Genomic DNA, 57,671 nt, shown 5'->3' with positions numbered 1-57,671 from the left:
CAATTTGTCATGACATTGCCAAAACATGTAACAGCCGATACAGGGATGGACGTACTAACTCATGCGATCGAAGCATATGTATCTAATATGGCAAACGACTATACAGACGGTCTTGCAATGAAGGCGATCCAACTTGTTTTTGAATATTTACCAAGAGCTTATAAAAACGGAAATGACGAAGTTGCCCGTGAAAAAATGCATAATGCATCAACGATTGCGGGTATGGCATTCGCGAATGCGTTCTTAGGCATTAATCATAGTTTAGCTCATAAACTTGGTGCGGAATTCCATATCGCTCACGGACGGGCTAACACCATTTTAATGCCGCACGTCATTCGCTATAATGCAACAAAACCGAAAAAATTCGTAGCATTCCCTAAATACGAATATTTCGTTGCAGATCAACGTTATGCAGAAATTGCAAGAATGCTAGGCTTGCCAGCTCGGACAACCGAAGAAGGGGTAGAAAGCCTCGTTCAAGCGATTATTAAGCTAGCAAGAGAACTAGAGATTCCAATGAGCATTGAAGCATGTGGTGTCAGCAAACAAGAATTTGAAAGCAAAGTCGAAAAATTAGCAGAGCTTGCCTTTGAAGATCAATGTACAACCGCTAATCCGAAGCTCCCGCTTGTCAGCGATTTAGTAGAAATTTATCGCCAAGCGTTTAAAGGAGTGTAATAGATCCCTCAGCTTCTCCTCTGAGAAAGGCTTATGAATCAAGGGAGCGGGTCCCTTATTCATAAGCTTTTTGTATGAAAAATAGAAGCTAAATTATTGTAATTACAATATCGCATTTTTCATTAGATGGTGGCGAGAGGAACGACCGCCATGTGAGTTTTCTGTGCAAATAACTGCGAGTCCTATTATTTCATCAATAGATTGGGAGTAGAAAATTACTCATGGATACTTTGATTCACAAACACTTCTGCAGGTGAATATGTCTATGGCGGCTAAGCAGGGATTTTTTCTTTTTTTGTCAACTTTCCCACCAATCGGCTGATGCATGAAGTAGAATTGCAATGAAAAGACCTCTTACGTTACGTAAGAGGCACGGAAGGTTCATTTCCATGTAAGATTTGTTGTGCCATTTGAATGCTTTCTTCCGAAGGAGGTTCAATACCCTCAAGAGGGTAAGCAAGTCCAAGGGTCTTCCATTTGTATACCCCCAATTTATGATAAGGAAGGATTTCGATTTTCTCTACGTTGTTGAGTGTGCGAATAAATGCGGCGAGACGGTGTAAGTCCTCTGGATCATCTGTAACCGTTGGAACAAGAACGTGACGAATCCAGATAGGAACGTTTTTCTCGGATAACAATTGCGCGAATTGCAAAATATGTTGATTCGTTTTCCCGGTTAATTTGCGGTGTTTTTTTTCATCAATATGTTTTAAATCGAGTAAAATTAAGTCGGTATACAAAAGCAATTCGTTCAGTTTCTGTTGAAATGCATTTTCTGTTGTGTAACAGCCTCCAGATGAGTCAATGGTTGTATGAATACCGATTTTTTTGCACTCTTTAAATAGCTCAATTAAAAAATCCATTTGTAAGAGCGGTTCGCCACCGCTGACAGTAATCCCACCGCCTGAAGCTTCGATAAACGGGAGATATGTTTTTAAATCTGTGATAATTTCCTCTACCGTCATTTCTTTTCCTTTGCCAATTTCCCACGTATCGGCATTATGACAATATTGGCAACGTAACACACACCCTTGTGTAAACACGACGTAGCGAAGACCAGGACCGTCTACGGTACCACATGATTCAATCGAGTGAATAAACCCTTTCATCGGATGATGCTCCCCTTCCTTATAGAAGCTCCCCCCTCACGAAGAGAGTACGCCGTGAGGGGGGATTTTTTTTCTTACATACTTTCGTGGAATGTACGGTTAATGACATCAATTTGTTGTTCGCGTGTTAATTTAATGAAGTTAACTGCATATCCGGAAACACGAATCGTCAATTGCGGATATTTTTCCGGATGTTCCATTGCATCTAATAATGTCTCGCGGTTAAAGACGTTAATGTTGAGATGGTGACCACCTTTTTCTGCATAACCGTCTAAAATCGCAACAAGGTTACGAACTCGAGTTTGTTCATCTTTTCCTAACGCTTTTGGTACGATCGAGAACGTATTCGAAATTCCGTCTAACGCATATTCGTATGGCAATTTAGCAACAGAGCTTAAGGAAGCTAACGCCCCTTTTGTGTCGCGGCCATGTAACGGGTTCGCTCCTGGAGCAAATGGCTCACCAGCGCGGCGGCCATCAGGGGTATTCCCCGTTTTCTTACCATATACTACGTTTGAGGTGATCGTTAAAATAGACGTTGTATGTTTCGAATCGCGATATGTTTTATGTTTTTTCAATTTCGTCATAAAACGCTCAACTAAATCGACTGCGATTTGATCGACACGATCATCGTTATTTCCGTATTTCGGGAAGTCGCCTTCAATTTCAAAGTCGACAGCAAGACCATTCTCATCGCGAATCGTTTTTACTTTTGCGTATTTAATGGCGCTTAACGAGTCCGCAACAACGGATAAACCAGCGATACCTGTTGCCATTGTTCGTAAAATATTCGTATCATGGAGCGCCATTTCAATGCGTTCGTAGCAATATTTGTCATGCATATAATGAATAATATTTAACGTATTAATATAAAGCTCAGCGAGCCATTCTAAAACATGGTCAAACTTGCGCATAACTTCATCATAATCTAAATATTCAGATGTAATTGGCGCAAATTCTGGCCCGATTTGGATTTTTAATTTTTCATCGACACCGCCGTTAATCGCGTATAATAACGCTTTCGCAAGGTTTGCACGCGCACCGAAAAATTGCATTTGTTTACCGATTCTCATCGCCGATACGCAGCAAGCAATTCCGTAATCATCGCCAAATTCAGGGCGCATTAAGTCGTCATTTTCGTATTGAATCGAGCTTGTTTTAATTGACATTTTTGCGCAATATTCTTTGAATTTTTCTGGCAATTGTTTTGACCAAAGCACCGTTAAGTTTGGTTCTGGCGCAGGGCCTAAGTTATCTAATGTATGAAGGAAGCGGAATGAGTTTTTCGTGACTAACGGACGACCATCAATCGCTATACCGCCAATGGACTCTGTTACCCACGTTGGGTCGCCGCTAAACAATTCATTATAATCAGGTGTTCTTGCAAATTTAACAAGACGCAATTTCATAACGAAATGGTCAACGAGTTCTTGGGCTTCTTTTTCTGTGAGCTGGCCTTCTTGTAAGTCGCGTTCGATATAAATATCTAAGAAAGTGGAAACGCGTCCTAAGCTCATTGCAGCGCCGTTTTGTTCTTTAATCGCTGCTAAGTAAGCAAAATAGAGCCATTGAAATGCTTCATGTGCATTGCGTGCTGGTTGAGAAATGTCGTAACCGTAGCTGAGTGCCATTTGTTTTAATTCTTTTAAGGCACGAATTTGTTCGGAAATTTCTTCGCGAAGGCGAATGATGTCTTCTGTCATTGTTCGTGCGCCTGTATTTTTCAAATCTTTTTGTTTTTCTTCAATTAATCGGTCAACACCGTATAAAGCAACGCGGCGATAGTCGCCGATAATGCGGCCGCGTCCATATGCATCAGGAAGACCTGTAATAATGCCGGCTTTGCGTGCCGCTCTCATTTCATCGGTATATGCGTCAAATACACCTTGGTTATGTGTTTTGCGATATTCAGTGAAAATCTTTTTAATTTCATCGCTTACTTTATAGCCGTATGCTTCACATGATTGCTCTGCCATGCGGATACCGCCAAATGGCATTAGTGAGCGTTTAAACGGTTTGTCCGTTTGAAATCCAACAATTTTTTCTAGGTCTTTGTTTAAATAACCAGGATCATGGGAAGTAATCGTTGAAACGATTTCGGTATCCATATCAAGAACGCCGCCTTTTTCGCGCTCTTGTTTCGATAACTCCATCACTTGTTCCCATAATTTTTTCGTAGCTTCAGTAGGCCCTTCGAGAAAAGATTCATCCCCATAGTAAACAGTAACGTTGCTTAAAATGAAATCGCGAACATCAATCCCCTTCTTCCATTTTGTTCCTTTAAATCCTCTCCATGGTTCTAATGAAATTTCTTTCACGACAGTTTGTTTCATAATATCCCCTCCCATAAGACTATAACAGAGCCGTGAAATTTTATATAACAGCTTCTGAATATAGAATACTATATTTGCTTAAGAGTGGAAGAACGTATTATTGAATGATTTGTGAAATATTGAGCAAATAAATAAAAAGGATAATCCCTAGATAGTTACTATGATTTTATTTTTCAATACATACACTCCTCTGCTTTTTCTATTACGTCTCAAGTCTTAGAGAAAAATAAAGCTCAGGCTCATTATAGAAGGATCATTTCGTTGGTAATATTGGAAATAAGAAAGGAGGAAAAAGAGATGAAAAAGTGCGCCTTACTGGTTGCAGGCGGAGTGGCCGCGATCGTGCTTGTCGCTAATCTTGGCTCCATCGTCGGTTTAGCGATTAGCCTCGTGATTATGTATTATGCCTTTAAAAAATTCGTGCAAGCGAAAACAGTCGTAAAAAAAGTATTTTGGGCGGTGCTTGGGCTCATTGCGCTTTCCGCTGCTGCTTCCAACGTACCGGCTATCATTGGTGTCGCTGCAGCCTATGTGTTGTATATCGTGTACAAAAAGTGGAACAAACATAAACCAATCATGGAACCAGTGGATGATCCATTTATCAATTTTGAAAAACAATGGGCAGAGTTAAAACGGAACTATTAAAAGGGAGGAAAACGGACATGACTCATTTATTTACTCGTATTAAAAATGTTATTATGGCTGATTTACATGAGATGCTTGACAAAAAAGAACAGCAAAATCCTATTGCGTTATTAAATGAATATTTGCGGCAATGTGAACGAGAAGTAGAAAAGACGCGTCATCTTCTGGAACGCCATTACTTATTAAAAGAAGAATTGACGCGTGAGTATCATCATGCAAAAGAGCTCGCAGAAAAGCGGAAAAATCAAGCGCAAATTGCTTCACAGGCAGGAGAAAGTGAATTGTATCAATTTGTCGCTCATGAGCAAGCTAAATATGAAGAACGCGCATTGCACCTAAAGGAGTCGCTTCAGCAGACGATTCATCAGCTTGAAGAATTAGAGCGAAAATATGAAGAAATGAAACATAAGTTAAAGGATATGCAAATTAGACGAATGGAGCTTATGGGACGGGAGAATGCCGCACGTGCTCATCATCGAATGAACCGAGTATTAGAAGCAGAGCACTACGGAAAACCGTATTCTCGGTTCATTGAAATTGAACAATATCTTGAACGTCTCGAGCAGAAAGTGAAAGCTGATTATTATTCAAGCACCATTGATGCACGCATTGCTCAATTAGAGAGAGAATTGAAAAAACAAGGAACCGATTCAAATTTATAATGAAAACGTGGTATTCTAAAAGGGCGTAGATCTTTGCGCCTTTTTTCTTCTAGAGGAAAAAATCATCCAATCGGAGGAGGGAGGAAATGTTATGCTTCGTAATCAAAGAACAGATTGGGTTAGCTGGGCGATCCTCATCGCCATTACACTCTTTCTAGCCGAATTGCTATTGTTTCATGGAGGAGCTATTTTCTTCCTGATGATAACGGTTGGATGTATGTATATAGGACGAAAACGGATGCCAAAGATGTCGGGAACCGCCCTTTTTTGGTTTGGACTCATTAGTTTTGTGATTTGCTTATTTCATATGGTAACGTTTCGATTGTTTTTGTTTCTGTTTTTTGTATATATAGTTATTCAGTTTGCCCAATCAAAGCGAACTCCTATACGGATTCAACCGATTATTCAAGAACAAAGCAGCCAAACAGAAGAAGCTCTTTTCCAGCGAACACCGTTGTTGCAAAATACTTTTTTTGGTAGTCAAAAAACGCCAGAACATGTATATGAATGGAATGATATCGACATTCAAGTGGGGATTGGTGATACGATCATTGATTTAAGTTATACTGTTCTCCCTAAAGGAGAAGCTGTTGTTGTCATTCGGCATTTAATTGGAAATATCCAAATTCTCGTACCTTATGAAGTAGAAGTTAGTATTCATCATTCTGTTATCATTGGTTCACTTTCTGTGTTTCAACGCAGTGAGACAAAGTTATTCAACGAGACATTGCATTTCCAAACAGCGGGGTATGATAAGGCAGAGCGAAAAGTCAAAATCCTCACCTCGATGATCGCGGGAGCTTTAGAGGTGAAACGTATATGAATATGTTGAAGAGACAGATTTTGATAGGAATGGGCTTTTCGCTTCTTTTGTGTATTGTCGCGATAGCGGCTGTTTTTATGACATATCCATTGCCGCACTGGTCTTTATTATGGGAACGAGAAATGATGGATGTCCCGTTTATCGTTTTTTTGTTTGGGATGAGTCTCATCATTGGAGCGACGTTTGGTATCGTTTCCGGTCTTTTTTGGCAAAAACAATGGCGGGCGTTAACCGATGCATTGCGTCAGCTTGAACAAGGACAGCCAATTGAAAGGAAGGAGACGCTACGGTTAAAAGAGTTAGAGGCAATGATGATGCGCATTGAAAAGATTCAAAAGCATATGGCGGAACAGGTCAAATTGTCTCAACGACTTGCCAATGAAAAAGCGGAAGATCAGGAAAAACGCATTCAAGAGCTTGTCTCGCAAGAGCGTCACCGATTAGCGCGAGAGCTTCATGATTCAGTTAGCCAGCAATTGTTTGCTGCTTCTATGCTCATCTCGGCGATAAATGAGGCAAAGACGTTTTCAAATGAGAGAGAAGCCAAGCAATTCCAATTAGTAGAGGAAATGATTCATCAATCACAACTCGAAATGCGGGCCCTTTTACTTCACCTTCGTCCGGTTGCATTAAAAGGAAAGTCGCTCCAAGAAGGCATTCAAGAGCTTTTAATGGAATTACAACAAAAAGTTCCAATGAAAATACAATGGAAAGTGGAACCGATCCCACTGGATAAAGGAGTGGAAGACCATCTATTTCGTATTTTGCAAGAATCGGTATCCAATACGCTTCGTCATGCGAAAGCAACGACATTGGAAGTACTGTTAATTCAGAGGGACAATCTTGTCATTTTGCGCGTATCCGATGATGGAATTGGTTTTAACGTCGAAGAAACGAAAACAGGGTCGTACGGCTTACAAAACATGCATGAACGGGCCGTGGAAATCGGCGGCACGTTACAAATTGTGAGCGTGCCGAATCAAGGAACGCGATTAGAAGTGAGAGTGCCAGTAGTAGGGGGTGACATAGAATGATTCGAGTATTATTTGCGGATGATCATGAAATGGTGCGAATCGGTGTTTCAGCATTTTTATCTTCGCAACAAGACATTGAAGTCGTTGGAGAAGCGGATAACGGAAAAAAAGCGGTGGAACTAGCTTTACAGTTGCGCCCTGATATTATTTTAATGGATTTAGTGATGCCGGAGATGGATGGGATTGAGGCTACAAAGCAGATTATCGCACAATGGCCCGAAGCAAAAATTATCATTGTCACAAGCTTTCTTGACGATGAAAAAGTGTATCCAGCACTCGAAGCGGGTGCGACAAGTTATATGTTAAAAACATCGAAAGCGCACGAAATCGCTGATGCTATTCGCGCCACCTTTTATGGACAATCTGTATTAGAGCCAGAAGTCACGAACAAAATGATGGTAAAAATGCGCCAAAAACAGACGCGCCTTCCCCATGAAGAGTTAACGAACCGGGAAATGGAGATTTTGCTTTTAATGGCACAAGGAAAAACGAACCAAGAGATTGCTGATGAACTATTTATAGCGTTAAAAACAGTCAAAGTCCATGTGAGCAATATATTAAGCAAACTTGGAGTACAAGATCGGACGCAAGCGGTCATTTATGCCTTTAAACATTCACTAGTAAAATAACATCCCCCTTTGACGTGTAGTGAAAGGGGGATGGTTTGTTTCGTTAGCTCACTTGTTTTTGCTCGGAAGCGCTAGTTTTATTTTTTTTATGCAATCCTTTGCCATAGTAGAAGGCGATTAAAATGGCATACCAAGCTGGTCCGACAATGAGTGCGATTCTTGTATCAGGAAAGTATGCCATGAGGCCGATGACGCCGATTAAAAACGCAAGTGCTATATAGGAGCTGTAAGGGAAGAGCGGCATTTTATATGTTAGTTGTTTTTGTTTTTCAGCACTTAAGCGCTTACGGAAGCGAAGTTGTGACAACAAAATGATCGCCCACGTCCATACTGCTCCAAATGTAGCAATGCTAGTCACCCATGCGAATACTTCGTCAGGAACAATGTAGTTTAAGCAAACGCCGATTAATAATGCTGCTGCGGAAATTAATACAGCTATACCAGGTATGCCGCCTTTGGTTAATTGGGAGCATCGTTGTGGTGCTTCACCTTGCTGGGCCAAGTTAAATAACATGCGACCCGTACTGAAAATTCCGCTATTGCAGGAAGACAAAGCGGCGGTTAAGACAACGAAGTTAATAATTCCCGCAGCGGATGGTATGCCGATTTTTTCAAATGTTAATACAAACGGGCTTCCCTTTTGTCCAATTTCATTCCAAGGATAAATAGACATAATAACGAACAAGGCGCCGACATAGAAAATCAAAATGCGCCAGAATACTGAGTCAATGGCACGAGTCAACGATTTTTTAGGGTTTTTTACCTCTCCAGCTGTAACACCAATCATTTCAATTCCTAAATAAGCAAACATCACCATTTGTAGAGACATTAACACACCGGTGATTCCATGTGCGAAAAAGCCGCCATGTTTCCAAAGATTGCTGATTCCGGTCGCTACACCTCCGTTGCCAAAACCAAAGATGATCATACCAAGACCAACTAGAATCATAAACACAATCGTGACAATTTTAATAAGTGCGAACCAGAATTCTAACTCTCCATATGCTTTTACGGCAAGAAAATTCACCGTTGTCATGATGACGAGAGCTGCTAATGCCCAAATCCATTGCGGAGTATCCGGGAACCAATATTGCATGTAAACCCCAACCGCTGTAATTTCCGCCATACAAGTAACAACCCATAAAAACCAATAATTCCAACCAGTTAAATAACCAGCAAGAGGGCCTAAATAATCCCGCGCATAGCGGCTAAATGAGCCAGCAACGGGATTTTCGATTGCCATTTCACCTAAAGCACGCATAATAAAGAACATGATAAGACCGCCAACTGCATATGCTATTAAAATCGCTGGCCCTGCTAGTTTAATAGCAGACGCAGAGCCAAGAAATAATCCAACTCCAATCGCTGCACCGAGGGACATAAGGGTAATATGTCTTTCTTCTAATCCTCGATGTAGTTCTTTGCCAGGAGTAGAGTTTGGCATATGGTTTCCTCCCATCAAGACTATTTTAATTTTAGAAAATAAATAAATCATTTTGATATATTTGTAAAGCGCTTACATTCCAAAAACTTAATTTTAATATATACAAAATAAATATGTTTGTAAATAAATTTAGTTAGGTAAATTTTTTCAATTGAGACTATATTACAATAATTTTTACATTTGCTAATAAAAAATATATGGCAGCATGCATAGGATGACATCATTTCTGTGTAAAGCAGGGAAGCATTGGTTATGCACTTGGTAATTGCTATTGACTATGAAAAATAGTACGGTTTTGCTGAGTGATTAGGATTGAAACATTAAAGCAAGAAGTATAGGGTCTTCTTGAATGCGTCGTATTTACGCCGTTGTTGCCGAGCAATTTTTGAATTCATTCAAGGGCATCACGGACTTTGGTCGTTGAGCAAAATGCTTTCCAAGTGCTGCACAAATCGCCCCATCTCGGCTACGTTATTCAAACCGTTGAAACCCTCATGTTCGTCCTCAGAAAAGATGTACTTGTCGACGAGCACGTACGTGAGAGGGATTGGATGTAATGATTGAAGGACTCCAAAGAAAAGAAGGAAGTTCTCTCTTTTTTGCTTGGATATCACCAGAAGTGAGTCATTTGCCCACCCTCCTGAAATTTTGTACAATGGAATTCGCTCTAGGCAAATATGATGGAACGAAGGAGGTTGCAATGAACGAACAAGAGGCAAAAACGTTCATTGAACAGTTGCAGCACGAAGGACTATTAACGGAAGAAAATCGCCCAATTTGGGAAATGATTGTTCCAGAGCGTTTGAAACGGATGTATGATGTGTTGAATCAACGCACTCGTTATATTACCGTGTTAACAGAGGCGGTAGATGATCCGCACAATCAAGCAGCGGTATTGCGCACGGCGGAGGCGTTTGGATTGCAAGATGTGTATGTCGTCACAGGGCAGGCGCCGTTTCAGCCGAATCCGTTTGTGACGCGACATGCCGACAAGTGGCTGACGCTTCATCAAAAGCGGGATATTGCGACTGCTATTAAGGAGTTGCAAGCGAATGGATATCAAGTGTTAGCGAGTTATCTAGGAGAAGGAACGGTTCCGCTTCACGACATCGATCTGTCGCGACCTACCGCACTCTTATTTGGGAATGAGCACCGCGGTGTTTCGGAAGAGGCGGTTCATTTGTCGGATGGAACCTTTATCATTCCGATGTACGGCTTTGTGCAAAGTTTTAATATATCGGTTGCGGCGGCTCTTACGTTGTACGATGTCACCGAGCGGGCGCGCAAGCAAGCAGGTGAAACGTATTATTTAACATTCGCTGAGAAAAAAGAGCTTTATGAAAAATGGATGTGGCAAACGCTTCAGCCGCGCATTCGAAAAATGATGGAAGAACGTCTTGGACGATCCTATTGATCTTCTCATGTTGCGATGAGAAGGTCAATTTTTTTATTTGAGTTGTTTCTTGGTATGATTGTATGTTTTATACATACAAATGAACATTTCATGAACAATTCGTGAACATATTGTGACAAATGTTTTTCCGAATTGTGAACTTTTTCTCAAGCTGATTCCAAACATTTTTACTTTTGATATGTTAGAAAATATAATAATGGTTTGGATTCGTGTGTTAATGTTACTTCGTAAATGAGCATGAAGGAGGAAGCGCACCTATGCAGCAAGTGAAAAATAAGGTGTGGAAATGGTTTTCATTGCTTCCATTATCGTTACTATTGTTTCTAAGTGGATGCAGCGAAAACATGGTTGTTTTACATCCAAAAGGTCCTGTTGCCAAAAGTCAATATGAGTTAATTGTTTGGTCATGTGGTTTTATGGCTTTCATTATTATTGTTGTTTTTGTGTTATTTACGATTGTTCTTATCCGTTATCGCGAAAAGCCAGAAAATGCTGATTATGAGCCGCCTGAAGAGGAAGGAAACACGTTATTGGAAATCGTGTGGACGGCTATTCCGATTTTAATTGTTACGGCGCTGGCGATTCCAACGGTGAAAACAACGTTTGCGCTTGAAAAGCCAACTCAAAAGGATGTAAAGCCGCTAACAATCCATGTGACGGCGGCAAACTGGAAATGGATTTTTAGTTACCCAGAACAAAACATCGAAACAGTGAACTATGTCAATATTCCAGAAGATGTTCCAGTAAAATTTAAGTTAACATCGGTCGGTCCAATGAACTCATTTTGGGTACCGGAGCTAGGTGGACAAAAGTATGCGATGGATAGCATGGAAACAGAGTTGATTCTTCAAGCTGATCATCCTGGCTCGTATATGGGGCGAAGTGCGAACTTCTCTGGTAAAGGCTTTACGCATATGGAATTTGAAGTCGTTGCACAAACAAAAGATGACTTTGAAAAATGGGTAAAAGAGGTACAACGGACGGCACCAAAGTTAAATAAGGGAAAATATGCGAATATTTTAAAGCCTGGACTTGTCGGTCGAATGACGTTTTCCAATACTCATCTTGAATGGATTGATCATGCGGAACAAAATAGTCATGATCATATGAGTATGAGCCTTGAAGAAGACGTATGCGAAACAAAATAGTCATCATATGAGTATGGGCCATGAAAAAGAGAAAGAACATCATGGTCATAGGCATTAATGGTTTTCAGTCGATTGCTATCCATTATAAGCAGCGTGTGGAAGGAGGAATGTGCGCATGAAGTGGAGCGAATTTTTCGTAACAGGCGAGCCGCTTATTTATGCCGCTGATGTCTCGATTGTACTGACAGCGATTGGAATTGTTTTCGTGCTTACGTATTTTAAAAAATGGAAATGGCTTTGGAATGAATGGTTAACAACTGTTGATCATAAAAAGATTGGTGTTATGTATATTATTTCCGCGGTATTGATGTTATTCCGCGGCGGTGTCGATGCGTTATTAATGCGCGCGCAACTAACAGTGCCAAATATGAAATTTCTCGATTCTCAGCATTATAACGAAATTTTCACAACCCATGGTACGATCATGATTATATTCATGGCGATGCCGTTTATTATTGGGTTAATGAATATTGTCGTGCCGCTACAAATTGGTGCACGAGATGTTGCTTATCCTTATTTAAATGCGTTAAGTTTCTGGTTATTTTTCGTTGGTGCGATGTTGTTCAATATTGCATTCGTTATTGGTGGTTCTCCGGATGCCGGATGGACATCTTACTTCCCGCTTGCCAGCAAAGAGTTTAGTCCGGGGGTAGGGAACAACTATTACGCGGTTGCCTTGCAAATTTCCGGTATTGGTACATTAATGACAGGGATTAACTTCTTAGTCACCATTTTAAAAATGCGTGCGCCAGGAATGACGTTAATGCGCATGCCAATGTTTACATGGACGATTTTAATTACATGTGTCATTATCATTTTTGCGTTCCCGGTGTTCACGGTTGCGTTAGCACTTATGACATTTGACCGTTTATTTGATACGCAATTCTTTACAATGGCAAATGGCGGTATGTCAATGCTTTGGGCGAACTTGTTCTGGATTTGGGGTCACCCTGAAGTATATATCGTCGTTTTACCAGCATTCGGGATTTTCTCTGAAGTTGTTAGTACGTTTGCGCGCAAACGTCTGTTTGGTTATAAAGCAATGGTATTTTCGATTGTAGGAATCGCCTTTTTAAGCTTTCTTGTATGGGTGCACCACTTCTTTACGATGGGCGCAGGAGCTGCGGTGAACTCGTTCTTCTCGATTACAACGATGGCGATTGCGATTCCGACAGGCGTAAAAATTTTCAACTGGCTATTTACGCTTCGGAAAGGGAAAATTCGCTTTACAACAGCCATGCTTTGGTCATTGGCGTTTATTCCGAACTTCGTCATCGGTGGAGTCACTGGGGTGATGCTGGCGATGGCGGCGGCGGATTATCAATATCATAACAGTTATTTCTTAATTGCCCATTTCCATTATGTATTAATTGCAGGTACGGTGTTCGCTTGTTTTGCCGGACTTCATTACTGGTATCCGAAAATGTTCGGTCATATTTTAAACGAGCGTTTAGGAAAATGGACGTTCTGGCTATTTATGATCGGCTTTAATATCTGCTTCTTCCCAATGTATTTCTTAGGATTAATGGGAATGACGCGACGCATGTATACCTATTCTGCGGGACTTGGTTGGACTCCGCTTAACGTTGTCGCGACAGTGGGCGCCGCTTTAATGGGCATTGGCTTTATTGTGTTATGCTATAACATTTATTACAGCGCGCGTTACGGCGAGCGCGACATGACAGGGGACCCATGGGATGGTCGTACGCTCGAATGGGCGACATCTTCACCAGTTGCACATTATAACTTTGCGATTATTCCAGAAGTCACTGATTTAGATGCATATTGGGTCATGAAAAAAACAGGAAAAGGTCTAGAAATCGACGAAGAGAAATTGAAACCGATTCATATGCCAAGCAATTCTGGTCGACCGTTCCTCATTTCGATTGCCTTTTTCTTTGCGGGATTCGGCCTTGTGTTTGAATGGTATACAATGGCGATTATTGCGACGATATTTATTATACTTGGTTTAATTCTTCGCTCGTTTGATGATGATGATGGTTACTACATTAGTGTGGATGAGATTAAACGCACCGAGCGTTTGGCACGGAAGGGGGCGTAACAATGGCAGAAGTTGCTCATCATTATGATGAAAAAATGCCGTTAGAATATCGGACAGAGGAAAGCCGCCTGAATATTTTAGGATTCTGGATTTTCCTTGGCGCAGAGGTCGCGCTCTTTGCGACCCTGTTTGCCACTTATCTCGTATTATTTCAACGCACAGGCCACGGTCCAACAGCTATGGAGCTGTTTAAAGTAAAAGAAGTAATGATTGAAACTCTTCTTCTGTTAACGAGCAGCTTCACTTGTGGGCTTGCAATTCATGAAATGCGCCGCAACCGTTTAAAAGGATTGCTGACGTGGCTGATTATCACCCTTCTTTTAGGAGCAGGGTTTATTACGTTTGAAATTAGAGAGTTTATTGATTACGTCCATGAAGGCGCGACGATTCAGACGAGCGCATTTCTTTCGAGCTTTTTCGTGCTTGTCGGTACGCACGGGGCGCACGTGAGTCTTGGAATTGGTTGGATGATTTTAATTATTATTCAACTTCTCCAACGTGGTTTTACGCCGCGAACAGCGCGAAAAGTGTTCATTGTTAGTTTGTATTGGCATTTCCTTGACGTTGTATGGATTTTCATCTTTACGCTAGTTTACTTGACAGGGATGGTGATATAAGATGGCAACGAACGATCACCATGAAACATTTCCTTGGAAACATGTTATTGGATTCGTTTTATCCCTTGTGTTAACGTTCGCGGCATTATGGGTCGTATTGTCATCGGGATTAGCGACGAAATTGATTATTGGCATTATTGTGATACTGGCAATGTTGCAAGCGAGTTTGCAGTTGTTTATGTTTATGCATATGACAGAAAGTGATAGCGGGAAAATCCAAACGATTAACATGGCATATGCCTTTTTTATCGCGATTGTTATTGTGATTGGTTCAATTTGGGTAATGTGGTTTGTAGTGTAATAATAAAGCTGGTTTTCCATTTTAGGAAAGCCAGCTTTAAATATATTGACTTAAAACATAGTTTTGTGGTAGGATTACTGTAATTTAATAGGGAAAGTCTTATCAAGAGAGGCAGAGGGAATGGCCCTATGAAGCCCAGCAACCGCTGACATTGGTCAGAAAGGTGCTAATTCCAGCAGAACCGTTTGTTCTGAAAGATAAGATGAAGCGATGAACAAACTTCTTCTTATCGAAGAAGTTTTTATTTTTATAGAGTAGTAGAGGGGGAGAGTAAAATGAGATACGGTTTTTGGATGCCTATTTTCGGCGGATGGTTGCGAAACGTCGAAAATGAGCAAATGCCAGCGACATTTGAATATGCGAAAAAAGTCATTCAAGCAGCGGAAACATGGGGTTATAGTACGACGTTGATTGCCGAGTTATACTTAAATGATATTAAAGGTCCTGAACATGATTCACTCGAAGCATGGTCAACGGCTGCGGCATTAGCAGCGGTAACGGAAAAAATTGAAATTATGACAGCAGTACGACCGGGATTTCATAATCCGGCAGTGACGGCGAAAATGGCGGCGAATATTGATCATATTAGCAATGGACGATTTACGCTAAACGTTGTGTCTGCTTGGTGGGAAGAAGAAGCACGCCAATATGGGGGCATTTTTACGGCGCATGATGAGCGTTATGATCGTACAGAAGAGTTTGTTCAAGTGTTAAAAGGGATGTGGACAGAAGAGGTATTCCATTTCCGCGGGAAATTTTATGAGGTGCAAAATGCTCATTTGGCGCCAAAGCCGGTTCAAAAACCATATCCCATTTTGTATGCCGGCGGTGAAAGTGAGCGAGGCAAGCAGGCGATTGTTGAGCATTGTGACGCATATGTTATGCATGGAGGGACAGTGGAGGAAATTGCAAAAAAGATTGCCGATATGAAAAAGAGACGTGCGGATGCAGGAAAAGCGCCGTTCCGGTCATTTGGAATGGCTGCATTCGTCATTTGCCGCGACAGCGAAGAGGAGGCTCTCGCCGAATTAGAGCGCATTACTGATGTGAAACAATCAAGCGGTTATGCGGGATACAACGATTTTGTCAGCAAATCGCAGCTTGAATTGCAAGTGAAACTACAAGATTATTCTGTATCTAACCGCGGGTTGCGCCCGAATTTCGTCGGAACGCCAGAACAAATTGCCGAGCGCATTTTAGCTTATGAAGAAGCGGGAGTTGATTTATTGCTTTTACAATTCTCTCCGCAGCTAGAGGAGATGGAGCGGTTCGCAAAGCAAGTGATGCCTTTAGTAGAGGAACGGAGACAATTATCGGCAATCAAAGGAGGAAAATAAGATGAGTAAGATTTATATTATCCATGAAAACCGCGAATGGACAATTCATTTAACGAGACGATTGGAAGAATTAGATTTGCCTTATGAAGAATGGTTTTTAGATGAAGGAATTGTTGATTTATCAGTTATACCGCCAGAGGGAGTATTTTATAGCCGAATGAGCGCTTCTTCGCATACGCGGGATCACCGTTTTGCACCTGAACTGACGGAAGCTGTGCTTTCTTGGCTTGAACGACATGGGCGCAGAGTGCTGAACGGAAGCCGGGCGTTGCGGTTAGAGGTAAGTAAAGTAAATCAATATATGGCGTTGAATGTTCATGGGATTCGAACGCCGAAGACGATTGCCGCTGTTGGCAAGAAACAAATTATTGAAGCAGCAAAACAACTTGGTTCTGCTTCATTTATTACAAAGCACAACCGTGCTGGAAGAGGACTTGGGGTGCAATTGTTCCACTCGGTTGAGGCGTTACAACAATATGTAGAAAGCACTGCATTTGAAGATTCCGTTGATGGAATTACGCTCGTTCAGGAATACATCCAAGCTCCTGAGCCGTTTATTACTCGCTGTGAGTTTGTCGGCGGGAAATTTATCTATGCCGTAAGAGTAGATACATCAGAAGGGTTTGAACTTTGCCCAGCCGATGCGTGCCAAATTGGCGATTTATTTTGTCCGGTTGGAGAAACAGCGGCTCGTCCAAAATTTGAAATTATCGACGATTTTTCAGACCCGATCATTGAAAAATATGAGCAGTTTTTGCGCGCGAATGATATTCATATTGCTGGCATTGAGTTTATTCGCGATCGAAACGGTGACATTTTTACTTATGACGTGAACACCAATACGAACTATAACTCGGAAGCCGAAGCACGCGCCGGGAAGTTCGGTATGCTTGAAGTGGCGAAGTTTTTAGGAGAGGAATTGAAACAGTTGTCGTCATCTGTCACTTACAGATTAACAAATTAAGAGTGAAAAAGCCCTTTTCTATAAAAAGGGCTTTTTCTTTACAATACTTTTGACAGAAACGATTTTGTCCGTTCGTGTTTTGGATTGTCGAAAATTTCACTTGGTGTCCCTTCTTCAACGATGTAGCCGCCGTCCATAAAAATGACACGGTCACCGACTTCGCGAGCAAAGCCCATTTCATGTGTTACAACGACCATTGTCATTCCTTCGTTCGCCAGTTGTTTCATGACGGCTAGCACTTCGCCGACCATTTCTGGGTCCAAGGCCGAAGTCGGTTCGTCAAACAGCATCACTTTCGGTTCCATTGCCAGTGCTCGGGCGATGGCGACACGTTGTGCTTGTCCGCCGGATAGCGAGTCAGGGTAGACGTTGGCTTTATCTTGAAGACCAACCTTTTTTAGCAGCTCCATGGCTTTTTCTTTTGCTTTTTCGATCGGCCACTTTCGTACTTTTACGGGAGCTAATGTAATGTTATCCAGTACAGTCATGTGTGGAAATAAGTTAAAGCGCTGAAATACCATTCCTACTTCTTCACGTACTTTATTAATGTCGGTATTTTTGTCTTTTAAATGAAATCCATCGATAATAATGTCTCCATCATCGAAATCTTCAAGAAGGTTTAAGCAGCGTAAAAATGTTGATTTCCCTGAGCCGGATGGCCCGATAATAACAACCATTTCTCGTTCCTGAATATGGGCATCAATTCCTTTTAACACTTGCAAATCGCCGAATGATTTTTTTAAATTCGTAACTTTAATCATTGGTTCGAATACTTCCTTTCCAAATAGTGTAGTAGTTTACTGAGGGAAAGGGTAAGAAGTAAATAAATGAATGCGACTGTTAAATACGGTTCCCAAACGCGATAATATTGTCCTTGTGCTGCTTTTCCCCAATACATAAGCTCGGGAGCAGCAATGACCGCACCGAGAGAAGAATCTTTAATTAATACGATAAATTCGTTTGTAAATGGCGGAATCATCCGCTTTAACGCTTGTGGTAAAATGACATAGCGCATTGCTTGAATGTGGGTCATTCCAAGCGAACGGGCCGCTTCCATTTGCCCTTTATCAATCGATTGAATCCCTGCGCGGAAAATTTCCGCAACATAAGCGGCAGAGTTTAATGATAAAGATACAGCCAGTGAAACAGTTGCACTCGGTTGGCTAAATAGAAGAGGCATTAACCCGAGGTGAACGAGTAACATTTGTACCAATAGAGGGGTTCCTCGGAAAAAGTTAATATACCATTCAAACGGCAGGCGGACGAACCGCTTTGTTGACATTTTGCCAAGCCCGATCGCAAGCCCGAGAATAGAGCCCGCAATAATGGCAGTGATAGATAAACCGATCGTTAATAAAACGCCTTGCAGGAAAAATGGGGCGTATTCTTTTATAATGTCAAAACGAAAGTCCATTCTCCTCACCTTTCTTATAAAAATTGCGTAACTAGCGATTGATAGTTACGCAATTTTTCACATGTATGTTATTGCTGTTTGGTTAAGTTATCTATGTTTGGTTCATGACCAAACCATTTCTTGTAAATTTCTGCGTATTTGCTGCTGTCGATCACTTTTTTAATTGCTTCGTCAATTTTCGGTTTTAATTCGCTTCCTTTTGGGAACATGAGCCCATAAAATTCAGATTCAAAGTTCGTTGGGTCTTCAATGGTTTTTAATTTTTTATCAGGATTGTTTTTTACATATTCGTTCGCTACCGCGTTGTCTGTGACAACTGCTTCTACGCCCCCGTTTAAAAGGTCCATAATGGCGACAACCGTGTTTTCGAATTTTTTAATATTTTTATTTTCTTTACCAAGCAATTTTTCAACAGCAGCTTGTCCGGTTGTTCCGTTTTGCACGCCAACGACTTTTCCTTTTAAGTCAAGCGCGTTTTTGATAGGGCTGTCTTCTTTCACAAGAATCATATGAGTAGATTCAAAGTAAGGAACGGAGAAATCATACGTTTGTTTTCGATCATCGTTGATTGTAATACCAGAAATTGCTAAATTTACTTCTTTCCCTTGCTGCACTGCTGCGAATAAAGGATCCCAGCCGATATTTTTTAAGTCGTAGTCTAATCCAGCTTCTTTCATGACTGCATCTAATAAATCAACGTCAAAACCAACGATTTTTCCTTTATCCATATACTCAAACGGAGCGAATGAAGCATCTGTTCCAACAATAACTTTTTTCTTCGCATCCCCTGCTGAGGAAGTTGGTTCCGCTGATTTTCCGCATCCAGCTAATGCCATAAATAAAGAGAAAAAAACAGCAACAATGACACCTTTTTTTATCATTATAATCCCCCTTTGTTATACCCTTTGTTCATGGACGATTACATACTATCAGTATTTTTTATTTTATGCAATAGTATTTATAAAAATAATTATTTGAATATTTTGTAATAATTGATATATGCATATAAATCCTCTATTATATATTTATTTAGAGCTATTATTTATATATGTATATAATATTCGAAAAATAACAAATAATACATTTTTATAAAATAACGTAATTGAGGCAAGAGGGTTATTAATTATATTAAATTAATTGGCGTTTAATGTTATTGCCTATTAAGCATCATGTTTTATAATAGTTGGAAAAATATAATTACTATTGCATAAATAATATTCTTTCGTTATGATATCAATTTTGAAAAATAACAAGACAACAAAGGGTGGGGAGAATCTCTTGGTATTTGTTTCTGTGGCTATTTATATGATGGGGATGTTGTTTATTGATTATTGGACATATAAGTGTATGTCGAATCTTTCGGAGTTATATGCTCGGGAGAAGGACTTTAGGGTTTGCCGTGACAGGAGCTTCTGAGATGAGCGTTTGGCTGCTGGCCTGATTAGAGGTTTAAAGCATGCCACTAAAGTCATTCGTTTTCCACATTTCTATTGTATAAACCATCTATTTAGTCTTAATCATTCATCATCAAATGTTGATTGAATAGAAATATGTCTAGAGAGACCTCTTTTTCAGCCTTTACTAGCGTTCCCATTGTTTTCTTAATCGAAATATCTTAAGAGTATTAAATTTATTAATATAACAACCCTTATATACCTTCATACAATGGTTATTATTTATTTATTTAGATGTATGAAAAGAGGAATAAATGTTATTCCTTCCAGCTTGCCGGCAAAGTTGACAAGCTGGAATTTATATAAATTAGGGATGTTATTCTACAATCTTTTATTTCCAATCCGGATACAAGTCGGTACGGCGGTCGCGCCATGTCGTAACAGAGCCTTTTTCCCTCACTTTATATAAGAGGGACAAGTCTAAGTCGGCTGTGACGATCATGTCGTCGTTGATTTCTCCTTCGACTAAAATGCCGCGTGGCGGAAATGGGATGTCGTTCGGAGTAATGACCGCGGCTTGACCGAAGTTGGCGCGCATAAAATCAACAGTTGGTAGCGAACCGACGGTGCCTGTCGTGACAACATACACTTGATTTTCGACGGCACGGGCATGACAGCAATACCGTACGCGATGGAAGCCATGGCGATCGTCGGTACAAGATGGGCAGAAGATGACGTCAGCTCCTTTGGCGCGTACGATTCTGACTACTTCAGGAAATTCAATATCATAACATGTGAGTAAAGCGATTGTTCCTTTTTCTGTTTCAAACACATTGATGCTTTCCCCTGGCGTAATTCCCCATTCTTTAACTTCTGTTGGCGTAATATGCAGCTTTGCTTGTTGGTGAATGAGTCCGTCAGGTGTAAACAAATGAGCGACGTTGTATAGTTTTCCATCTTTGCGAATGACATGCGTTCCACCGATGAGGTACATGCCGGTTTGCTTCGCTAGCGAGGTAAATAGCTCGTAATATGGTTCCGTATAATTCGGCAAGTCGTCGATTGTCGGTGCTTGGTTCTTTTTCGTTGGAATGGATAACAATTGAGTTGTTATAAATTCAGGAAAAAGGACAAATTCGGCCTCGAACTCTTGTGCTGTTTTCACGTAATGGGTAACTTGGTCAACAAACTCTTGGTAAGAATGAATCGTATGAAGGTGATATTGAACGGCTGACACACGCAATGGTTTCACACTTCCTTTTTCAAGTTATTTATGTAGAACGTATATTATCATAAAATTAACTATTCGTCGCGCTTTTGGTTTGTTATTGTTTAGAAAAATAATGGATATCAAAGTTTTACAGCGGCAAAATCGGCGCCGGTCATTGTGCCGTTAAAAAATTAGCTCCAGCATGATTAACGGGAGCGTTTTTCTCTAAAGGCTCAATTCCCGTTAAGGATTGATTTCTCTCTTTTTGCGTTTTTACCAGAGAATGAAACGGAAAAATAATAATCATTACTGCACTACTATTGGAGATAGTCTGAAAAATTCTATCTTTTTAGGATTTTCGCTTTCAGTTAAAAAATTCCTCTCATAAATAAAATCATTTTCAATCAAAAACAATAAGGCAGAATGTATCATTCTGCCTTATTGTTCCTTATACAAACGGTAAGCGGCATGGTTCGTTGGCCCGACGTATTGGTTGAGCGGGAATGAATGGCGGATCGCTTCAGTAATGAACGTTTTGGCTGTAGCGATCGCTTCTTTGACAGGTTTCCCTTTTGCAAGTTCCGCTGTAATCGCAGCGGAGTACGTACAGCCTGCACCGTGAGTGTATGTTGTATCAATGCGGTCAGATTCAAGCAGCTCAAAAGTTTCGCCATCATATAAGACGTCGACAGCTTTTTCATGAGGGATTTTGCTGCCGCCTTTGACAAGGACATATTTGGCGCCAAGTTCATGAATTTTCGCTGCCGCTTCTTTCATTTCGTCGATGCTTCGAATCGGTGCTTGTCCGCTCAATTGCGCAGCTTCAAATAAGTTTGGTGTCACAACAGTGGCTTTCGGTACGAGCACTTCGCGATAGCACACCGTATTTTCTGGGTGTAGAGCCTCATCCGCTCCTTTACATACCATGACAGGATCGACAACGACATTCGTCAAGTTATGTTTTTCGATTGTTTTCGCGGCTAGTTCGATAATATCGGTCGTTGGAAGCATGCCTGTTTTCATCGCATGGATGCCAACGCCGACAATAATCGTTTCAAGTTGCGCTTCAATGGTTGCCAGATCAATTGGAAACACTTGATGGAACCAGTTGTTATGCGGGTCCATCGCGACAATTGTCGTTAATGCGGTCATTCCGTATACGCCGCGTTCTTGAAACGTTTTTAAATCTGCCTGAATTCCTGCGCCACCGCTGCTGTCAGAGCCGGCGATCGTTAATGCTTTGTACATGGTCATCATGGATTCCCCCTAATTATATCAGTAATAAGTCCTATTCATTATTTTACACGACTTTACCATTTTACCAATATAAAAAAGCTGGCACTGCGAGAGTACGCAGCACCAGCGCGACAGGATTAATGAGTAGTCAACTGTTTTTCTAACGCCTGTTCGACTGGAACGTATTCGTAGCCGAGATCGCGAGCGACGGCTTCGTATGTGATTTCGCCGTTGACCACGTTTGCGCCGAGTTTTAATGCCGGATTGTCAGCGATTGCTTGATGAACGCCTTTGTTAGCGATTTGTAGCGCATATGGAATCGTTACGTTTGTTAACGCGATTGTCGATGTTCTTGGTACAGCTCCAGGCATGTTCGCCACAGCATAGTGAACGACGCCATGTTTGACGTAAGTTGGGTTGTCGTGAGTCGTGACATGATCGCTTGTTTCGACGATTCCGCCTTGGTCGATAGCGACGTCAACGATGACAGAACCTGGTTTCATTGCTTTGACCATATCTTCTGTTACAAGTTTTGGTGCTTTTGCTCCTGGGATTAAGACAGCGCCGATGACAAGATCAGACTCTGCTACCGCTTGAGCGATGTTCATTGGGTTAGACATTAATGTCGTAATTTGGTTACCGAAAATATCGTCTAATTCACGAAGACGGTCAGCACTCAAGTCGATGATCGTTACATCTGCCCCTAAACCGATTGCGACTTTCGCTGCGTTTGTTCCAACGACACCGCCGCCGATAATTGTTACTTTTCCGCGGCTTACTCCTGGAACACCGCCGAGGAGAATGCCTTTTCCGCCTTTTGGTTTTTCAAGGAATTGTGCACCGATTTGTGCTGCCATTCTTCCCGCTACTTCGCTCATTGGCGTAAGAAGTGGAAGAGTGCGGCCGACTTGTACTGTTTCATAAGCGATGGCAATGACGCCTTTCTCTTTTAACGCGCGAGTCAACTCTGGTTCCGCCGCAAGGTGTAAGTAAGTGAATAAAATTAATCCCGGACGGAAATAGTCGTATTCGCTTGGTAATGGCTCTTTTACTTTCATGACCATATCTGCTTGTGCCCATACGTCTGCGGCGTTGTCGATGATTTGCGCTCCAGCGCTTGTGTAATCTTCATTTGTGAAACCGCTTCCAACACCAGCATCTTTTTCAATAATAACTTGATGACCTGCATGAACGAAAGACATTACGCCTGCAGGAGTGATCGCTACACGATTTTCGTTATTTTTGATTTCCTTTGGTACACCAATAATCATTGGTTGAGTTCCTCCCTTGTATATGTCCTTACTTGCAGTATAAACGGTTTCACTCGTTTTTTCTTTGTTTAGAAGAAAAAAAGAAGCGGCCTCATTTTGTGGATTTCCACAAAATTAATGCAGCGCTTCGTATTTAGCAAGTTTAATATCAATGTAAAGTTTTACTTTTTGATTGATATCGTGTAAGTTGATTTCCCCAATTTCTGCGATGCGTTTGAGACGATAAGAAAGGGTATTAGCGTGAATATTCAACGCTTTTGCTGTTTCGTTCACGTTGCTGTCGTGGTCAAAAAAGACTTCAAATGTTTCCACGAGATTCGTATGATGCTTTTCGTCATACGCTTGTAATTTCAAGAGAGAGGAATTGATAAATTCACCTTGGCGTTTTTTCTCTAAAAGTAAGTCAAAAAATTGGTAAATGCCTAATTGTTGATAACTATAAATGGTGGAAGTTTGTTCCGGAAATTTTTCTTTTATCGCTAATACGGTTAGCGCTTCTTTATAGCTTTTTTCGATATGTTCATACGTTTCGTAAATACCACCAAAGCTGCTTTTGATACTGTTGACGTGAAAGCGTTCTTTCATCTTCGTCCCAAACGATATGATAAATTGATTGAGTTCATGCAATGGCTGTAAGGTCGATTTAGGAGCGGCCAGTAAAATAAAATCGTGACGGTCGACTGTGTAAAGGAGCACGTGAATTTGCTGTGTCGTTTGTAAAATGTACGAAATTTGTTTTTCAATGTCGTTTGTGATATCGCTGGCGAAACGAAAGATGAGTACGGAAAATAGCGGAGCAGTTGGAATTTGCATCATCGCAAAATTTTCCTTAATTTCTTCATTGGCGGTAATATGACCGGTCAATAGCTTCCAAAAAAATTCTTGCACCCGCTCTTCTCTTTTATTTTTGCGCATATACAGCTGCAATACTTTATTTTTCGCTGCTTTGGCCGCTTTTTTCAACAATTCCATATCGTCTTTTGACAACGTTCGGTCTGCCTCTAACGCCCAAATAAATCCGATGACTTCATTATTTTTCCAAATGGATACCGCAACGCGGTTGCCGAGGCCAACTTCCGAAATCGTTTCGACACGAACAGGTTCCATGCTGCTTAATAATGCGGGGATGACCCCTTTTTTCCATAGGTTATTAATTACTTTTTCTGGGACGCGGCGGCTAATGATCGTGGCGGTGCGTGCCGGATCGGTATAGTCATCGTGCGCGCTGTAGGCAATGAGTCTATGATTGGCATCTTCGATTGTAATCGGGCATTGTAATAAATCACTAATTCGATCGGCAAACTCTTCAAGGCTATCAAAATTCGCTTTGAACGGATCATCCTGATACGTCACATCGTTCTCCTCACTTCCTAAATGGCGTTTGTGGAAATAAACAATCGATCATTTGCTTTTTTAATTGTAACAAAAAATGTGAGAGCCTTACTATTATTACTGTTTTTTCTTGCTTCAATTTGTAGATGATCATAGTTACAATAAATAGTAAGGATATTATGAAAAGTGTGAAAAGAGGGGAAGCGGATGAAATGGCAAACGACGCAACAATTGAAACAGCTGCTTGGCAAATTAGTGAAATACCCAAGTATAAGCGGGTCGAAGGCAGAGGTGTTACTTGCGCAATATGTGGCGGCGCAATTAAGTGAGCTTGATTATTTCCGGGAAAATAATGAGCTAGTTCAATTACATTCGACCGGTGATGGTCGTTATTTTGTAACAGCGCTTGTAAAAAGGAACGAATATATTCGCGATACCATTATTCTCGTGAGTCATTTTGACGTTGTTGATGTGCAAGATTACGGGGCGTGGAAGGATGTGGCGTTCTCTCCAGAGGAGTTAACCAAGCTTTTTTATAAACATCAAGAGCGTCTTCCATCAGAAGTACAAGCGGATTTGCAGGAAGGGGAATGGATATTTGGCCGCGGTGTCATGGATATGAAGAGTGGACTTGCGCTTCATATGTCGCTTATTGAACAGGCATGTGCAGGTAAATTTAGCGGCAATTTGTTGCTTTTGACCGTGCCTGATGAAGAAGTGAACTCGATGGGAATGAGAGCGGCAGTGCCGGCGTTATTGGAAATGGCGGAGAAATATGGTTTGGCGTATAAATTAGTGTTGAACTCCGAACCGATGTTTACGCGTTATCCGGGAGATCAAACGAATTACATCTATACCGGCTCCATCGGCAAAGTGCTGCCAGGCTTTTATTGTTACGGAAAGGAAACCCATGTCGGAGAACCGCTCGCGGGGCTAAATGCAAACTTTATGGCTTCGCAAATTACAAATGAATTTGAGTTAAACACCGATTTCTGCGAGGTGTTTGGTGAGGAAATCAGCCCGCCGCCGACAAACTTGCTGCAAATGGATTTAAAAGAGGACTACTCTGTTCAAATTCCGCACCGTGCTGTTACGTTATTTAATTTGTTTTTGCAGCAAAAATCAATGGATGAAGTGACGGGGGCTTTAGTCGAACTCGCGAAACGCACAGCAAGGAGGATAGAGGAACGGTATCACCATCAAGCTACTCGCTTTGCGCAACTGGAAAAGTCGACACCGAGGGCGCTTTCTGTGAACGTGTTGACATTTGCGGAGTTAAGACATAGGGCGGTCGAAATGGTCGGACTTGAGGCAGTCGAACAGTTAGAACAGACGATATTGACGAACAAAAAGAAGAAAGACGAACGGGAGCGGACTACTCAATTCGTTGATCGATTAGCGATTCTTTGTAAGGACTTAGCGCCGATGATCGTGTTATTTTATGCGCCTCCGTATTACCCAGCTGTCAACTCGAGTGATGATCCGCTTGTGAAACATGTGGTTGAGCGTTTGCAACAGCACGCTTCCGAGAAACATGGGGTAAAAATTGTTCAACAGCATTATTTCGGTGGAATTTCTGATCTAAGCTATGTCGGCTTGCAGCAACCATTCTCTTCCTTGCGAGCGCTCACGGCAAATATGCCGATGTGGAAGCGCGGATATGACTTGCCGCTTGAAGCTCTTAAGAAATTGAATGTGCCTGTGTTGAATGTCGGACCGGTTGGGCGTGATGCGCATCAATGGACAGAGCGGTTAAACGTACCTTTGGCGTTTGAGACGATGAAAGAGTTATTAGAGTATACAATTCAAGAGGTATTTTCAAAATAAAACAAAGGGGTCAAGACTCCTTTGTTTTTTATTTGAATAATCAGAGAGCAGCCAATATAATGATGTAAGGTAGTGGCTTTACATCTGTAAAAGGAGGGGTTGTCATGAGTCAACAGGAAGTTTCGCACCGAAGGCTATTAGGCATTGCTGGGCTTGGCTGGTTGTTCGATGCGATGGATGTAGGAATGTTGTCGTTTATTATAGCGGCATTACAAAAAGATTGGAATTTGACGGTTGAACAAATGGGCTGGATTGGCAGTGTCAATTCGATTGGTATGGCAGTAGGGGCACTGTTGTTTGGACTTCTGGCGGACCGAATTGGAAGAAAAAATGTTTTTATTGTTACGCTTTTGTTGTTCTCTGTTGGCAGCGGATTATCAGCATTTACGACGACATTAACGGTGTTTCTCATTTTGCGATTTTTGGTCGGAATGGGGCTAGGCGGCGAATTGCCGGTAGCGTCTACACTTGTGTCAGAAAGCGTGCCGGCAAAGGAGCGCGGCAAGGTAGTTGTTTTGTTGGAAAGTTTCTGGGCTGGCGGCTGGTTACTAGCGGCACTTATTTCGTATTTTGTGATTCCGAAATACGGCTGGCAGATGGCACTAATATTAGCGGCGCTTCCGGCGTTGTATGCGCTTTACTTACGTTGGAACTTGCCTGATTCGCCGAGATTTATGAGCGCGAAAAAAGAGGAGACGGTATGGAACAATATCGTGAAAGTATGGTCGTCGCCGTATCGAAAAGAAACGCTTATGCTTTGGGTGCTTTGGTTTTGTGTCGTGTTCTCGTACTATGGAATGTTTTTATGGCTGCCGAGTGTCATGGTGATGAAAGGGTTTAGCTTAATTAAAAGTTTCGAGTATGTGTTGATTATGACGCTTGCGCAATTACCAGGTTATTTTAGCGCGGCATGGCTCATTGAACGGGCTGGTCGAAAATTTGTTCTTGTGGTGTATTTAATCGGCACAGCAGTAAGCGCGTACTTTTTTGGAAATGCAGAGTCGCTCGCGTTATTAATGATATCCGGCGTTTTGCTGTCGTTTTTTAACCTTGGTGCATGGGGCGCATTGTACGCTTATACCCCGGAACAATATCCAACATCTATTCGCGGCACAGGGGCAGGCATGGCCGCTTCGTTTGGGAGAATCGGCGGTATTCTTGGTCCGCTGCTTGTCGGCTATCTCGTCGCGCAAAAAACAGCGATGACCACAATTTTTGCGATTTTCTGTATCGCCATCTTTATCGGAGCGTTTGCTGTATGGGCGTTAGGAAAAGAAACGAAACATCAGGAATTGGTATAATTGATTGACAAATAAGGGAAGGAGCTATAATTTTAGTATTATTGCTTCTTCTCTTTTATTTTTGTGAAAGAGGTTGTATCATATGTCTAAATTGTCTACGTATTTCTCTTTAGTTATGGTAATGGTATTTTGGGGGGCAAACGTTGTCGCCGTGAAAATACTGGTTTATACGTTTGCGCCGATTACGATTACGGCATTTCGTATTTTTATCGCTTCTCTTACGGTATTTTTAGTTTTGGGCATTGCGGGACAATGGAGAAAAGTGGCCGCTAAAGAAATGTTAATGATGTTTGTGACAGGGTTATTGAATGTCGTTGCCCATCATTATTGTTTAGCGACTGGATTAACAAAAACAACTGCTTCTAATGCCGGAATTATTTTAGGGATGTCTCCATTGTTGACGGCGCTGTTGGCCCTCATTTTTTTGCGTGACCGGTTTCGGGCCGCCAAATTTATCGGTATTATCTTTGGCTTTGCAGGGGTGATTTTTATCGTCACTCATAGCTCTGCGAAAATCGGCGCTGTTTCTCTAGGAGACATGCTTATTTTCCTGGCGGTATTGGCACAGGCAGTCAGCTTTATTTTCATTAAAAAATTAGCGGCAACCATTGATGCGAGATTGTTGACAGGATGGATGCTGTTGTTTGGGTCGGTGGTTTTATTTTTAGCGAGCTTGTTTATCGAGCCGGACGGTTTATTGCGATTAAAAGAAGGGAAAATAACAACTTGGTTCATTTTTTTAGCCTCGGCGATATTGGCGACCGGATTAGGCCAAATGATATATAATCGAGCGATCCACAGTCTTGGTGCAGCCGAATCAGCCATCTTTATTAACTTATCACCATTTGTTTCGCTAGTTGCCTCTTCTTTATTTTTAGGAGAAACCATTCATGTTGTACAGTGGTTCGGCTTTTTCTTTATTGTTGTTGGCGTTATGCTTGCATCAGGAGCTGTAGAAGAGGGATTTTCTAAGATGATGCGGGCATTTGGGCAAAGAAAATTGATGGGATAGAGGCGGTGATGTTGACTTGAATCCGTTTGTTTCCGTTGTCGTTCCTACATACAATCGGTCATATCCGCTTGCGGAGTTGCTGGAATCGCTAAGCAGGCAAATATATCGCCATTTTGAAGTGGTGATTGTCAATGATGGCGGTGCGCGTGTTGAACAGGTTGTGGCGTTGTATCCTGAATTACAAGTGAATGTCATCCACTTGGAAAAGAATATCGGACATGTCGAGGCAAGAAATATTGGGGTGAAGGCAGCAAAAGGCGAGCTCGTCATGCTTTGCGATGATGACGATTTATTGTTGCCTTGTCATATGGAACGAATGGTGTCGGAAATTACGGATGTAGACTTTGTTTACTCCGACGTAGAAATTTTTCATTACAAAGTCGACAACGGGCAACGCGTACCGACGGATCGGTTTTTATTTGCATACGAGTATGATAAAGCAGCGATGCGAAAATTTTCGACGTATGTTCCATCTGGGAGTTTGTATCGAAAAGACATTCATGTATCGCTTGGCTATTTTGATCCTCATGTGCACAATTACTGGGATTGGGACTTTTTTTTGCGCGTGTCAGAGACGTTTCGCATCAAGCGAGTCGCTGCGGCGAGCGTATTGTATGCTTTTTCGCAGGAGGGGGATCATTTGTCGCGACAAATGAGCGACAAGCGGCAAATGTATTTGAACCGATTAAGTGAAAAACACGGGCTTGGGCCATTGCCGACGAAAAACTTTTGGCTGCTTCTTCAAGAGCCGGAAGTGGCGAAGCGAAAAGCGGGAAGCCAAATCATCTGGGACGGAAAACCAGTGATTTCTCGATTATGTTCGTTAGCGAAGCAATAGATCGTTGTTTTTGCAGGGGGCGCTGAACAACATTTGGTGATTTGCCATCTTTTTTAACTGTCCGAAGGTCAAGATTCCCGCTTACCTGCCGCGCATTCGCGTGACTTTCGACCAATCAAAGTACAATAGCAGGTAAATAGATGTACCTGCCAAGCTACTTTTGCTCAGTCGTGGACACCAAAAATCAACAGATACTTTAACACAGTTTTTTTGTAAGAAAGTTACTGTTGGCATTGACGAGTGTTTTTCTGTTTTGCTATTATAAATAGCAAAACACGAATATACTGTGACGATGATGGATGGATAGTAGTTGATCCCTCTCTTCTAGCAGCGAGCCGGGGATGGTGGAAGCCTGGTGAAGACGGTCAATGAAACGGCAGTCCGGAGTTGCTTTTCATGGAAAAGTGGATGTGAAAAAGTGTTTTTTCACATCAACTAGGGTGGAACCGCGGGAGTTACGCTCTCGTCCCTAGGCGCAAGGCCTAGTGGCGAGAGCGTTTTTGTTTTTCAAAAAAATGAGTGAGGAGGAAACATGATGACAGTGACAATGGAGCAAATCGTTGCTCATGCGAAGCATCGGGGCTTTATTTTTCCGGGGTCGGAAATTTATGGTGGTTTAGCGAACACATGGGATTACGGTCCGTTAGGGACGGAATTAAAAAATAACATTAAGCGGGCTTGGTGGAAAAAATTCGTTCAAGAATCTCCTTATAATGTTGGTTTAGACGCGGCGATTTTAATGAATCCGAAAACGTGGGAGGCGTCTGGTCACTTAGGGAATTTCAATGACCCGATGATCGACTGTAAAAGCTGTAAGGCTCGTCATCGCGCCGACAAATTAATTGAAAACGCGTTAGAAGCGAAAGGCATTGAAATGATTGTTGACGGCCTTCCGTTTGAAAAAATGGAAGAGCTCATTAAAGAGCACAACATAGTTTGTCCGGAATGCGGCAGTCAAGATTTCACGAATATTCGTCAATTTAATTTAATGTTTAAAACGTTCCAAGGCGTAACGGAATCAAGTGCAAATGAAATTTATCTTCGCCCGGAAACGGCACAAGGAATTTTTGTCAACTTCAAAAACGTCCAACGTACAATGCGGAAGAAGCTCCCATTCGGTATTGCACAAATTGGCAAAAGCTTCCGCAATGAAATTACGCCGGGTAACTTTACGTTCCGTACGCGTGAATTCGAACAAATGGAGTTGGAGTTTTTCTGCAAACCTGGTGAGGAGTTAAAATGGTTTGATTACTGGAAACAATTTTGTGAACAATGGCTGTTGACCTTAGGAATGAAACGCGACAGCATCCGTCTTCGCGACCACTCGAAAGAAGAATTGTCGCACTACAGCAACGCGACAACAGATATCGAGTATAAATTCCCGTTTGGATGGGGAGAGCTATGGGGCATTGCCTCTCGTACGGACTATGATTTAAAACAACATATGGAGCATTCAGGAGAGGATTTCCATTATATTGACCAAGAAACGAATGAACGTTACATTCCTTACTGCATTGAGCCGTCGCTTGGGGCAGACCGCGTCACGCTTGCGTTCATGATTGATTCGTACGAGGAAGAGCAGCTCGAGGATGGTACGACGCGTACGGTCATGCGCTTACATCCAGCGCTTGCGCCTTATAAAGCAGCTGTGTTCCCGTTATCGAAAAAGCTCTCGGACGGAGCGCGCAAAATTTTTGAGGATTTAGCGAAACATTTTATGGTTGATTATGATGAGTCTGGTTCGATCGGCAAACGCTATCGCCGTCAAGATGAAATCGGCACTCCATTTTGTATTACGTATGACTTTGATTCTGAAGAAGACGGCATGGTCACGGTGCGCGATCGCGACACGATGGAACAGACGCGCGTCCCAATCGCAGAATTGAAAAACTTCTTAGAAGAGAAAATTCAATTTTAATAAGAAACGGTGCAGAAAGTGTTTTTTCTGCACCGTTTTATTTGTTTATAGGAGGTGTTCTTGTGGTACATTAATGATGAATGTCAATCTACAAAATAGGGGTTTTGTATATGGCTATTTTAAAAAATGATTGGGCACCTTTATTAGAAGAGGAGTTTCAGAAGCCGTATTATTTAAAATTAAGAGAATTTTTAAAAGAAGAATATCGAACAAGAACAATTTATCCTGATATGTATGACATCTTTAATGCGCTTCATTATACGCCATATGAACAAGTGAAAGTCGTTATTTTAGGGCAAGACCCGTATCATGGTCCAAATCAGGCGCACGGCTTAAGCTTTTCCGTCAAACCGGGTGTTCCTTTGCCGCCGTCGCTGCTCAATATTTTTAAAGAGCTGCATGATGATGTAGGTTGCTATATTCCGAATAACGGTTATTTAGTTAAATGGGCAAAGCAGGGCGTGTTATTGTTAAATACGGTGTTAACCGTGCGACGAGGCGAGGCAAATTCCCATAAAGGAAAAGGATGGGAATTTTTCACTGACCGCGTCATTGAACTCGTGAACGAAAAACAAGAACCGGTTGTCTTTATTTTATGGGGACGGCATGCGCAAGCGAAAAAAGAGCTGATTACAAATAAGCATCACTACATTATCGAAGCGCCTCATCCAAGCCCGTTTTCCGCGGCACGCGGTTTTTTCGGAAGCCGGCCGTTTTCGAAAACGAATGAATTTCTAACAAAAGTCGGTCGCGGTCCGATTGATTGGCAAATTGAAAATATATGAGGAAAGCTGAAGCGGTGTTTGCTACATAAAAGTTAAGCATATGTGTATGGACAAGGCTGTCCTAGTGAAGTAGCCAGCCTTGTCTCATCGTTATACTAGTTTGTAAATGCGGGCTTCGTGCGGGCGCATGTGTAGCACCGCACCATGTTCTTGTATATCTTCGTAATTGCCGAGCAATAATTCACGTTTGTAAGATGCTAGCGGTGCAGGAAGTTCATAGTCATTGGCGTGGTCACAATGATTTAAGACGATGAGCCAGCGTTCGCTATCGAGTTCGCGTGTGTAAGCATAAATATACGGCTCTGTTTCCGTATAATCGCGGAAAGTTCCGTATACCATGACCGGATTCTCTTTTCGTAATTGAATGAGTTTTCTGTAATAATGGTAGACGGAATTTGGATCTTCGAGCGCTTGCTTGACGTTAATATCCTTATAGTTTGGATTAACTTTGATCCACGGTGTGCCTGTTGTAAACCCAGCGTGTCGGCTGTCGTCCCATTGCATCGGTGTCCGTGAGTTGTCGCGACTCAATGGCTGCAAGCTTTCGAGCACTTCTTGTGGATCACGTCCTTTCGCGACTTCTTCTTCGTATTTATTTTTCATGGCGATATCGTTATAGTCGTCAATCGACGAAAAACGAACACCGGTCATGCCGATTTCTTCCCCTTGATAAATATATGGCGTTCCCGGTAATGTATGCAGCATTGTTCCGAGCAACTTAGCGGATTCGAGGCGGTACTCTTTGTCATTGCCGTAGCGCGTCACCTGTCGTGTATGGTCATGATTGTTTAAAAATTGCGAATTCCAGCCTTTTCCCCATAATGCTTCATACCAACGTTTTTGAATTTGTTTAAAGCGGAGCGGTTCCCAGCTTGGCATTTCGTCACATACTTCAAAATGGAATAGTGTATGCAGTTCATGGCGGTCTTCGGCGACATATTTTAGCCCTTCTTCTGGCGACGCGAATGCGACTTCACCGACGGTAAAAATGTCGTAATGTTTGAATACTCGTTCGTTCATTTCGCGCAAATAGTCGTGAAGGCCAGGGTTGTTGGTTAAATAGCGGATATCATTCGGGTTAGCGGCATCCGGGAATCCTTTTGGTTTTGCTAGTAACGCGATCGCGTCTAAGCGAAATCCGTCAATTCCTTTATCAAGCCAAAATCGCATCATTTTATAAATTTCTTCACGCACCTCAGGATTTTTCCAATTCAAATCAGGTTGTTCGACGGCGAACGAGTGAAAATAATATTGTTCTGTCGTTTCATCGTATTCCCACGCTGATGGGGTAAAATATGAACGCCAGTTGTTTGGTTTGTCGCGCCAAATGTACCAGTCGCGTTTCGGGTTGTCTTTTGATGAACGCGACTCTAAAAACCAAGGATGCTTGTTGGATGTATGATTGACGACAAGATCCATAATGAGCTTCATGTCGCGTTTATGTACTTCGTCAAGAAGCGTTTCCCACGTTTTCATCGTTCCGGCTTTGTCCATGATTGTATAGTAATTGGAAATGTCGTAGCCGTTATCTTTATCCGGTGATTCATAACATGGATTGAGCCAGATGACGTCGATGCCCAGATGTTTGATATAATCGAGTTTTTCGATTAATCCTTGCAAGTCGCCGTAGCCATCGCCGTCTGAATCATAAAAACTGCGCCAATATACTTGATACACAACCGCTTCTTTCCACCACGTTTTTTTCATCGTATCCCCTCCAATAAAACGCTTTCAATTTGAAATGTCACTGTCTATAGGATACCATTGAATCAGCGGAAAAAGAAAGATGGGAGTGAAAACGTTTTGGATATATCGGTAACGGCGATTTTAACGAAAATGACCAAAGAGGTGCAAAAGGCACATGCAACGGACAATGTACAACATCTTCGCGAACATATTGCTGCTGTTCGTATTCTTTGCGATCTCATTTTAGAAGGGGATAGTCAAGTCGAAACTTCTATTTCTGTTCCTTCTTCTCCTTCTTTCACAGAGTTGACTTCATCGGAAATAAAAAAAGAACGAATCGATATCGGTGATGACGCAAACGGACCATCTTTGTTCGATTTCTAGAAATTGGAGACGTTCCCCTCCGATAATCTATGATGATGAGGGAATAACGCTCAATAAGTGGAGGTGACGATATGCAAGAACGTTTTGATTTTTTTCTAGTTTTGGTTTTTTCGAAGAGGATCACCCGATAAAATTAGCCTATGATCGTTGCGAAGTATATGTTAACGGCGATTTTGTCGGTTATAAAACATTGCTGAATTAAAGCGAAGATATTGTTGATTTAGAAGACTTTTTGCGTAATCAAGGATTTTCAGAAGTGACTGCTCGTGCCAATGGAGAGCATTACGACATTAAAACAGATGAAGATTCGGCTGAGCCAATTAAGCAAGTATTGGAAATGTACTTAAAACAACGATAATGTCGCCCTTCTTAAGCAGAAGAGTTTTTCTTTTGGACGCGAATGCGTTATGATAATGGTAGAATTTATAAGCGAGGGGACGAAAGTAGATGAAAGCATTTGTATTGCTTGGGGCCATCAATGCGTTTTTGGCTGTGGCGCTTGGTGCGTTTGGGGCGCACGGACTTGAAGGAAAGATTCCTGACCGCTATTTGGAAATATGGAAAACAGGTGTACATTATCAAATGTTCCATACGGTCGGATTATTTGTCGTCGCGTTTTTATTGGCAAAATGGCCGAACGTTGGTCAATTAACAGTTGCGGGTTGGATGATGCTTGCCGGGATTATTTTGTTCTCTGGAAGTCTGTATGTATTGAGCGTCACGCAGATCAAGCCGCTGGGGGCCATTACTCCGTTTGGAGGCGTCGCCTTTTTAATTGCTTGGCTGCTGATCGGATATGCCGCTGTAAAATATTTATAAAGAAAATAGGGTTGCGATACGGCAACCCTGTTTTTTTATTGATACGAAAATATAAAATTTCTAGCTTAGGCATCATCAGCTCGAGTCGCTCCGCCCCACGCTGCGGGGGAAGACACGATGTTCGGCATTCAGTAAAAAGAGTCGAATGAGATCTCCTCAATAGAGCTTGTTTCCTCATCGTCATAGGCAGGTGCCTTGTCGCTTTTCTTAACGAGGAGCATACGTGCTAAGTCCCGCTGTCCCTCCAGCGAATGGATATTGGTAGGTAATTTCTTCATCAAATGTAATGTAATCGAGATAAATCATTGGCAATAAGTAGCGCATACCCGTTTGCGGATCGCTTAAAATTAAATGGTCGCGTCCGGCTGCTTCGATGGTGCCGCGAAATACTTTTGCGTTCCATTCACGGTTGTTTTCGAACGTCATATAAACCGTGGCCATTTTTCCTTTATTCAAGCGCAAAATGTTTTCAATGTACGATTCTTCAATTGGCAACATGCCGGGTATCGCTGGTTGGCTTGCGGTCGTTGGTGTTTGTGCTGCAAAGGATGGAGGTTGTAGCCCAAAACCGGTTGCCGGCGGGGTTGTTGGTTGTTGGTACGGTAAAGGTTGTTGATAATATGGATAGGCAGTCGGATAGTATGTTTGCGGATACGTATAACCATATGGATAGTATTGGTAAGATTGTTGGCGTTCGTCTTCAGACACGTTCAAAGTTGGTTCATACGGATTTGTTGTCATACGGGAACCTCCTAAATCAAAAATTTAATAAACTCTTGGACATTCGTTCGGCGATGGCGCGTAAAAGCAATGGGATTTATAACGACCGGCGTTCCATTGGTTAAACCATTGTGCCGGGCAATTTCCCGCCGGTTTAAAAAACCACAGTGAGTTCGTAGCGGGATGATAGCGCCAGCCGCGAATCACTTGGCGGGCTAATCCAATGTCGATGTCTCTGGCACGTTGGTAAAAATATCCCTTTTGAATAGCTTCAAAGCCGCCGGGACTTTGGAATACCATTTGGCGAATCGATCGCAACCCTTGAAAATCGAGGCAGTTCGCAATGACACGGTTAACTCCGACGTTCCCTACCATCAACATGCCTAATCTTCCATCGCCTTCTGCTTCTGCCCGCATCAGTCTCGCTAATAATTTCACATCCTCGTCGTTGCAAGCAACAACAGCCATTTTGTGTCACCTCATCCCGTCTTTTTCTCGACAATAATAGGCTATTGTAAAAGCGGAAAATGGGTGACACGAAAAACAAATTTTTATGAACGATTTCTGATTTATATTTATGGAAAAGAACAGCGTCATATGACAAGAAAAAGAGCATTGTCCAAAAAAAATTATGGGGATGTCTACCTTAAGACATCCCCACTTTTCATTTATACGTGTAAAAACGATGATACTTGCTCTGTTGATAAACGATTGCCTACAAAGAAAGAGCCGAATTCCCCGTAACGAGCGCTTACCTCATCAAACCGCATTTCATAGACGAGTTTCTTAAATTGTAATGCGTCATCAGAGAATAAGGTGACGCCCCACTCATAATCATCAAAACCAACTGAACCTGTAATGATTTGTACGACTTTTCCAGCGTATTTGCGTCCTGTCATACCGTGAGCGCGCATTAGGTTGCGGCGCTCTTCCATTGGGAGCATATACCAGTTATCATTTCCTTGACGGCGCTTGTCCATTGGATAGAAGCAAATATGTTTTGTTTTCGGCAAAATTGGGAAGAGACGGCGGCGCACTTCTGGGTTTTCGTATGGATCACTGCCATCAGAAGGCAAGTAGTTGCTTAATTCAACGATAGATACATATGAATACGTTGGCACAAGGTATTCGGCCAATTTTGTTTTATTGAGAGCTGTTTCGATCTCGTTTAGTTCTTCCATTGTCGGACGTAAAATCATGAACATGATATCTGCCTTTTGGCCAACAATGGTGTAGATAGCATGGCTTCCTTCTTTTTTATCTTCTGTCTCTTGCCACTTTTCTACTAATGATAAAAACTCATGGATTGCGGCTTGACGTTCATCGCTTGTAAGTGTTTTCCACGCGGTCCAATCAATCGAACGAAAATCATGAAGGCAATACCAACCTTCGAGCGTTTGTGCTGCTTCGCTCATTACTTTCACTCCTATGCTAAGTATTTTATAGTTTTACTATAACATAGTTTGTCCAATAAACGCTCGAAAGTCACAAAATCAACAATGTGACTGAATTATTTTAATAAAAAGACTATTTTTTGTAAGGGCTTAACTTGGTTGCGTTTCCCCATAATAAGAGTATCCTAGTAAATGGATGATTTTAATATATTGAGGAGGAGCTTTTGTGAGTGATCTATTTTCTGCCTTGAAGGAAAAAGTGGTTGGAAAACAGCTAAAAATTGTTTTTCCAGAAGGATTAGATGAACGTATTTTAACGGCAGTGAGCCGTTTGGCTAATGAAAATGTATTGAATCCGATTGTGATTGGCAATAAAGAAGCGGTGGAGAAAAAGGCAGCAGAAATCGGCGTAACGCTTCCAAACGTTGAAATCGTGGATCCAGAACAATATGAGGCAATGGACGAGCTTGTGGACGCGTTTGTAGAACGCCGTAAAGGTAAAGTATCAAAAGAAGAGGCACGCACAATTTTATTAGATGAGAATTACTTTGGCACGATGCTTGTGTATATGGACAAAGCACACGGATTAGTGAGCGGGGCGGCTCATTCCACAGCGGATACAGTAAGACCGGCATTACAAATCATTAAAACAAAACCGGGCATCCGCAAAACGTCAGGTGTGTTTATTATGGTGCGCGGTGATGAAAAATATGTGTTTGCGGATTGTGCGATCAATATTGCACCAGATAGCCAAGACTTAGCAGAAATTGCTGTAGAAAGCGCCAACACAGCGAAAATGTTTGACATTGAGCCGCGTGTGGCGATGTTAAGCTTTTCGACAAAAGGTTCGGCTAAATCGCCGGAAACGGAGAAAGTGGTCGAAGCGGTTCGCTTAGCGAAAGAAATGGCTCCTGATTTAACGCTTGATGGAGAGTTTCAATTTGATGCTGCTTTTGTTCCATCTGTCGCGAAAAAGAAAGCGCCGGACTCTGTCATTCAAGGCGATGCGAATGTGTTTGTTTTCCCAAGTTTAGAAGCAGGAAATATCGGTTATAAAATTGCACAACGCCTTGGCAACTTTGAAGCGGTTGGACCGATTTTACAAGGGCTTAATAAGCCAGTGAACGATTTATCGCGCGGCTGCAATGCTGAAGACGTGTACAAGCTTGCCCTCATTACTGCAGCGCAGGCTCTATAAGGAAAAGGAAGGGTTTGACTAAGGAGTCGAACCCTTTTCTTTTGAATTGTATGATATAATCCTCTCGTAGAGATTATGGCAATGAGGAGATTTATCATGATACATGAACTATTACGACAGCCAAAATGGCGAATTATTGACCAATCTCATGTTGGTCCAATGTTTGATGCGAAACAATCGTTTGCGATTGATGATACACTTTGTACGACAGTGGGACAAGGGGTATCCGATGCGGTCGTTCGCACATGGGTTCATCACGATACGGTCGTATTGGGGATTCAAGATACGAAGCTTCCGTATTTGCAGGAAGCGATTTCGTTTCTAGAAAAGCAAGGCTACCGCGTCATCGTTCGCAATTCCGGAGGACTTGCGGTTGTTCTTGATGAGGGAGTTTTAAATATCTCGCTTATTTTTCCGGAAACGACAAAATCGATTGACATTCACCAAGGCTATGATGCAATGTGGGAACTGGTTAAATATATGTTTTCCGCCTACAATGTGAACATCGAAGCAAGGGAAATTGTTGGTTCGTATTGTCCCGGAAGTTACGATTTAAGCATTGGTGGGAAAAAGTTTGCAGGAATCTCACAGCGCCGCGTGCGAGGTGGAGTTGCGGTGCAAATATATATATGTATAAGCGGCAGCGGCTCGGCACGGGCGGAACTGATTCAGCAATTTTATGAGCGTGGTTTAAAAGGAGAGAAAACGAAATTTACGTATCCAAGCATTGTTCCAGAGACGATGGCTTCGTTGTCAGAATTGTTGCAGGAGCCATTGACCATTCAAATGATGATGCTTACACTGTTGCGGACGCTTCAATCGTTAGGTGGCAAGCTTTATTCGTCTTCGTTGACAGCCGAGGAGCAATCATTGTACGAATATTATTGGCAACGAATGATCGAGCGAAATGAAAAGATGCTATAAAACACCGCCTGCCTTTCCCTTGCGGTCGTTTTTTTAGGGGCGGCAGGCGGGCCATTATTCAGCAATTTTTTCTAAATTTCCGTTTTTGTCCATTTTAAACTTTAGTGTTTGTCGCTCTTCTTCTTCTTGTAATGCAATTTTTCGTGCTCTGTTCATAATTCGCATTAATGTTTCATATTCCTCTTGCATGGAAGAAGAATCTTCTTCTAGTTTAGCAATTTTCTTTTCTAGTTCTTCATTTTTCGCAAGAATTTCTGCTTTTTCTTTCTTTAATTGCTCATTTTCTTTTTGCAGTGCTTCATGGTTAGTATGAATGGATTTGAATGTCTGCAAAAAGGCGATGACATGGTCAAGCGTCATCGTTGTTGATTCGGTAGAAGCAGCCGGTGACGTTGGTAATTCTACGATTTCTCCTAACTCCTCTAATGAAGGAACCGGAGGAGTATACAGCAATTTTTTGCGAACCGGCTGATGCTTTCCAAGGAGCCGCTGTCGTTCCTTCCGCTGTTTTTTTGCTAGTTGTAACGCTTGTTCATATTGTCTGCGCACAACAGCGTTCCAGCGAAATCCGCAGGCAGCGGATGTCCGATTAAGCTTATCTCCTACTTCTTCAAACGCGTTCAGCTGTGTGCTTCCTTCGCGCACATGGCGCAATACTGTTTCAGCTAATAATAAATCATCTTCTTCTGTCCATGCATCTTGTCGTTGTTTCATACTCTCAACTCCCTTTTTTGTATGATAGGAAAGTATAAATTTTAAAGGAGAACTGTCTAGCGCAAGCGACCAGCCAGTTTGCTTTTTGAATCGGCATTGATGCAAAAGTTGCGCAACGCAAAGTATGACTTAAAACGTGATATTTTAAGCAGTTCGGTGTCAAACTAGTCCCTCGGGGTGCGGGTGAAGAACCTTTGCTGGCCGCACTTAGAGAGCGCCTGCGCTTTCCTTGTTTGCTAGTAGTAGCATAGACAAAAAAAAGACATTTTATACGACTTTTAGTTTTTATGAATGAAAAATTATGAGAGTCTTAACTAGCGAGTGTGAATAACTTGCATTAACGGCAGAGAAACGGTAGAATACACGTTAGTGTAAAAATGTCGAGCTTATAGAAAGGATGAACATTGATGGCAAACGAATTTCGCGTATGCGATGATTGCCAAGCCACCAATTTAAAAACGCTGTTGCCGCGGCTTAAGAAACTTGATCCAGACGCTACGATTCAAATTGGTTGTCAATCGTATTGCGGTCCCGGTCGAAAAAAAGCGTTCGCTTTTGTGAATAACCGCCCGATTTCTGCGGCAAATGAGGACGAATTAATCGAAAAAATTGCCCAAAAATTAAACAAGCGCTAAAAAAATCGCCTTCATTTTTTGATGAAAGGTGATTTTTTTGTTTCTATTTTTAGGAAATACTATAAGAGAAAAATCAAGTATTTTTTTGTAGATAGAAACGGCTTATAATAGATTCATGTTAGAAATGGAAGAGGGGATAAAATGGCGTATCCCGGCGGACAATTAAGTGAAGAAAAAGTATTTAAAGACCCTGTTCATCGGTACATACATGTTCGTGACAAAGTCATATGGGATTTAATTGGAACAAAAGAATTTCAGCGCTTGCGCCGCATTAAGCAGCTTGGTACGACATATTTAACGTTCCATGGTGCGGAGCATAGCCGATTTAACCATTCGCTCGGCGTGTATGAAATTATTCGTCGTATTATTGATGATGTATTTGTCGGTCGGGAGCATTGGGACCATAGTGAGCGGCTGTTATGTTTATGTGCGGCACTGTTGCATGATTTAGGTCATGGTCCATTTTCTCATTCGTTTGAAAAAGTGTTTCATCTCGACCACGAAGATTTCACACAGGCGATTATTTTAGGCGATACGGAAGTGAACGCCGTTCTAAAACGGCTGGGTGATGATTTTCCGAAAAAGGTCGCCGAAGTGATTGCGAAAACATATCGAAATAAGCTTGTTGTCAGCTTAATTTCGAGCCAAATTGATGCCGATCGAATGGATTATTTGCTTCGTGATGCGTATTACACAGGCGTGAGTTACGGCAACTTTGATATGGAGCGCATTTTACGCGTCATGCGCCCGCGAGAAGACCAAGTCGTCATTAAGCGGAGCGGCATGCATGCGGTCGAAGATTATATTATGAGCCGCTATCAAATGTACTGGCAAGTATACTTTCATCCAGTGACGCGCAGTGCGGAAGTCATCTTGACGAAAATTTTGCATCGTGCCAAACATTTATATGAAGAAGGATACGATTTTCAAACGAAACCTGTCCACTTTTATTCTCTTTTTACGGGAAATGTGAATTTACAAGACTATTTAAAACTCGATGAAGCGGTCATCTTGTTTTATTTTCAGCAATGGCAAGACGAAAAAGATGAGATTTTAAGCGATTTATGTCGTCGTTTTGTCCATCGGCATTTATTTAAGTACGTCGAATTTAGCCCGACGAATGAGCAGATGAAAAAGTTGATGGAGCTGACATTGCTGTTTAAAAGGGCAGGCATTGACCCGGAATATTATTTAGTCGTTGATTCCTCGTCGGATTTGCCGTATGATTTTTACCGCCCTGGCGAAGAAGGAGAGAGGCTGCCGATTCATTTATTAATGCCAAATGGAGAGCTTCGTGAGTTGTCGAGGGAATCAGCGATTGTCGATGCGATTTCCGGAAAAAGGAGAACGGATCATAAATTGTATTTTCCAGACGATTTCATTTATGATTTATCAACGAAGCGTGCGGCAAAGAAAAAGATTATTGAAATATTAGAGGGTTAGGAGATGACGGGGAGTGTTAACAGAGCATGCAAAAGTGATGAAGGCGTTTGCGGCGGCAGGGGAAATCGTCGGTCGAAAGAAATTGCAAAAAATGATTTATATCGCGAAAAAACTACAGTTCCCTTTTTACGAGAAGTTTGACTTTCATTTTTACGGTCCGTATTCGGAAGAATTGACATGGCGCATTGAGGAGCTTTGCAATTTAGGCTTTTTGAATGAAGTGAAAGAGAAAAAGGGCGGCTATTTTCAATATCGTTACACATTAACGGAAGCCGGTGAGGAGTTTTTAAGCCACTACGATATTGATATGCCTCATTTACAAGAGTGTCTGCAAGATATGAACGAGCAAAATTCGCGGTTTTTGGAATTAGTATCGACTGTTCTTTATTTTGAAAGTTTAAGTAAAGATGAAGTGAAAGAAAAAGTATTTTCATTAAAAAGCAAGCAGCGCTATACGGAAGAAGAGATTGAGCAGGCGTATGCGTATATCGCCAAGTTGCGCCATAAAGTGCAAAAAGAAGTCCGCATGTAACGGACTTCTTTTTTAATGTGGCAAGAATGCAAGTTGATAGAAGAATAGGACGGCAAATACATAAACAAGCGGATGGACTTCACGCCATTTTCCGCGCGTAATTTTTAAAAGTGGGTAAGAGATAAAGCCTAAGGCGATTCCGGTAGCGATGCTCGATGTTAGCGGCATGCTTAAGATAATGAGAAATGCCGGGAATGCCTCATCTAATTGGTCCCATTGAATGCGCGCGATGTTGCCGATCATCAGGCTGCCAACAATGATTAAGGCTGGCGCGGTAATCGCGGGAATGCCTGATACTGCACCGACAAGCGGCCCAAAAAAGGCAGAAAGAGCAAATAAAATGGCCACCGTCAATGCTGTTAAGCCTGTGCGCCCTCCGGCTGCAACTCCAGCAGAAGACTCGATGTAGGCTGAGGTTGGGCTTGTTCCAAACATGGCTCCAATAGTTGTGGCAATGGAGTCGGCTAAGAGTGCTTCACGGGCGCGTGGCATTGTATTTCCTTTCATGAGTCCTGCCTGTTGTGCGACTCCGATCATTGTTCCGGTCGTATCGAAAATCGTGACAAGCAAAAAAGAAAAGACAACGGCATATAATCCATGGTGCACAACGTCACCGATGGCTGTTAGGGGATTCGCCATGATGAGTCCTTCCGGCAAAGATGGCATCGAAACAAATCCTTTATCAAATTTGAGTTGTCCTGTCAAATACGCAACAATCCCCGTGACGACCATGCCAAAAAAGAGTGCTCCATTGACGCCAAGCGACATGAGAACGAGCGTCACGGCTAAGCCGATGAATGTTAAGATCGCTGATGGAGAGTGTAAATCACCCAGCGCCACTAAGTTTTGTGGGTGAGCTTGAATAATGCCTGTTAAGCGAAGGCCGATAAACGCAATAAACAAACCAATTCCTGCCGTAATGCCATGTTTTAAATTTTCTGGAATCGCTTCAATCAGCTTACGACGCAATGGCGTTAGTGATAAAATGACAAAGATGATTCCAGCGACAAAGACAGCTGAGAAAGCGACCCCGTATGAAATATTTCCGTGAGAACCGACCACGGAATAAGCGAAATAGGCATTTAGTCCCATTCCTGGTGCGATGGCAATCGGATAATTCGCGAATAGCGCTATCCAAAGCGTTCCGATAATCGTAGCGATAATGGTTGCGGTAAATACTTGTTCAAACGGGACACCGGCATCCGATAAGACGACCGGATTCACAACGACAATATATACCATTGTCAAGAAAGTCGTTAAACCAGCGAGTATTTCTGTTTTTGCGCTTGTTTTATGTTCTGACAGCTTAAACATCTGAACCTCCAAAAAACGAACGTTTTATAAAACATATATTATAATATTCGTTTTTTTAGAGGAATGCAATAAAAAATAAGAAGCTATCTAGTAGCTTCTTAACTGTTGGTTATTATTCGTCACTCAGACGTTTTCCGGCGATAGCGTAATGGTTTTTTGACATTTCTTCAATAAAGACAACGATTTTTTCTTTTGGTGCTCCTGTTGTTTCCGCAACAGCTTCTGTTACTTTTTCAACAAGCGCTTTTTTCTGTTCTTCCGTGCGTCCTTCAAGCATTTTTACGGTTACGTAAGGCATGTCGTTTGTCTCCTTTTCCATATTATGTATTGTCACTTAATTATTATACCATGAACGTAATAACCGCGGTCCACTTTTTGTGAGGAATCATGTATACTGATAGTAAACATTATAAATAAAGAAAGAAGGAGAAAAACGAACGTGGAAAATCTTTTGCCATATTCGATCGGTGAAATTCCTTATGTGTTGATGACGTTAGCGATCGCATTTTCTGTTCACGAATTTGCTCATGCGTATGTTGCTTATAAGTTTGGCGATCCGACGGCAAAAAATCAAGGGAGGTTGACGCTGTCGCCTTTCGCCCATTTAGATATTTTAGGGATATTGTTAATTTTTATCGCAGGGTTTGGATGGGCGAGGCCGGTTCCGGTGAATCCATATTATTTTAAGAATCCGCGTCTTGCTGGGATTCTCGTGTCGGTTGCTGGTCCTCTTAGCAATCTTGTGCTGGCGGCAGGGGGGATTCTCGTCTGGTACAGCATGATCCGGTTTGGTGTGATGACGATGATACCAGATTGGTTTGCCGCTGGTTTTGATTTGTTTTTTCAGATTTTTATTGGCTTAAACGTGTTACTATTTATTTTTAATTTACTTCCGTTTCCACCTTTAGATGGATACCGAATTATCGAAGATTTAGCTCCTCGCAATATACGAGCCAAAATGACGCAATGGGAGAACTATGGAGCGCTTATTTTTCTTATTCTTGTGTTCACACCGCTTGATCGATATACAATTCACCCGATTTTCAATGTCGCAATTCCGTTTGTTCTTCAGCAATTACAATCGTTTTTCTCCGCGTTGATTTTTTAACATGCATGTAAGGAGGGGGCTCTATGGAGCAAAAAAAGAAAAACATTGGATTTAACATTATTAAAGATGATCCAACCGATGGTCATGGCGGTTTTGGAGCAGGAGCGTTAAGCCTTGAGAACGTATCGCCGGTCATTATTGATGTCGAGGCAGGAGAAGCGTTTGTCGATATGGGGGCAATGCATGCTCGAAGTGCGGTAGAAAGAGGGATTAAATTTACACCGAACCGTGAGGAAGTGCCGAATGGAAAACCGTATTGGCTCGTGTGGGTCACGGTTGACCGGAAAGAAGAAGGACCTTATTATGCGGGAGTGACGGCGTGCGAAATGACGGTTGACCGTGAAACTCGCCGTGGTTATAAAATGTTGCCGGAGCATGTCAATCGTCTTGATAAATCGCTAAAGCGTCGCATTATTGTTGATCATATGGACGAGAAATCGAAACGCGTGTTAGCTGACTTTTTAAAACAGCATGATATCAATATGTGGAATCGTTCGAGTGATGAATTAAAAAATGGATTAGGTTTAGTTGATTAGGAATATTTTTCTATATATGTGACGATTTTGTGAACGTACTTAGGCAAAGGCTTGAGCTTTTTTTGGAAAAAGAGTAAACTAAACCTACATGCATAACACAATAAAACTAGGACAAGAAGCCCCCCAAGCATTTTGCTTGGGGGGCTTCTTTAAAACCAGTTAAACCATTTTTCAAACCAGTTTTTATTTTCTTCTTCTTTGTGTGTCTTCTTTTTCTTCTTTTTGTGCAAATGATCGGTACAATACTCTGTTGGTTCTGTTCCAGCAATATAGTAGGTGAGGCGTTTGACCGGACATGCTTTTGTTGCTAATTTTCCATTATCCGGATTGATATAGACGCCGACTACCCCTTTTGTTGGCTTAAATGTTTTCGCTGGTTTTCCTTGGAGGCTTTTTTCCATAAATTGTACCCAAATTTTTTTGGCATATTGCTTTTCAGCGACTTTGTCAATTGTTTCCGCTCGATCGTAACCGGTCCACACCCCTGCGACAAGTTGCGGCGCATATCCGATCATCCAGCTATCGGTTTCTGTCGTTCCTGATTTTCCGGCGTAATGGCGGGTAATTTCTTTTAAAATCGTTTGTCCTGTTACAGTTGTGTAATCATTGAGTTTCGGGTCAAACATGCCGGTCATTAATTGAGTCGTTACGTAAGCCGCGTCGGGATCAAGCACTTGTTCATTATTTTTTTTGTATTCGTAGATGATTTCGCCTTTGTGATTAACGACCTTTTTAATAAACACAGGTTCGACTTTTTTTCCGTTATTGGCAAGGATGCTGTAGGCGTTCACCATGTCGATCACTTTGACTGGTGACGTTCCTAACGCCAGTGACGGAACGGCTTTTAATTTACTTGTAATTCCTAGTTTTTTTGCGGTGTGAACGAGCTGCTCTTCCCCAATAAATAAATGCGTTTTTACGGCAAAGACGTTATCCGATAACGCGATCGCTTGGGCAAGGGTAATTGTATCATTTGCGTAATAGTTATTATAGTTATGCGGCGTATACGTCGATTTTCCATCATCAAATGTAAAGGTCGTTAATTCGCTCCGCATTTGTGTGGATGGCGTAAATCCGTGTTTAATAGCCGCATAATAAAGAAATGGTTTAAAGGTAGAACCCGGTTGTCGCTCGGCTTGTACGGCGCGATTGAATGGGCTTTTCTCATAATCCCTTCCGCCAATAAGCGCTTTGACTTCGCCGGTGTGCGGATCCATCGCGACAAGGGCGGCTTGAATCGCCGAGTTCGGGTCAATCGTATCACGAATTTGCTGTTCTGCAATGGCCTGCATTTTTGGGTCAAGAGACGTATAGACGCGCAATCCTCCCATCTCAATTGTGCGCTCATCAAGACCTAATTTTGTCCGCAGTACATGTTTGACGACATCTTGGAAATACGGTGCGATTTGCCTTTTAATGACTTCATGGTGACGCGAATAAACGAGCGGAGCTTGATAAGCTTTTTCCGCTTCCTTTTTGCTGATGTAACCGCTTTGTACCATCGATAATAGCACCGCTTTTTGTCGTTCTTTTGCCCGTTTTTCGTTAATGAATGGAGAATAGTAAAACGGCCCTTTTGGAATACCAGCTAGCATGCTGGCTTCGCTTAATGTTAGTTGCTTGGCAGTTTTACCAAAATAGTAATTAGCAGCGGCTTCAATTCCGTATGCTCCATGACCGTAGTAAATAGTATTTAAGTACCCTTCTAAAATTTCCTTTTTGCTATAATTGGTTTCAAGTCGAATGGTATATAATGCCTCTTGCAATTTCCGTGTCCATGTTTTATCGTGGCTTAAAAATAAATTTCGCGCATACTGTTGTGTAATCGTGCTTGCTCCTTGTACTTTGGCCATTGCTTTCATATCTGCAATAAGGGCAGCGGCAATTCGTTTCACATCAAAGCCGTGATGTTCGAAAAATTTCCTATCTTCGACGGCAACCGTTGCCTCAATTACATATGGGGAAATCTCATCAAGCCCTACCCAATACCGCTTTTGTCCGTTATCACTTTCGCCGATTTTTGTGCCGTCGTCAGCATAGAAAATCGTTGTTTGCGGCACTGCTAAGGGAGGAGCTCCTTCGAACTTGGCAAACGCGATAAAGCCCCCGATGGCAACAGTGAATAAGATTGCTAGGATGAGGCTAATAAATACGAACGCACGAATGTATTTCAATGTCCCACGAAACCGGCTGCTTGGGATGATTTCCAACGTTCATCACCTCATGATGTTATTTGTATTAGTATGAAAAGATTTTTCCTATTTTAAACATTTTTCTAGCAACTTTTACTTGAAATTTTGCTAGATTGCTCTATACTTTTTCATGTTTGGTTTTTTCTTAGCAAGGGAAAGATAAAATATTATAAGTGTTGTTACATTTAATGGAAATGGAATTATAAAAGAAAGGGTGTTCAAAGTGGAATTATGGTTTACAGAAAAGCAAACAGAGCATTTTGGAATTACGGCGAAAATTAGACGCACTTTACATACAGAACAAACAGAATTCCAAAAATTAGATATGGTGGAAACAGAAGAGTTTGGAAACATGCTTATTTTGGATGGCATGGTAATGACAACGCAAAAAGATGAGTTTGTGTATCACGAAATGGTCGCTCACGTGCCGTTATTTACTCACCCAAATCCAGAAAATGTCCTTGTTGTTGGCGGTGGCGATGGTGGCGTTATCCGTGAAGTGTTAAAACATCCAAGCGTCAAAAAAGCAACATTGGTAGAAATTGATGGGAAGGTTATTGAGTATTCGAAAAAATATCTCCCTGAAATTGCCGGAAAATTGGATGACCCGCGCGTTGAAGTGAAAGTGGACGACGGATTTATGCATATTGCTCAAAGTGAAAACGAGTATGATGTCATTATGGTTGACTCTACAGAACCAGTAGGTCCAGCGGTGAATTTATTTACAAAAGGCTTCTATGCAGGAATTGCGAAAGCATTAAAAGAAGATGGAATTTTCGTAGCGCAAACCGATAATCCTTGGTTTAAAGCGGATTTAATTCGCAGCGTACAACGCGATGTTCGAGAAATTTTCCCGATTACGCGACTTTACATTGCCAACATTCCAACATACCCAAGCGGCATGTGGACGTTTACGATCGGCTCGAAAAAATATGATCCGCTTGAAGTGAGCGACGAACGATTCCATGATATTGATACAAAATATTACACAAAAGAACTTCATAAAGCTTGCTTCGTTCTTCCAAAATTTGTTGCCGATTTAGTGAAATAAGGGGGACCATTTATGCGATTTGATGAAGCTTATTCGGGGAACGTATTTATTAAAAGCCATCCGAATTTTGAAGAAAGCGAAGCCGTTATTTACGGCATGCCGATGGATTGGACGGTAAGCTATCGCCCTGGTTCTCGATTCGGCCCAACGCGCATTCGCGAAGTGTCTATCGGTTTAGAAGAGTATAGTCCGTATTTAGACCGCGAGCTTGGGGAAGTAAAATATTTTGATGCTGGCGATATCCCGCTTCCGTTCGGAAATGCGCAGCGCAGTTTAGATATGATTGAAGAGTTTGTTGACAAAATTTTGGCAGCAGACAAGTTCCCGCTTGGTCTTGGTGGAGAGCATCTCGTCTCTTGGCCAGTCATTAAGGCGATGTATAAAAAGTATCCAGATTTAGCAATTATTCATATGGATGCGCATACGGACTTGCGCGAGCAGTACGAAGGAGAACCGCTTTCTCATTCAACGCCGATTCGCAAAGCCGCAGAACTGATCGGGCCGAAAAACGTTTTCTCATTCGGCATTCGTTCCGGAATGAAAGAAGAATTTGAATGGGCAAAAGAAAACGGTATGTATATCGCCAAATTTGAAGTGCTAGAGCCGTTGAAAGAGGTACTTCCGAAACTCGCGGGCCGACCTGTGTATGTGACAATTGACATTGATGTATTAGACCCGGCCCATGCGCCAGGAACCGGAACGGTCGATGCTGGTGGTATTACATCAAAAGAGCTATTGGCAGCGATTCATGAAATCGCGAAATCCGATATTAAAGTGGTTGGAGCCGACCTAGTAGAGGTGGCGCCAGTGTATGACCACTCCGAGCAAACTGCCAATACCGCAAGCAAACTCGTTCGCGAAATGATTCTTGGTTGGGTGCAAAAACGAAAATAATGGCTGACAACCCTGTCTCTCGTCAGAGGCGGGGTTTTATTTATGAAGTAGCACCTAGACTCTTGAACATTGTAAAAGCATTCCTTTATACTTAATAAAGTTACAATGTGTTTGTTTATAAGGAAGGGTTTATCGTGGAAAAAACAAACGGAATCCCGATTCATCTCAAGCAAGTCACGGACATTCGAGATGGGTTTCGCAAAGAGACTGTTGTGTTTGAAACAAATGGTTTATACTACGTAAAAGAAAATGCTGTGTATTTAACCTTTGAGGAAGAACAAGAAGCAGGCAAAGTGAAAACGGTTGTCAAAATTACGGATGAGGAAGTGAGAATACTTCGTTCCGGTGCGATTCATATGCGTCATGTGTTTCGCAAAAAGGAAGAAACGGTTGGGCATTACGAAAGTCCAATCGGTACTTGGACAATGAAAACAAAAACAGACAATATCGAATTTCGATATAGCGAAAAAACGAAAAAAGGGCATTTATTTTTATCTTACATGCTTGAATTGCAACGTGAACAAGTAGGACGTCATACGATCACGATGACATTTAAGGAGGCATAGGTCATGAACATTGTCGAACAAATGAAGGAACGAATAAAGGAAGAAATTAGAAATGCGGTGTTAAAAGCAGGGCTTGCGAACGAAGAGGAAATGCCGAACGTCATTTTGGAAGTACCGAGGGAGAAAGCGCACGGGGACTATTCAACAAACATGGCGATGCAGCTGGCGCGCATTGCGAAAAAAGCGCCGCGTGCGATTGCTGAGGAGATTATCAATCATTTTGATAAAACGAAGGCATCGATTGAAAAAATCGACATTGCTGGTCCCGGCTTTATTAACTTTTACATGAACAACCGTTATTTAACGGATTTAATTCCGACGATTATTGAAGCCGGAGCCTCTTATGGGGAAACGAATGTCGGACAAGGTGAGAAAGTACAAGTCGAGTTTGTGTCCGCGAACCCAACGGGTAATTTGCATTTAGGCCATGCTCGCGGTGCAGCGATTGGCGATTCATTATGTAATATTTTAGCGAAGGCCGGCTTTGATGTAACGCGTGAGTATTATATTAACGACGCCGGCAACCAAATTTACAACTTAGCAAAATCGGTGGAAGCCCGCTATTTTCAAGCGCTAGGCCTCGATAAAGAGATGCCGGAAGACGGATATTATGGCGACGATATTATTGAAATTGGGAAAAAACTTGCTGATGAGCATGGCGACCGTTACGTTCATATGGATGAACAAGAGCGTTTAGCGTTTTTCCGCGAATATGGGCTAAATTATGAATTGGACAAGATTAAAAAAGATTTAGCTGATTTCCGCGTCACGTTTGATGTCTGGTATTCAGAAACGTCTTTATATCAAAACGGAAAAATTGATCAAGCGTTAGCGACATTGCGGGAACGGGGTCATATTTATGAAAAAGATGGCGCGACATGGTTCCGTTCGACGACATTCGGTGACGACAAAGACCGCGTCCTTATTAAGCAGGATGGTTCTTATACGTACTTGCTCCCAGATATTGCTTATCACCAAGATAAATTACAGCGCGGTTTTACGAAGCTGATTAATATTTGGGGTGCGGACCATCATGGGTACATTCCGCGCATGAAAGCGGCGATTGAAGCGCTTGGTTATGATCCTAATGTGCTTGAAGTGGAAATTATTCAATTGGTAAGTTTGTATCAAAACGGCGAAAAAGTGAAAATGAGCAAACGTACCGGCAAAGCGGTGACGATGCGTGACTTAATGGAGGAAGTGGGACTTGACGCGACACGTTACTTCTTTGCGATGCGCTCTAGCGATACGCATCTTGACTTCGACATGGATTTAGCCGTTTCTCAATCGAACGAAAATCCTGTGTACTATGCACAGTACGCCCATGCGCGCGTCTGCAGCATTCTTCGTCAAGGCGAAGAGCAACAATTATCATACGAAGGCGAATTGCAGCTTGATCATATTCAATCAGAAAAAGAGATCGATCTATTGAAAAAACTTGGCGAATTTCCAGAAGCGGTAGCAGAGGCAGCATTAAAGCGAATGCCGCATCGCATTACAAACTACATTTTTGAACTAGCTTCCGCTTTGCATAGCTTCTATAATGCAGAAAAAGTATTGGATTCAGAAAACAAAGAGAAAAGCCGCGCGCGCCTAGCGTTAATGAAAGCCGTACAAATCACGCTGCAAAATGCGCTTGCGTTAATTGGTGTATCTGCCCCAGAAAAAATGTAGATTTCGTCCCATATTATGTATAACGAGTGGGAAAAGAAGGGGATGGCCTCTAACTTTTTGAGTCATCCCTCTTTCTCATGGGCATAATGACAATAAAAATGAAAATGGAGGAAGTCATGATGAAAGAAGTTATTTTATCATTGATTACCGGCATGGTCGTCGGTTTTTTATTTACGTTGTTTCGCTTGCCTATTCCAGCTCCGCCTGCGCTAGCAGGTATTTCTGGCATTATCGGTGTCTATTTAGGGATGAAAGTATTTCAATGGATTAGTTATTTTTGGAAATAAATAATGTTGAGGGAGGCCCCTCAACATTATTTTTATAACCATCCAGAAATCAACGTCGAAATGGATTCTTTTCCTCGTTGCCATATCGTACGGTGCCGCCAAAAATCGAGAGTAAGTCGCTCTGAGCGAGCAAGGTCTTGCTGAATGGCGTTTTTTACTTGCTGTACAAACTTCTGATCATAAATATAACAATGAATTTCACTGTTTAAGAAAAAGCTTCGTTTATCAAAATTGGCGGTCCCAATATCGCAGCATTCTCCGTCAATGACCATTATTTTAGCGTGATAAAATCCTTGATAAAACTGATAAATATGCGCTCCCTCTTTTAACAAGCGGTAAAAGTACGGAAAAGCCGCTTCTTTTACAAAAGGATGATCTGCTTTCAGCGGTACGAGAATGGTGACACTCACCCCACGTTGTAATGCCTCAAGCAATGCTTTCATGACGTCATGGCCCGGAATAAAGTAAGGAGTGCCAATTATAATTTCTTGTTTTGCTTGGTGAATGAAACGAATAAATTTTTGCTCTAATGAATGACCGTTCGTAGCGATGAGTTGATGGGAAATTGCTCCTTTCGGAAGGGTTGGAAAATATTTCTTACCCTTAATCTGTTCTTTCGTTGCTTCTTTCCAATCGTGACAAAATTGGGCTTGTAAGTCATTGACTCCTTCGCCGGTCATTTTTAAATGGTAGTCTCGCCATTCTCCGAAGTCGGGGTCTTGGTCAATATATTCTTTGCCAATATTAAATCCACCGATATATCCAATTCGTCCATCAATCACTGTAATTTTTCGATGATTACGTCGGTTTAATTTGTAAAGGAAAAAAGGAAACGTCGGTTTATGAGCATAAGCAAATTGAATTCCGCTTTCTTCAAGAGAACGAATCATTTTCTTTGGCAATTCAAAGCCTCCGACCCAATCGACGAGAAGGCGTACTTCAACTCCTTCCTGCACCTTTTGTTTTAATAGGTCGAAAAATTGTTGACTAATCTCATCTGTTTTTACGATATAAAACAACACATGTATATGGTGGTTTGCTTCACGAATCGTTTGAAAGTAATCAGAAAATAAGTGGGGTCCGCTCATAAAAAAAGAAAAATCGCTGTGACGTCGCGGGTATTTTGTTTGCATTCTTTTCGATTGATACATTTTTTCTCCGAGCTTTTCATCAAGCATGATGAGCGCTAGTATAATAATAACAAGAAGCAAAACAACCATTTCGTTTCCTCCTGTTTTTTTCGTTACTTATTAATGTACCCTTGTTGCAAAAAAATAGCAGGATAACTTGTAAAAAACATTATTGACTGAATGCTCATTCATTATGTAAAATAAACGCAAGGTATAATTCTGAAAATTTAATCTCTTGAAAATATTTTTGCTAGGGATTCGTCAACAAAGGGGAAAGGGGAGTTGGATCTTGAGTGCGTTGTTAGTGATTAATTTTCTTGCTTTTTTACTTGTAACCGCTTACGCTATTTACTTGTTTGCTTACTTGGTAAAAACGCGTATTGCCTATATTAAACTAGGCAAAAAAGTCGAGTTTGATGAAAAGGTAAAAGAACGTTTTCACAAAATTTGGGTCAATGTATTTGGTCAGAAAAAGCTGTTAAAAGACAAAAAAAGCGGGATTATTCACGTCGTCTTTTTCTATGGATTTATTCTTGTGCAATTTGGAGCGATTGACTTTATTATAAAAGGTCTCGTTCCAGATGCCCATCTCCCGTTAGGTTTTCTTTATCCGGGGTTTACGTTTTTCCAGGAGATTGTCACATTGCTCATTTTAATCGCGGTATTTTGGGCGTTTTATCGCCGCTATATTGAAAAGCTTGTCCGTTTAAAACGCGATTTCAAAGCGGGATTAGTGCTCATTTTTATCGGCGGGCTCATGCTTTCCGTTTTATTCGGAAACGGAATGAGCATAATTTGGCACGGTGAGGAAGCGGCATGGAGCGAGCCTGTCGCGTCACTGGTCGCCAGTACTTTTCAATGGGTTGGTGAAACAGGAGCAGCGGTTCTTTTCTATGTCGCATGGTGGGTTCATTTGTTCATTTTGCTTACGTTCTTAGTGTACGTGCCGCAATCGAAGCACGCTCACTTAATTGCCGGGCCTGTCAACGTCTTTTTCAGCCGTTTGTCTAAACCAAAGCTTGAAAAAATTGATTTTGAAGATGAGACACAAGAATCATTTGGTGTTGGCAAAATTGAAGACTTCAAACAAACACAGCTTATCGATCTATACGCTTGCGTAGAGTGCGGTCGATGTACAAACATGTGCCCGGCTACCGGGACAGGAAAAATGCTCTCTCCGATGGATTTAATTTTAAAATTACGCGATCATTTAACAGAAAAAGGAGCGGCTGTTACGTCAAAAGCGCCTTGGGTGCCGACGTTTGCATTTAAACATACACGAGGAAACCAGTTGGCGTTTGCGGCACAAGGGGTGCAAGAACAAGCGGCGACATTAGAAATGCCAAGCTTGATAGGCGATGTCATTACCGAAGAAGAAATTTGGGCGTGTACGACATGCCGCAACTGTGAAGATCAATGTCCGGTTATGAACGAGCATGTCGATAAGATTATCGATCTTCGTCGCTATCTTGTGTTGACAGAGGGAAAAATGAACCCGGATGCGCAGCGGGCGATGACGAATATCGAACGTCAAGGCAACCCGTGGGGACTCAACCGAAAAGAGAAAGAAAACTGGCGCCAGTTGCGCGAAGATGTGCATATTCCAACAGTGAAAGAAATGCAAAAAGCTAACGAGGAATTTGAATATTTGTTCTGGGTTGGCTCAATGGGTTCCTTTGACAACCGCAGTCAAAAAATTGCCTTAGCGTTTGCAAGATTGTTAAATGAAGCGGGCGTGAAATTTGCAATTTTAGGGAATAAAGAGAAAAACTCTGGTGATACGCCGCGCCGTTTAGGAAACGAGTTTTTATTCCAAGAATTAGTATCTAATAACATTGCTGAATTTGAAAAAGCGGGCGTGAAAAAAATCGTCACGATTGACCCGCATGCCTATAACACATTTAAAAACGAATACCCTGACTTTGGTTTTGAAGCGGAAGTATATCATCATACGGAACTGTTAGCGAAGCTGATGGAAGAAGGTCGGCTAGTTCCAAAATATGAAGTCAATGAAATCGTAACCTTCCATGATTCCTGTTATCTCGGTCGTTACAACGAAGTGTATGAGCAGCCGCGCAACATTTTACGTGCCATTCCGGGAATCAAGCTTGTCGAAATGGAGCGCAACCGCGAAACAGGAATGTGCTGTGGAGCCGGCGGCGGTTTAATGTGGATGGAAGAAACGACAGGGAATCGTATTAACGTTGCCCGTACCGAGCAAGCACTTGCGGTCAATCCAACCGTCATTAGTTCCGGTTGCCCATATTGTTTAACGATGTTAACAGACGGAACAAAAGCAAAAGAAGTTGAAGACAAAGTTGCTACTTACGATATTGCTGAGTTGTTAGAAAAGGCGGTATTCGGTGAGCAAAACGAGATCGCTTCATAAAAAATAAATAGATAATTCTCATTTTTTAAAATAGTTAGTATAATAGGTTGAGAAGGTGTGCCAATTTGTGCTCCTTCTCCTGACCGTCAGCATCGAGCGAGCGTTCAGTCTGCATTTTTTTGTAATCGCTTTCTCTGTCAGCTGACTGTGTTCACACATATAAGCAAAGGGGAGAGAGGACTATGGGAAAAACGGTCATTTTAAGTGGGGTTCGTACACCGTTTGGGAAATTCGGTGGCTCGCTTAGTTCGCTTACAGCCGCGCAATTAGGAGGCATTGCCATAAAAGAGGCATTGAAACGTGCGAACGTAAGCGGCGAACAAGTCGATCAAGTGATTTTAGGAACGGTGCTTCAAGGTGGGCAAGGCCAACTTCCGTCCCGTCAAGCGGCGCGCTATGCCGATATTCCGTGGGAAGTAAGAACAGAGACGATTAATAAAGTATGCGCATCAGGCATGCGCAGCGTGACGCTTGGCGACCAAATTATCCGCGCTGGCGATGGGGAAGTCATTGTCGCTGGGGGAATGGAGTCGATGAGCAATGCCCCGTACGTATTACCGAAGGCGCGTTGGGGGTTCCGCATGGGCGATTCCACCGTGAAAGACTTAATGGTGCATGACGGGCTTACGTGCAGTTTTACCGGTGTTCATATGGGGATTTATGGAAGTGAAACAGCGAAAGAATTAGAGATTTCTCGAGAAGAGCAAGATGCGTGGGCGTATCGTAGCCATCAGCGCGCGATTGCCGCGATCGAAGCTGGGTTATTAGCGGAAGAAATTGTGACAGTCGAAATTCCGCAGCGCAAGGGTGCCCCGCTTCTTATTGAACACGATGAAGCTCCGCGCAGAGATACATCGCTTGATAAGTTAGCGAAATTGGCTCCTGTGTTTGACCCAACTGGCACAATTACAGCCGGAAACGCTCCTGGGGTAAACGACGGAGCAGCCGCGCTTGTCTTAATGAGCGAAGAGAGGGCGGAACGTGAAGGAAGAAAGCCGCTTGCTACCATTCTTGCGCATACCTCCATTGCTGTTGAAGCGAAAGATTTCCCGAAAACGCCAGGACTTGTTATTAACGAATTGCTTCGAAAAACGGGGAAAACAGTGGATGATATTGCTTTGTTTGAAATCAATGAAGCATTCTCTGCCGTTGCGCTTGCTAGCATCAAAATCGCCGGGCTTGATCCGGAGAAAGTGAATGTGAACGGCGGCGCGGTTGCGCTAGGTCATCCGATTGGCGCGAGCGGTGCGCGCATTATCGTTACGCTCATTCATGAATTAAAACGTCGCGGCGGCGGAATTGGTATCGCAGCGATTTGCAGCGGCGGCGGCCAGGGCGATGCG

At 42.1% G+C, this 57,671-nt stretch carries 55 protein-coding genes and 1 riboswitch (2 of these 56 cut by a window edge); of the genes, 36 read left to right on the top strand and 19 right to left on the bottom strand.

Annotated features, from left to right (window positions below):
• Positions 1-678 carry the end of a bifunctional acetaldehyde-CoA/alcohol dehydrogenase gene (gene adhE, locus ISX45_RS15365; RefSeq protein ID WP_194519365.1) on the top strand. 1,926 nt of this gene lie to the left of the window's left edge, so only the last 678 of its 2,604 coding nucleotides appear in the window; its start codon lies beyond the left edge, outside the window; it ends in the stop codon at positions 676-678.
• 359 nt (positions 679-1,037) lie between these two features.
• On the opposite strand, the gene pflA is transcribed toward adhE, so the two are convergent.
• The gene (gene pflA / locus ISX45_RS15360; protein WP_181555306.1) at positions 1,038-1,787 is read right to left on the bottom strand and encodes a pyruvate formate-lyase-activating protein; all 750 of its coding nucleotides are present in this window, start codon (positions 1,785-1,787) and stop codon (positions 1,038-1,040) included.
• A 74-nt stretch (positions 1,788-1,861) separates the two neighbouring features.
• Positions 1,862-4,120: a formate C-acetyltransferase gene (pflB, locus tag ISX45_RS15355; protein ID WP_194519364.1), complete on the bottom strand. Its 2,259-nt coding sequence runs from the start codon at positions 4,118-4,120 to the stop codon at positions 1,862-1,864.
• 297 nt (positions 4,121-4,417) lie between these two features.
• Between pflB and ISX45_RS15350 the strand changes: the two genes are divergently transcribed.
• The 5 genes from ISX45_RS15350 (at position 4,418) to ISX45_RS15330 (ending at position 7,913) form a co-directional block, all read left to right on the top strand.
• Positions 4,418-4,765: a lmo0954 family membrane protein gene (locus ISX45_RS15350; protein ID WP_181555308.1), complete on the top strand. Its 348-nt coding sequence runs from the start codon at positions 4,418-4,420 to the stop codon at positions 4,763-4,765.
• A 17-nt stretch (positions 4,766-4,782) separates the two neighbouring features.
• A complete protein-coding gene (locus tag ISX45_RS15345; RefSeq protein ID WP_181555309.1) occupies positions 4,783-5,427 on the top strand; it encodes a PspA/IM30 family protein in 645 nt (214 codons plus the stop codon).
• Between the two features lie 91 nt (positions 5,428-5,518).
• Positions 5,519-6,250: a cell wall-active antibiotics response protein LiaF gene (gene liaF / locus ISX45_RS15340; protein ID WP_181555310.1), complete on the top strand. Its 732-nt coding sequence runs from the start codon at positions 5,519-5,521 to the stop codon at positions 6,248-6,250.
• A complete protein-coding gene (locus tag ISX45_RS15335; protein WP_181555311.1) occupies positions 6,247-7,284 on the top strand; it encodes a sensor histidine kinase in 1,038 nt (345 codons plus the stop codon). The genes liaF and ISX45_RS15335 overlap by 4 nt, the downstream gene beginning before the upstream one ends.
• A complete protein-coding gene (locus ISX45_RS15330) occupies positions 7,281-7,913 on the top strand; it encodes a response regulator transcription factor (RefSeq protein ID WP_181555312.1) in 633 nt (210 codons plus the stop codon). The genes ISX45_RS15335 and ISX45_RS15330 overlap by 4 nt, the downstream gene beginning before the upstream one ends.
• Positions 7,914-7,956: 43 nt before the next feature.
• On the opposite strand, the gene alaP is transcribed toward ISX45_RS15330, so the two are convergent.
• The gene (alaP, locus tag ISX45_RS15325; RefSeq protein WP_181555313.1) at positions 7,957-9,357 is read right to left on the bottom strand and encodes an alanine permease AlaP; all 1,401 of its coding nucleotides are present in this window, start codon (positions 9,355-9,357) and stop codon (positions 7,957-7,959) included.
• Positions 9,358-10,057: 700 nt separating this feature from the next.
• Between alaP and ISX45_RS15320 the strand changes: the two genes are divergently transcribed.
• The 7 genes from ISX45_RS15320 (at position 10,058) to ISX45_RS15290 (ending at position 17,200) form a co-directional block, all read left to right on the top strand.
• Positions 10,058-10,771, top strand: coding sequence for a TrmH family RNA methyltransferase (locus tag ISX45_RS15320; RefSeq protein ID WP_194519363.1), 714 nt, complete (start codon positions 10,058-10,060; stop codon positions 10,769-10,771).
• Between the two features lie 257 nt (positions 10,772-11,028).
• Positions 11,029-11,919 (top strand): cytochrome aa3 quinol oxidase subunit II, encoded by an 891-nt coding sequence (gene qoxA / locus ISX45_RS15315; protein WP_181555315.1) that lies wholly within the window; start codon positions 11,029-11,031, stop codon positions 11,917-11,919.
• Positions 11,920-12,034: 115 nt separating this feature from the next.
• Complete coding sequence (qoxB, locus tag ISX45_RS15310; RefSeq protein ID WP_181555316.1) at positions 12,035-13,981, top strand: cytochrome aa3 quinol oxidase subunit I; 1,947 nt, start codon at positions 12,035-12,037, stop codon at positions 13,979-13,981.
• A 2-nt stretch (positions 13,982-13,983) separates the two neighbouring features.
• Positions 13,984-14,598 carry a cytochrome aa3 quinol oxidase subunit III gene (gene qoxC, locus ISX45_RS15305; protein WP_181555317.1) on the top strand — a complete coding sequence of 205 codons (615 nt, stop codon included), beginning with the start codon at positions 13,984-13,986 and terminating at the stop codon, positions 14,596-14,598.
• 1 nt (position 14,599) lies between these two features.
• Positions 14,600-14,899, top strand: coding sequence for a cytochrome aa3 quinol oxidase subunit IV (gene qoxD, locus ISX45_RS15300; protein WP_181555318.1), 300 nt, complete (start codon positions 14,600-14,602; stop codon positions 14,897-14,899).
• A gap of 96 nt (positions 14,900-14,995) precedes the next feature.
• Positions 14,996-15,103, top strand: a riboswitch (SAM riboswitch).
• Between the two features lie 71 nt (positions 15,104-15,174).
• On the top strand, positions 15,175-16,236 hold the full coding sequence (locus ISX45_RS15295; protein ID WP_181555319.1) for an LLM class flavin-dependent oxidoreductase: 1,062 nt from the start codon (positions 15,175-15,177) through the stop codon (positions 16,234-16,236).
• A 1-nt stretch (position 16,237) separates the two neighbouring features.
• The gene (locus ISX45_RS15290; RefSeq protein ID WP_194519362.1) at positions 16,238-17,200 is read left to right on the top strand and encodes an ATP-grasp domain-containing protein; all 963 of its coding nucleotides are present in this window, start codon (positions 16,238-16,240) and stop codon (positions 17,198-17,200) included.
• A gap of 38 nt (positions 17,201-17,238) precedes the next feature.
• On the opposite strand, the gene ISX45_RS15285 is transcribed toward ISX45_RS15290, so the two are convergent.
• From ISX45_RS15285 to ISX45_RS15255, 7 genes are all read right to left on the bottom strand, one after another.
• A complete protein-coding gene (locus tag ISX45_RS15285) occupies positions 17,239-17,961 on the bottom strand; it encodes an amino acid ABC transporter ATP-binding protein (RefSeq protein ID WP_194519361.1) in 723 nt (240 codons plus the stop codon).
• Positions 17,958-18,614, bottom strand: a complete 657-nt coding sequence (locus ISX45_RS15280) for an amino acid ABC transporter permease (RefSeq protein ID WP_194519360.1) — start codon at positions 18,612-18,614, stop codon at positions 17,958-17,960. The genes ISX45_RS15285 and ISX45_RS15280 overlap by 4 nt, the downstream gene beginning before the upstream one ends.
• A 68-nt stretch (positions 18,615-18,682) precedes the next feature.
• The gene (locus tag ISX45_RS15275) at positions 18,683-19,495 is read right to left on the bottom strand and encodes a basic amino acid ABC transporter substrate-binding protein (protein WP_194519359.1); all 813 of its coding nucleotides are present in this window, start codon (positions 19,493-19,495) and stop codon (positions 18,683-18,685) included.
• Positions 19,496-20,399: 904 nt separating this feature from the next.
• Positions 20,400-21,251, bottom strand: coding sequence for a carbon-nitrogen hydrolase family protein (locus ISX45_RS15270; protein WP_194520732.1), 852 nt, complete (start codon positions 21,249-21,251; stop codon positions 20,400-20,402).
• 405 nt (positions 21,252-21,656) lie between these two features.
• On the bottom strand, positions 21,657-22,472 hold the full coding sequence (pdxK, locus tag ISX45_RS15265) for a pyridoxine/pyridoxal/pyridoxamine kinase (protein ID WP_194520731.1): 816 nt from the start codon (positions 22,470-22,472) through the stop codon (positions 21,657-21,659).
• A gap of 119 nt (positions 22,473-22,591) precedes the next feature.
• Positions 22,592-23,725: an alanine dehydrogenase gene (ald, locus tag ISX45_RS15260; RefSeq protein WP_181555325.1), complete on the bottom strand. Its 1,134-nt coding sequence runs from the start codon at positions 23,723-23,725 to the stop codon at positions 22,592-22,594.
• 114 nt (positions 23,726-23,839) lie between these two features.
• Complete coding sequence (locus tag ISX45_RS15255) at positions 23,840-25,078, bottom strand: PucR family transcriptional regulator (RefSeq protein WP_194519358.1); 1,239 nt, start codon at positions 25,076-25,078, stop codon at positions 23,840-23,842.
• Positions 25,079-25,264: 186 nt separating this feature from the next.
• Here ISX45_RS15255 and ISX45_RS15250 point away from each other — a divergent pair, with 186 nt between their 5' ends.
• From ISX45_RS15250 to ISX45_RS15225, 6 genes are all read left to right on the top strand, one after another.
• Positions 25,265-26,884, top strand: coding sequence for a M20/M25/M40 family metallo-hydrolase (locus tag ISX45_RS15250; protein WP_194519357.1), 1,620 nt, complete (start codon positions 25,265-25,267; stop codon positions 26,882-26,884).
• Positions 26,885-26,988: 104 nt separating this feature from the next.
• On the top strand, positions 26,989-28,185 hold the full coding sequence (locus ISX45_RS15245; protein WP_194519356.1) for an MFS transporter: 1,197 nt from the start codon (positions 26,989-26,991) through the stop codon (positions 28,183-28,185).
• An 82-nt stretch (positions 28,186-28,267) separates the two neighbouring features.
• A complete protein-coding gene (locus tag ISX45_RS15240; RefSeq protein ID WP_194519355.1) occupies positions 28,268-29,197 on the top strand; it encodes a DMT family transporter in 930 nt (309 codons plus the stop codon).
• Between the two features lie 16 nt (positions 29,198-29,213).
• The gene (locus ISX45_RS15235; protein WP_181555330.1) at positions 29,214-30,035 is read left to right on the top strand and encodes a glycosyltransferase family 2 protein; all 822 of its coding nucleotides are present in this window, start codon (positions 29,214-29,216) and stop codon (positions 30,033-30,035) included.
• Between the two features lie 535 nt (positions 30,036-30,570).
• Positions 30,571-31,953 carry a glycine--tRNA ligase gene (locus ISX45_RS15230; RefSeq protein WP_194520730.1) on the top strand — a complete coding sequence of 461 codons (1,383 nt, stop codon included), beginning with the start codon at positions 30,571-30,573 and terminating at the stop codon, positions 31,951-31,953.
• Between the two features lie 110 nt (positions 31,954-32,063).
• A complete protein-coding gene (locus ISX45_RS15225) occupies positions 32,064-32,738 on the top strand; it encodes a uracil-DNA glycosylase (RefSeq protein ID WP_181555332.1) in 675 nt (224 codons plus the stop codon).
• Positions 32,739-32,828: 90 nt separating this feature from the next.
• Here ISX45_RS15225 and ISX45_RS15220 read toward each other — a convergent pair whose 3' ends face one another.
• Positions 32,829-34,445: a glycoside hydrolase family 13 protein gene (locus ISX45_RS15220; protein WP_194519354.1), complete on the bottom strand. Its 1,617-nt coding sequence runs from the start codon at positions 34,443-34,445 to the stop codon at positions 32,829-32,831.
• Between the two features lie 96 nt (positions 34,446-34,541).
• Here ISX45_RS15220 and ISX45_RS15215 point away from each other — a divergent pair, with 96 nt between their 5' ends.
• The 3 genes from ISX45_RS15215 to ISX45_RS15205 all read left to right on the top strand — a co-directional run bounded on the left by ISX45_RS15215 (position 34,542) and on the right by ISX45_RS15205 (position 35,627).
• Positions 34,542-34,808, top strand: a complete 267-nt coding sequence (locus ISX45_RS15215) for a YwdI family protein (protein ID WP_181555334.1) — start codon at positions 34,542-34,544, stop codon at positions 34,806-34,808.
• A 232-nt stretch (positions 34,809-35,040) separates the two neighbouring features.
• On the top strand, positions 35,041-35,166 hold the full coding sequence (locus ISX45_RS19955) for a hypothetical protein (protein ID WP_267240182.1): 126 nt from the start codon (positions 35,041-35,043) through the stop codon (positions 35,164-35,166).
• 89 nt (positions 35,167-35,255) lie between these two features.
• Positions 35,256-35,627, top strand: a complete 372-nt coding sequence (locus ISX45_RS15205) for a DUF423 domain-containing protein (protein ID WP_181555335.1) — start codon at positions 35,256-35,258, stop codon at positions 35,625-35,627.
• Between the two features lie 207 nt (positions 35,628-35,834).
• Here ISX45_RS15205 and gerQ read toward each other — a convergent pair whose 3' ends face one another.
• The 3 genes from gerQ to hemQ form a co-directional block, all read right to left on the bottom strand.
• Positions 35,835-36,368, bottom strand: a complete 534-nt coding sequence (gene gerQ / locus ISX45_RS15200) for a spore coat protein GerQ (RefSeq protein WP_194519353.1) — start codon at positions 36,366-36,368, stop codon at positions 35,835-35,837.
• A 24-nt stretch (positions 36,369-36,392) separates the two neighbouring features.
• Positions 36,393-36,815 carry a cell wall hydrolase gene (locus ISX45_RS15195; protein WP_194519352.1) on the bottom strand — a complete coding sequence of 141 codons (423 nt, stop codon included), beginning with the start codon at positions 36,813-36,815 and terminating at the stop codon, positions 36,393-36,395.
• Between the two features lie 200 nt (positions 36,816-37,015).
• Positions 37,016-37,762 (bottom strand): hydrogen peroxide-dependent heme synthase, encoded by a 747-nt coding sequence (hemQ, locus tag ISX45_RS15190; RefSeq protein WP_194519351.1) that lies wholly within the window; start codon positions 37,760-37,762, stop codon positions 37,016-37,018.
• Positions 37,763-37,967: 205 nt separating this feature from the next.
• On the opposite strand from hemQ, the gene pta reads away from it, so the two are divergent.
• Entirely contained in the window at positions 37,968-38,939 is a 972-nt protein-coding gene (gene pta, locus ISX45_RS15185; protein ID WP_194519350.1) for a phosphate acetyltransferase, read from the top strand.
• 96 nt (positions 38,940-39,035) lie between these two features.
• Positions 39,036-39,863 carry an octanoyl-[GcvH]:protein N-octanoyltransferase gene (locus ISX45_RS15180; protein ID WP_194519349.1) on the top strand — a complete coding sequence of 276 codons (828 nt, stop codon included), beginning with the start codon at positions 39,036-39,038 and terminating at the stop codon, positions 39,861-39,863.
• Positions 39,864-39,917: 54 nt separating this feature from the next.
• Here ISX45_RS15180 and ISX45_RS15175 read toward each other — a convergent pair whose 3' ends face one another.
• Complete coding sequence (locus ISX45_RS15175; protein WP_181555341.1) at positions 39,918-40,577, bottom strand: RsfA family transcriptional regulator; 660 nt, start codon at positions 40,575-40,577, stop codon at positions 39,918-39,920.
• A gap of 407 nt (positions 40,578-40,984) precedes the next feature.
• Between ISX45_RS15175 and ISX45_RS15170 the strand changes: the two genes are divergently transcribed.
• The 3 genes from ISX45_RS15170 to ISX45_RS15160 all read left to right on the top strand — a co-directional run bounded on the left by ISX45_RS15170 (position 40,985) and on the right by ISX45_RS15160 (position 43,187).
• The gene (locus ISX45_RS15170; protein ID WP_181555342.1) at positions 40,985-41,212 is read left to right on the top strand and encodes a YuzB family protein; all 228 of its coding nucleotides are present in this window, start codon (positions 40,985-40,987) and stop codon (positions 41,210-41,212) included.
• A 141-nt stretch (positions 41,213-41,353) separates the two neighbouring features.
• On the top strand, positions 41,354-42,655 hold the full coding sequence (locus ISX45_RS15165) for an HD domain-containing protein (RefSeq protein ID WP_181555343.1): 1,302 nt from the start codon (positions 41,354-41,356) through the stop codon (positions 42,653-42,655).
• 13 nt (positions 42,656-42,668) lie between these two features.
• A complete protein-coding gene (locus tag ISX45_RS15160) occupies positions 42,669-43,187 on the top strand; it encodes a YwgA family protein (RefSeq protein ID WP_181555344.1) in 519 nt (172 codons plus the stop codon).
• Between the two features lie 12 nt (positions 43,188-43,199).
• Here the strand turns inward: ISX45_RS15160 and ISX45_RS15155 are convergent, their stop codons facing one another.
• Together ISX45_RS15155 and ISX45_RS15150 are read right to left on the bottom strand one after the other, a co-directional pair.
• Positions 43,200-44,501: an NCS2 family permease gene (locus ISX45_RS15155; RefSeq protein ID WP_194519348.1), complete on the bottom strand. Its 1,302-nt coding sequence runs from the start codon at positions 44,499-44,501 to the stop codon at positions 43,200-43,202.
• 112 nt (positions 44,502-44,613) lie between these two features.
• Positions 44,614-44,820, bottom strand: a complete 207-nt coding sequence (locus tag ISX45_RS15150; RefSeq protein WP_267240216.1) for a 2-hydroxymuconate tautomerase — start codon at positions 44,818-44,820, stop codon at positions 44,614-44,616.
• A gap of 120 nt (positions 44,821-44,940) precedes the next feature.
• Between ISX45_RS15150 and ISX45_RS15145 the strand changes: the two genes are divergently transcribed.
• Positions 44,941-45,609, top strand: coding sequence for a site-2 protease family protein (locus ISX45_RS15145; RefSeq protein WP_194519346.1), 669 nt, complete (start codon positions 44,941-44,943; stop codon positions 45,607-45,609).
• Between the two features lie 23 nt (positions 45,610-45,632).
• The gene (locus ISX45_RS15140) at positions 45,633-46,145 is read left to right on the top strand and encodes a YwhD family protein (protein ID WP_181555348.1); all 513 of its coding nucleotides are present in this window, start codon (positions 45,633-45,635) and stop codon (positions 46,143-46,145) included.
• Between the two features lie 149 nt (positions 46,146-46,294).
• Here ISX45_RS15140 and ISX45_RS15135 read toward each other — a convergent pair whose 3' ends face one another.
• Positions 46,295-48,355 carry a transglycosylase domain-containing protein gene (locus ISX45_RS15135; RefSeq protein ID WP_194519345.1) on the bottom strand — a complete coding sequence of 687 codons (2,061 nt, stop codon included), beginning with the start codon at positions 48,353-48,355 and terminating at the stop codon, positions 46,295-46,297.
• 205 nt (positions 48,356-48,560) lie between these two features.
• Between ISX45_RS15135 and speE the strand changes: the two genes are divergently transcribed.
• From speE to ISX45_RS15110, 5 genes are all read left to right on the top strand, one after another.
• Complete coding sequence (gene speE, locus ISX45_RS15130) at positions 48,561-49,388, top strand: polyamine aminopropyltransferase (protein WP_181555350.1); 828 nt, start codon at positions 48,561-48,563, stop codon at positions 49,386-49,388.
• A gap of 12 nt (positions 49,389-49,400) precedes the next feature.
• Positions 49,401-50,282 (top strand): agmatinase, encoded by an 882-nt coding sequence (speB, locus tag ISX45_RS15125; protein WP_181555351.1) that lies wholly within the window; start codon positions 49,401-49,403, stop codon positions 50,280-50,282.
• Positions 50,283-50,416: 134 nt separating this feature from the next.
• Positions 50,417-50,848, top strand: a complete 432-nt coding sequence (locus tag ISX45_RS15120; RefSeq protein ID WP_181555352.1) for a YwiB family protein — start codon at positions 50,417-50,419, stop codon at positions 50,846-50,848.
• Positions 50,849-50,851: 3 nt separating this feature from the next.
• Positions 50,852-52,522 carry an arginine--tRNA ligase gene (argS, locus tag ISX45_RS15115; protein WP_194519344.1) on the top strand — a complete coding sequence of 557 codons (1,671 nt, stop codon included), beginning with the start codon at positions 50,852-50,854 and terminating at the stop codon, positions 52,520-52,522.
• A 119-nt stretch (positions 52,523-52,641) separates the two neighbouring features.
• On the top strand, positions 52,642-52,809 hold the full coding sequence (locus tag ISX45_RS15110) for a XapX domain-containing protein (RefSeq protein ID WP_181555354.1): 168 nt from the start codon (positions 52,642-52,644) through the stop codon (positions 52,807-52,809).
• A gap of 32 nt (positions 52,810-52,841) precedes the next feature.
• On the opposite strand, the gene cls is transcribed toward ISX45_RS15110, so the two are convergent.
• On the bottom strand, positions 52,842-54,029 hold the full coding sequence (cls, locus tag ISX45_RS15105) for a cardiolipin synthase (RefSeq protein ID WP_194519343.1): 1,188 nt from the start codon (positions 54,027-54,029) through the stop codon (positions 52,842-52,844).
• Positions 54,030-54,228: 199 nt separating this feature from the next.
• On the opposite strand from cls, the gene ISX45_RS15100 reads away from it, so the two are divergent.
• Both ISX45_RS15100 and ISX45_RS15095 read left to right on the top strand, forming a co-directional pair.
• Positions 54,229-56,328: a (Fe-S)-binding protein gene (locus tag ISX45_RS15100; protein ID WP_194519342.1), complete on the top strand. Its 2,100-nt coding sequence runs from the start codon at positions 54,229-54,231 to the stop codon at positions 56,326-56,328.
• 182 nt (positions 56,329-56,510) lie between these two features.
• Positions 56,511-57,671 carry the 5' portion of an acetyl-CoA C-acetyltransferase gene (locus ISX45_RS15095; protein ID WP_181555357.1) on the top strand. 21 nt of this gene lie beyond the right edge of the window, so 1,161 of the gene's 1,182 nt are visible here — the first part of the coding sequence; it begins with the start codon at positions 56,511-56,513; the stop codon falls past the right edge of the window.

Origin of the sequence: Thermaerobacillus caldiproteolyticus (assembly GCF_015326725.1) — a bacterium.
GTDB classification, from domain to species: Bacteria; Bacillota; Bacilli; order Bacillales; family Anoxybacillaceae; genus Thermaerobacillus; species Thermaerobacillus caldiproteolyticus.
This window is presented reverse-complemented; position numbering and strand designations above follow the sequence as displayed.

Coding starts and splice junctions, on each gene's coding strand:
- ald (WP_181555325.1), bottom strand. CDS start 23,725: ATGATTATTGGTGTACCAAAGGAAATCAAAAATAACGAAAATCGTGTA.
- ISX45_RS15345 (WP_181555309.1), top strand. CDS start 4,783: ATGACTCATTTATTTACTCGTATTAAAAATGTTATTATGGCTGATTTA.
- argS (WP_194519344.1), top strand. CDS start 50,852: ATGAACATTGTCGAACAAATGAAGGAACGAATAAAGGAAGAAATTAGA.
- ISX45_RS15240 (WP_194519355.1), top strand. CDS start 28,268: ATGTCTAAATTGTCTACGTATTTCTCTTTAGTTATGGTAATGGTATTT.
- ISX45_RS15180 (WP_194519349.1), top strand. CDS start 39,036: ATGATACATGAACTATTACGACAGCCAAAATGGCGAATTATTGACCAA.
- ISX45_RS15195 (WP_194519352.1), bottom strand. CDS start 36,815: ATGGCTGTTGTTGCTTGCAACGACGAGGATGTGAAATTATTAGCGAGA.
- ISX45_RS15330 (WP_181555312.1), top strand. CDS start 7,281: ATGATTCGAGTATTATTTGCGGATGATCATGAAATGGTGCGAATCGGT.
- ISX45_RS15170 (WP_181555342.1), top strand. CDS start 40,985: ATGGCAAACGAATTTCGCGTATGCGATGATTGCCAAGCCACCAATTTA.
- ISX45_RS15230 (WP_194520730.1), top strand. CDS start 30,571: ATGACAGTGACAATGGAGCAAATCGTTGCTCATGCGAAGCATCGGGGC.
- ISX45_RS15165 (WP_181555343.1), top strand. CDS start 41,354: ATGGCGTATCCCGGCGGACAATTAAGTGAAGAAAAAGTATTTAAAGAC.
- ISX45_RS15335 (WP_181555311.1), top strand. CDS start 6,247: ATGAATATGTTGAAGAGACAGATTTTGATAGGAATGGGCTTTTCGCTT.
- alaP (WP_181555313.1), bottom strand. CDS start 9,357: ATGCCAAACTCTACTCCTGGCAAAGAACTACATCGAGGATTAGAAGAA.
- hemQ (WP_194519351.1), bottom strand. CDS start 37,762: ATGAGCGAAGCAGCACAAACGCTCGAAGGTTGGTATTGCCTTCATGAT.
- ISX45_RS15285 (WP_194519361.1), bottom strand. CDS start 17,961: ATGATTAAAGTTACGAATTTAAAAAAATCATTCGGCGATTTGCAAGTG.
- gerQ (WP_194519353.1), bottom strand. CDS start 36,368: ATGACAACAAATCCGTATGAACCAACTTTGAACGTGTCTGAAGACGAA.
- cls (WP_194519343.1), bottom strand. CDS start 54,029: ATGGTTGTTTTGCTTCTTGTTATTATTATACTAGCGCTCATCATGCTT.
- ISX45_RS15245 (WP_194519356.1), top strand. CDS start 26,989: ATGAGTCAACAGGAAGTTTCGCACCGAAGGCTATTAGGCATTGCTGGG.
- ISX45_RS15110 (WP_181555354.1), top strand. CDS start 52,642: ATGAAAGAAGTTATTTTATCATTGATTACCGGCATGGTCGTCGGTTTT.
- ISX45_RS15155 (WP_194519348.1), bottom strand. CDS start 44,501: ATGTTTAAGCTGTCAGAACATAAAACAAGCGCAAAAACAGAAATACTC.
- pflB (WP_194519364.1), bottom strand. CDS start 4,120: ATGAAACAAACTGTCGTGAAAGAAATTTCATTAGAACCATGGAGAGGA.
- ISX45_RS15225 (WP_181555332.1), top strand. CDS start 32,064: ATGGCTATTTTAAAAAATGATTGGGCACCTTTATTAGAAGAGGAGTTT.
- ISX45_RS15280 (WP_194519360.1), bottom strand. CDS start 18,614: ATGGACTTTCGTTTTGACATTATAAAAGAATACGCCCCATTTTTCCTG.
- qoxB (WP_181555316.1), top strand. CDS start 12,035: ATGAAGTGGAGCGAATTTTTCGTAACAGGCGAGCCGCTTATTTATGCC.
- ISX45_RS15140 (WP_181555348.1), top strand. CDS start 45,633: ATGGAGCAAAAAAAGAAAAACATTGGATTTAACATTATTAAAGATGAT.
- ISX45_RS15295 (WP_181555319.1), top strand. CDS start 15,175: ATGAGATACGGTTTTTGGATGCCTATTTTCGGCGGATGGTTGCGAAAC.
- ISX45_RS15275 (WP_194519359.1), bottom strand. CDS start 19,495: ATGATAAAAAAAGGTGTCATTGTTGCTGTTTTTTTCTCTTTATTTATG.
- ISX45_RS15350 (WP_181555308.1), top strand. CDS start 4,418: ATGAAAAAGTGCGCCTTACTGGTTGCAGGCGGAGTGGCCGCGATCGTG.
- ISX45_RS15320 (WP_194519363.1), top strand. CDS start 10,058: ATGAACGAACAAGAGGCAAAAACGTTCATTGAACAGTTGCAGCACGAA.
- qoxA (WP_181555315.1), top strand. CDS start 11,029: ATGCAGCAAGTGAAAAATAAGGTGTGGAAATGGTTTTCATTGCTTCCA.
- ISX45_RS15150 (WP_267240216.1), bottom strand. CDS start 44,820: ATGGAAAAGGAGACAAACGACATGCCTTACGTAACCGTAAAAATGCTT.
- ISX45_RS15220 (WP_194519354.1), bottom strand. CDS start 34,445: ATGAAAAAAACGTGGTGGAAAGAAGCGGTTGTGTATCAAGTATATTGG.
- qoxD (WP_181555318.1), top strand. CDS start 14,600: ATGGCAACGAACGATCACCATGAAACATTTCCTTGGAAACATGTTATT.
- liaF (WP_181555310.1), top strand. CDS start 5,519: ATGCTTCGTAATCAAAGAACAGATTGGGTTAGCTGGGCGATCCTCATC.
- qoxC (WP_181555317.1), top strand. CDS start 13,984: ATGGCAGAAGTTGCTCATCATTATGATGAAAAAATGCCGTTAGAATAT.
- pdxK (WP_194520731.1), bottom strand. CDS start 22,472: ATGACCATGTACAAAGCATTAACGATCGCCGGCTCTGACAGCAGCGGT.
- ISX45_RS15250 (WP_194519357.1), top strand. CDS start 25,265: ATGAAATGGCAAACGACGCAACAATTGAAACAGCTGCTTGGCAAATTA.
- ISX45_RS15290 (WP_194519362.1), top strand. CDS start 16,238: ATGAGTAAGATTTATATTATCCATGAAAACCGCGAATGGACAATTCAT.
- ISX45_RS15175 (WP_181555341.1), bottom strand. CDS start 40,577: ATGAAACAACGACAAGATGCATGGACAGAAGAAGATGATTTATTATTA.
- speB (WP_181555351.1), top strand. CDS start 49,401: ATGCGATTTGATGAAGCTTATTCGGGGAACGTATTTATTAAAAGCCAT.
- ISX45_RS15205 (WP_181555335.1), top strand. CDS start 35,256: ATGAAAGCATTTGTATTGCTTGGGGCCATCAATGCGTTTTTGGCTGTG.
- pflA (WP_181555306.1), bottom strand. CDS start 1,787: ATGAAAGGGTTTATTCACTCGATTGAATCATGTGGTACCGTAGACGGT.